Origin of the sequence: Bacillus niameyensis, from assembly GCF_001375535.1 — a bacterium.
Taxonomy (GTDB): Bacteria; Bacillota; Bacilli; order Bacillales; family Bacillaceae_C; genus Lederbergia; species Lederbergia niameyensis.
Genome location: NZ_LN831197.1, coordinates 3,629,290 through 3,675,414, shown reverse-complemented (window position 1 = coordinate 3,675,414; position 46,125 = coordinate 3,629,290). Strand labels below are relative to the sequence as shown.

At 38.3% G+C, this 46,125-nt stretch carries 39 protein-coding genes and 1 pseudogene; 15 read left to right on the top strand and 25 right to left on the bottom strand.

Annotated elements, in window-relative coordinates:
• Nucleotides 1–489: 489 nt before the first annotated feature.
• Nucleotides 490–924, top strand: a complete 435-nt coding sequence (locus BN1243_RS17060; RefSeq protein WP_062108831.1) for a DUF2383 domain-containing protein — start codon at nucleotides 490–492, stop codon at nucleotides 922–924.
• A gap of 245 nt (nucleotides 925–1,169) precedes the next feature.
• On the opposite strand, the gene BN1243_RS17055 is transcribed toward BN1243_RS17060, so the two are convergent.
• The 9 genes from BN1243_RS17055 to BN1243_RS17015 form a co-directional block, all read right to left on the bottom strand.
• Nucleotides 1,170–1,802, bottom strand: a complete 633-nt coding sequence (locus BN1243_RS17055) for a hypothetical protein (RefSeq protein ID WP_062108830.1) — start codon at nucleotides 1,800–1,802, stop codon at nucleotides 1,170–1,172.
• Nucleotides 1,803–1,868: 66 nt separating this feature from the next.
• Entirely contained in the window at nucleotides 1,869–5,300 is a 3,432-nt protein-coding gene (locus tag BN1243_RS17050; RefSeq protein WP_062108829.1) for a carboxypeptidase regulatory-like domain-containing protein, read from the bottom strand.
• Nucleotides 5,301–5,972, bottom strand: a complete 672-nt coding sequence (srtB, locus tag BN1243_RS17045) for a class B sortase (protein WP_268258089.1) — start codon at nucleotides 5,970–5,972, stop codon at nucleotides 5,301–5,303.
• Nucleotides 5,973–6,217: 245 nt separating this feature from the next.
• On the bottom strand, nucleotides 6,218–7,063 hold the full coding sequence (locus tag BN1243_RS17040; RefSeq protein ID WP_230200238.1) for a hypothetical protein: 846 nt from the start codon (nucleotides 7,061–7,063) through the stop codon (nucleotides 6,218–6,220).
• Nucleotides 7,056–7,955, bottom strand: a complete 900-nt coding sequence (locus BN1243_RS17035) for a WD40/YVTN/BNR-like repeat-containing protein (protein WP_062108823.1) — start codon at nucleotides 7,953–7,955, stop codon at nucleotides 7,056–7,058. The genes BN1243_RS17040 and BN1243_RS17035 overlap by 8 nt, the downstream gene beginning before the upstream one ends.
• Before the next feature lie 216 nt (nucleotides 7,956–8,171).
• Complete coding sequence (locus BN1243_RS17030; protein WP_230200334.1) at nucleotides 8,172–9,113, bottom strand: extracellular solute-binding protein; 942 nt, start codon at nucleotides 9,111–9,113, stop codon at nucleotides 8,172–8,174.
• A gap of 8 nt (nucleotides 9,114–9,121) precedes the next feature.
• Complete coding sequence (locus tag BN1243_RS17025) at nucleotides 9,122–9,538, bottom strand: hypothetical protein (RefSeq protein ID WP_062108820.1); 417 nt, start codon at nucleotides 9,536–9,538, stop codon at nucleotides 9,122–9,124.
• Nucleotides 9,539–9,880: 342 nt separating this feature from the next.
• Nucleotides 9,881–10,360: an NUDIX domain-containing protein gene (locus BN1243_RS17020; RefSeq protein WP_062108819.1), complete on the bottom strand. Its 480-nt coding sequence runs from the start codon at nucleotides 10,358–10,360 to the stop codon at nucleotides 9,881–9,883.
• A 24-nt stretch (nucleotides 10,361–10,384) separates the two neighbouring features.
• Entirely contained in the window at nucleotides 10,385–10,951 is a 567-nt protein-coding gene (locus BN1243_RS17015; RefSeq protein ID WP_062108817.1) for a hypothetical protein, read from the bottom strand.
• A gap of 331 nt (nucleotides 10,952–11,282) precedes the next feature.
• Here BN1243_RS17015 and BN1243_RS17010 point away from each other — a divergent pair, with 331 nt between their 5' ends.
• The 4 genes from BN1243_RS17010 to BN1243_RS16995 all read left to right on the top strand — a co-directional run bounded on the left by BN1243_RS17010 (nucleotide 11,283) and on the right by BN1243_RS16995 (nucleotide 14,334).
• Entirely contained in the window at nucleotides 11,283–12,737 is a 1,455-nt protein-coding gene (locus BN1243_RS17010) for a vWA domain-containing protein (protein WP_084782047.1), read from the top strand.
• A gap of 352 nt (nucleotides 12,738–13,089) precedes the next feature.
• Nucleotides 13,090–13,284, top strand: a complete 195-nt coding sequence (locus BN1243_RS17005; RefSeq protein ID WP_062108813.1) for a helix-turn-helix transcriptional regulator — start codon at nucleotides 13,090–13,092, stop codon at nucleotides 13,282–13,284.
• Between the two features lie 2 nt (nucleotides 13,285–13,286).
• Nucleotides 13,287–13,757 (top strand): hypothetical protein, encoded by a 471-nt coding sequence (locus tag BN1243_RS17000; protein WP_062108811.1) that lies wholly within the window; start codon nucleotides 13,287–13,289, stop codon nucleotides 13,755–13,757.
• Between the two features lie 142 nt (nucleotides 13,758–13,899).
• Entirely contained in the window at nucleotides 13,900–14,334 is a 435-nt protein-coding gene (locus tag BN1243_RS16995) for a hypothetical protein (RefSeq protein WP_062108809.1), read from the top strand.
• Nucleotides 14,335–14,550: 216 nt separating this feature from the next.
• On the opposite strand, the gene BN1243_RS16990 is transcribed toward BN1243_RS16995, so the two are convergent.
• The 5 genes from BN1243_RS16990 to BN1243_RS16970 form a co-directional block, all read right to left on the bottom strand.
• Nucleotides 14,551–15,597, bottom strand: coding sequence for an ABC transporter permease (locus BN1243_RS16990; protein WP_195892126.1), 1,047 nt, complete (start codon nucleotides 15,595–15,597; stop codon nucleotides 14,551–14,553).
• Between the two features lie 22 nt (nucleotides 15,598–15,619).
• Nucleotides 15,620–17,107: a sugar ABC transporter ATP-binding protein gene (locus BN1243_RS16985; protein WP_062110723.1), complete on the bottom strand. Its 1,488-nt coding sequence runs from the start codon at nucleotides 17,105–17,107 to the stop codon at nucleotides 15,620–15,622.
• Between the two features lie 89 nt (nucleotides 17,108–17,196).
• On the bottom strand, nucleotides 17,197–18,180 hold the full coding sequence (locus BN1243_RS16980) for an ABC transporter substrate-binding protein (RefSeq protein ID WP_062108805.1): 984 nt from the start codon (nucleotides 18,178–18,180) through the stop codon (nucleotides 17,197–17,199).
• A 167-nt stretch (nucleotides 18,181–18,347) separates the two neighbouring features.
• Nucleotides 18,348–19,322, bottom strand: coding sequence for a hypothetical protein (locus BN1243_RS16975; protein WP_062108803.1), 975 nt, complete (start codon nucleotides 19,320–19,322; stop codon nucleotides 18,348–18,350).
• Nucleotides 19,323–19,618: 296 nt separating this feature from the next.
• Entirely contained in the window at nucleotides 19,619–19,906 is a 288-nt protein-coding gene (locus BN1243_RS16970; RefSeq protein ID WP_062108801.1) for a hypothetical protein, read from the bottom strand.
• Nucleotides 19,907–20,355: 449 nt separating this feature from the next.
• Here BN1243_RS16970 and BN1243_RS16965 point away from each other — a divergent pair, with 449 nt between their 5' ends.
• Nucleotides 20,356–20,880, top strand: a complete 525-nt coding sequence (locus BN1243_RS16965) for a CueP family metal-binding protein (RefSeq protein WP_062108800.1) — start codon at nucleotides 20,356–20,358, stop codon at nucleotides 20,878–20,880.
• Between the two features lie 44 nt (nucleotides 20,881–20,924).
• On the opposite strand, the gene BN1243_RS16960 is transcribed toward BN1243_RS16965, so the two are convergent.
• The 4 genes from BN1243_RS16960 to BN1243_RS16945 all read right to left on the bottom strand — a co-directional run bounded on the left by BN1243_RS16960 (nucleotide 20,925) and on the right by BN1243_RS16945 (nucleotide 26,004).
• Nucleotides 20,925–22,094: a YdcF family protein gene (locus tag BN1243_RS16960; RefSeq protein WP_062108798.1), complete on the bottom strand. Its 1,170-nt coding sequence runs from the start codon at nucleotides 22,092–22,094 to the stop codon at nucleotides 20,925–20,927.
• 156 nt (nucleotides 22,095–22,250) lie between these two features.
• A complete protein-coding gene (locus BN1243_RS16955) occupies nucleotides 22,251–23,393 on the bottom strand; it encodes a Ger(x)C family spore germination protein (RefSeq protein ID WP_062108796.1) in 1,143 nt (380 codons plus the stop codon).
• Nucleotides 23,390–24,505 carry a GerAB/ArcD/ProY family transporter gene (locus BN1243_RS16950; RefSeq protein ID WP_062108794.1) on the bottom strand — a complete coding sequence of 372 codons (1,116 nt, stop codon included), beginning with the start codon at nucleotides 24,503–24,505 and terminating at the stop codon, nucleotides 23,390–23,392. Before BN1243_RS16950 ends, BN1243_RS16955 begins: the two co-directional genes overlap by 4 nt.
• 8 nt (nucleotides 24,506–24,513) lie before the next feature.
• A complete protein-coding gene (locus BN1243_RS16945) occupies nucleotides 24,514–26,004 on the bottom strand; it encodes a spore germination protein (protein ID WP_084782041.1) in 1,491 nt (496 codons plus the stop codon).
• Nucleotides 26,005–26,283: 279 nt separating this feature from the next.
• Between BN1243_RS16945 and pepF the strand changes: the two genes are divergently transcribed.
• Entirely contained in the window at nucleotides 26,284–28,089 is a 1,806-nt protein-coding gene (gene pepF / locus BN1243_RS16940; protein WP_062108792.1) for an oligoendopeptidase F, read from the top strand.
• Nucleotides 28,090–28,428: 339 nt separating this feature from the next.
• On the opposite strand, the gene BN1243_RS16935 is transcribed toward pepF, so the two are convergent.
• The 4 genes from BN1243_RS16935 to BN1243_RS16920 all read right to left on the bottom strand — a co-directional run bounded on the left by BN1243_RS16935 (nucleotide 28,429) and on the right by BN1243_RS16920 (nucleotide 32,833).
• On the bottom strand, nucleotides 28,429–29,244 hold the full coding sequence (locus BN1243_RS16935) for a class I SAM-dependent methyltransferase (protein WP_062108790.1): 816 nt from the start codon (nucleotides 29,242–29,244) through the stop codon (nucleotides 28,429–28,431).
• 78 nt (nucleotides 29,245–29,322) lie between these two features.
• A complete protein-coding gene (locus BN1243_RS16930; protein ID WP_230200237.1) occupies nucleotides 29,323–30,354 on the bottom strand; it encodes a glycoside hydrolase family 18 protein in 1,032 nt (343 codons plus the stop codon).
• Nucleotides 30,355–30,507: 153 nt separating this feature from the next.
• Entirely contained in the window at nucleotides 30,508–31,104 is a 597-nt protein-coding gene (locus BN1243_RS16925; RefSeq protein WP_062108786.1) for a hypothetical protein, read from the bottom strand.
• A 127-nt stretch (nucleotides 31,105–31,231) separates the two neighbouring features.
• Complete coding sequence (locus BN1243_RS16920) at nucleotides 31,232–32,833, bottom strand: FAD-dependent oxidoreductase (protein ID WP_084782038.1); 1,602 nt, start codon at nucleotides 32,831–32,833, stop codon at nucleotides 31,232–31,234.
• Between the two features lie 419 nt (nucleotides 32,834–33,252).
• Here BN1243_RS16920 and BN1243_RS16915 point away from each other — a divergent pair, with 419 nt between their 5' ends.
• The gene (locus BN1243_RS16915) at nucleotides 33,253–34,176 is read left to right on the top strand and encodes a M23 family metallopeptidase (protein ID WP_062108784.1); all 924 of its coding nucleotides are present in this window, start codon (nucleotides 33,253–33,255) and stop codon (nucleotides 34,174–34,176) included.
• Nucleotides 34,177–34,206: 30 nt separating this feature from the next.
• Here the strand turns inward: BN1243_RS16915 and BN1243_RS16910 are convergent, their stop codons facing one another.
• On the bottom strand, nucleotides 34,207–35,004 hold the full coding sequence (locus BN1243_RS16910; protein WP_062108777.1) for an AAC(3) family N-acetyltransferase: 798 nt from the start codon (nucleotides 35,002–35,004) through the stop codon (nucleotides 34,207–34,209).
• 534 nt (nucleotides 35,005–35,538) lie between these two features.
• Between BN1243_RS16910 and BN1243_RS16905 the strand changes: the two genes are divergently transcribed.
• From BN1243_RS16905 to BN1243_RS23090, 7 genes and pseudogenes are all read left to right on the top strand, one after another.
• Complete coding sequence (locus tag BN1243_RS16905) at nucleotides 35,539–36,228, top strand: sensor histidine kinase (RefSeq protein ID WP_154669886.1); 690 nt, start codon at nucleotides 35,539–35,541, stop codon at nucleotides 36,226–36,228.
• Between the two features lie 166 nt (nucleotides 36,229–36,394).
• Nucleotides 36,395–37,003, top strand: coding sequence for a GDSL-type esterase/lipase family protein (locus BN1243_RS16900; protein ID WP_062108772.1), 609 nt, complete (start codon nucleotides 36,395–36,397; stop codon nucleotides 37,001–37,003).
• 278 nt (nucleotides 37,004–37,281) lie between these two features.
• Entirely contained in the window at nucleotides 37,282–38,430 is a 1,149-nt protein-coding gene (locus tag BN1243_RS16895) for a GntR family transcriptional regulator (RefSeq protein WP_062108771.1), read from the top strand.
• A 164-nt stretch (nucleotides 38,431–38,594) separates the two neighbouring features.
• On the top strand, nucleotides 38,595–39,674 hold the full coding sequence (locus BN1243_RS16890; protein WP_062108769.1) for a glycoside hydrolase family 76 protein: 1,080 nt from the start codon (nucleotides 38,595–38,597) through the stop codon (nucleotides 39,672–39,674).
• A gap of 175 nt (nucleotides 39,675–39,849) precedes the next feature.
• Nucleotides 39,850–41,169 (top strand): ABC transporter substrate-binding protein, encoded by a 1,320-nt coding sequence (locus tag BN1243_RS16885; protein ID WP_062108768.1) that lies wholly within the window; start codon nucleotides 39,850–39,852, stop codon nucleotides 41,167–41,169.
• A 187-nt stretch (nucleotides 41,170–41,356) separates the two neighbouring features.
• Nucleotides 41,357–42,433 (top strand): annotated as a pseudogene (locus BN1243_RS23095) (HAMP domain-containing protein); the annotation flags it as partial.
• Complete coding sequence (locus BN1243_RS23090) at nucleotides 42,425–43,402, top strand: methyl-accepting chemotaxis protein (RefSeq protein ID WP_407638895.1); 978 nt, start codon at nucleotides 42,425–42,427, stop codon at nucleotides 43,400–43,402. The pseudogene BN1243_RS23095 and the gene BN1243_RS23090, both read left to right, overlap by 9 nt.
• 61 nt (nucleotides 43,403–43,463) lie before the next feature.
• On the opposite strand, the gene BN1243_RS16875 is transcribed toward BN1243_RS23090, so the two are convergent.
• Nucleotides 43,464–44,795 (bottom strand): FAD-dependent oxidoreductase, encoded by a 1,332-nt coding sequence (locus tag BN1243_RS16875; RefSeq protein ID WP_062108764.1) that lies wholly within the window; start codon nucleotides 44,793–44,795, stop codon nucleotides 43,464–43,466.
• Nucleotides 44,796–44,993: 198 nt separating this feature from the next.
• Complete coding sequence (locus tag BN1243_RS16870) at nucleotides 44,994–45,896, bottom strand: sugar phosphate isomerase/epimerase family protein (protein WP_230200235.1); 903 nt, start codon at nucleotides 45,894–45,896, stop codon at nucleotides 44,994–44,996.
• Nucleotides 45,897–46,125: the final 229 nt, after the last annotated feature.

Sequence of the window (46,125 nt, the reverse complement as noted above, 5' to 3'; positions counted from 1 at the left end):
GTGGCGGGGAACACACCGCCGCTAGACCCTCGAACTTAAAAGTTTCTGGGTTTACGTGTTAGGATACTTTGGTTCAAACGGTTTCCCTGTTATTAGATTAACTAGGCTGAAACCTCACTTTTTCACCTTAACACTTACGTATAGAATTTTAACCAACAAACGATTCATTGTTGGAACCCTATATTCTATTGTACTTTCAAAGAACAATTGTCTTGAATATATTATAGCACAAGTGTTCTGGTGTTTCAACAACTTTGGCTAAAGCCAACTGAAAATTCATCCCATGTCTAAAGACGGGCTACTCCCTGCACGGGTGTTCTTTTCGAATAATCATAAAAATTTCCAAAAGTGAAAATACTATTCTTGTCAACACTTAGAAGTTGAATTTATATTCTTAGCCTTCGTTTTCGACACAATTCAACAGTGGTAGACACATACTTTTCCAATAAGCGGATAAGCTATTTCTATCATGATGAAGGAGTTATTTAAATGGGAAAAAGTGTTGTGGATGAATTAAATCAATTTCTTGAGGGTAATTTGATGGCTGTTCATGCTTATGAAGATTATATTGAGCATATGCAAGATCCTGGGATCAAGCAAATCCTGCAAGGCCTCCAACAACGCCATAAACAGCATGCCACACAAGTAGCAGAAAGAATTCAAAACCTTGGTGGAGTACCAGTTAATGATGTAGGCATGAAAGCTAAAATGGTCGAATTCATGAAAAACTTTAAAGGTACTGCTCTAGGGACAGAGGAGATTCTTAAAGATGCCGCCGCTGGGGAACAGCGTGGAATTGAGGCATCGAAAACAATCCTCCAAAATGATCTTGATCCTGAAAGTTTGCAGTTAGTAAAAAATATATTATCCCATGATGAAAAACATATCGAACAGTTGCACACTTTAATTCAACAAAATAACTAAAATTCGGGGCGTGCCAGGCACACGGAAAAGCAGAAGGTAGCGTTTAGCGACGTACAAACTTCTACAATAAGGATGAACGGCTAAAGACGCGCCGTCCTGGCGCAACGCCGTTCTGACCAACGTCCTGTTGGCCTGAGATAAAGGAAACACGATGAACCCGATAGGGTGAATCGATGTTGACTTATCGTAGGAAGAAGCGTAGAAGTGTGCTAGTCGTTGCTGCCTGGAGCCAGACACGCCCCGAATTATTCTACACCAAAAATCACATGGGCCTTAGGCAATGATTTTTTAAAATAAGAGGCGAAATTTTGATCAAAGTATTCCGCATCAGCTTTGTGCTCTACTCGAATATCTTTTTCTAAGACGAATTGATGCAGTTCATAGACAGAGTCGAGGTTATTCCAAACGTTGAGACTGGAGCCATCCTTTAAATGAAGATTGTATTTCTTAATGACTTTCAATGGCATGAGCTGGTTGTCTCTCCGCGGTTTTATATGATCCTCACGATAAATATTTGTAGAAACATAGTCTACATCATCCCAAGATTTCGAACTTCCCCATACTACACGAAATTTTACAATTTTTTCTTCATTCACCGCATTGAACCATAATGAAGTAATGAAAAAGCCAGCAATGGACAAAACGAGGAATAGAGGAAGAAGCTTTTTACCTGCAGGAGCTAGCGGGATATAACGGATAAATAGAATAATTAGCATGATGGCAACGGCAAAATATTTTGTAATATGCACCATCGGGCTCGCAAAAGTAATGTATTTAAAGGAACGGATTAAACAGAAGTAAATTCCACGTATAATCCATTCAGTTGCAAAATAAACGACTCCAAGTGAAATAAGTAAAATAGAAAGCTTTTTAATCACATGCGCTCCCTCCCATATAATGAGTGAAGGGTGTTTCAATTCGAAACACCCCTCTACTTTTTTAAATTAGTTCATTGGTGCAAACGCATCAGCTGAGCGCCAGTCTTCGATCGTTTCCATTTTATTAATAGTTACAATTTCACCATCTCTAATTTCAAATACGCGCCATGAATTTCCTGCCTGATTAACAGGGACGTTGTAAGTTTCAAGCAAAGTATTTCCTCTGTAAATTTGTACTCTTGCACTAGAATTCGCTAAATCAGATTGATTTTCTTCATCTAGATAACGCCCTGTATAGTTGTGGATGGCATACGTATAAGTACCCATTTGCAATCTATTTATAACGGTTACTGTTTCAGGTCCGTACGATGTCACATCATCACGGTCTAGATTGACGTCATTTGCCTCATCTTGATACTTCTTATCAGCATACCATATATGGAAACGACCTCCATCCGCTTTCGGTCCAGTTAAATGCGAATCCAAGTCACGTGGACTTTCACCCCATGTTAAGACGATTCTTAAATTATCATCAAGAACGCCATCTGGAGAAATCGTCGCATTTTGATCAGGTCTTTCTTGATCACCAATTGCTAAAATGTTAGCGTGCGTAGGAATATACCCTTCTGCACTTAAAGCCATCGTATAGTTTCCACCTGGTAGTTCTACTGCATAATTCCCTTGATCATCCGTTGTGATCGTTTTAACGACATCACCTGTTGTTTCGTTTTTACCTTTACGGATTTCAATCTTCACACCCGCTACACCAAATCCTGTTAATGCATTTTGAATTTGACCAGAGGCTGTTCCAATACCGCCATGTTCTTCTCCGACTAATTGCAATTTAGAATCATAAGTCGTTGTATTCGCGGAAGTAATTTTAATATTAGACGTATCTGTTATATACCCTGGATATGACACTTCAACCTTATAAGTACCAGGAGAAAGTCTCGTCTTGTATGTTCCGTTTTCAGCTGTTTGAATTTCAGCTACGACACGATCCTCTTTATAAACTTTCACACTTGCATTTTGGAGTGGAGTTTCTTCAACCGCATCGACGACTTCCCCAATCAAGTCACCTTTTTCGCGATCATCGACAATTTTAACAGTGACAGTATCTGATATTTCTCTTCCTTGTTGATCGTAAAAGGCTTTAACTGTAATGACATCGCCATCTTGAGCTGCATCTGTTGCGATAATATCAACTCGGTTCGATTGTTTTTTTACTTTAATGCTGTCAGGATCTGAAATTTTAAACTTCAGATTTTCGGCATCATTAATGCCTGCCTCTTTTGTATTATCTCTGGCAACAACGGTAATTGACTTAGTCTCACCTGGACTCATTTCAAGCTCAGCAGGATTCGCTGTAATCGAACTTACACAGCTGCCAAATGTTTTACTCCATATTGATTTGGACACATTTACACTGCCTTTGGATTCCCATTTTACAATTGGAGCCCTAAGATTTAATTTTCCATCAAAGGACGCAGCTAGTCCGATACATTGAAACAAACCATTTCCACCTAGAATAGAAGTGGTAGCTGAACCAGTTAAGCTTCCTGTTAAACCTGCACCAGCTAAGTCCCAACCAAGACCTCTAACTAAAACAGACATCCTTACACCAGATGAAATACTTCCCGTTCCATTCACATCTGACCCACTGAAATATGGATCAAAATGCTCTTCTGGATATGTCCGTATTCCTGAACCTCTTTCATAAGCAATTCCAAAGTTTTCTCGCACACCCGCAGAAACGACAACACTTACTTTACCAGTTGCACTCGATACTAAATCAAAAGGTACACTTACGGCAAGACCTGGAATTTGTGTAGGAATAACGATTTTCCCTAAAGGAATCGGTTTAAACGTTTTTGTAACACTACTCTTCATTTCAGCATTGATTTTTTGTTCCCCTTGGAAATTGAAATCAAAGGATTGAACAGGATTAAAGCCTAGTCGCCACTCGATATCACCTGATAACTTTCCGCTCAATTCTAGTGATCCGCCAATGGAGAATTCTTCGTCCTTATAAATATTATCTAGTCTTAATGTTACTTTATTTCCAATAGATGCTCTTGACTCTGCCGCTTGAAACATACTGAATGTACGTGGTTCAATCCCTGCGTCAGGCTCAATCTGGATCCCTTCTGCCGGAATAAAGTTATTTTCGTTCACATCAACTTCAAGATCGCCAATAATTTCACTAAAAATATCTTCTAATTCAGGTTCAGCTAAGTTAAGTGTTACTTGTCCATCTTGAACATGAACAGACTCGACTTGGAATGCGATCCCCTCTGGGAAGCCTTCCCATTCCGGAAGAACGATAAAGTCATTAGCTCGAATATCTAGTGCCTCACTCAAAGTCGCTTTCGTTAAATCATCCGATAGATTCGTAAATTTCGAGGCATCTTCATCTGCCAAATAAATAGCACTTGGTTGTAGAGTTGAATGATTATTACCATTGCTCAATGTTTTACCAAGTTCAATTTTTCCAGTTCCATTTTCTACTTTAATATCGTTTAAGCCATTCGCAATAACGGATGCAACTAAATCGACACTCTGCACTTTATACGTAGCATCTTCGATAAGTCGTACGAGGAAATAGCCTTCGTCATCCGTTTCAACGACATGCTGAATTATTTCTTCATCAATCGTTGTCGTAAAAGTTAATTCGTGATTTGTAAGTAATTGACCATCCTCATTATAAGCTGTTCCCGTAACAGGAATTTCCACTCGATTATCATGAATTTCAGCTGTAACAGTCGTTTTAAAATCATACTGGCGCTCACCAATTGAAATGTGGTGACTTTTAGTTAATGTATGGATATTTTCTTGTTCAAGCGTCCCTTCAGCATGAGCAACAGAATATGCTGGAAGCAACATAGCTAATGCTAATAAAAGTGGTGCTGTTTTCGGAATGCGCTTTTTCCGAATCGCAATAAATGCAAATACACCTGTCACAAGCGACACTAGTAAAATAATCCAATATTTCATGAGACTCGTATCGTCACCTGTTTGCGGAGCAATTGTATTGCTCGTTTCTTCTTTAGGCTTTTCGCTTGTTCCGCCTTTATCTTGGTCTTCCCCTTTATCCACAGCAGGCGGTGGTGTGCTAGTATTATCTTCCTCATTCATCTCATCAATAACTGACTGCTTAAGCTTAGATGTATAAGTGAATTCAACCGAATCACCACGCTCCAAACCTTCCACATTCCAAATAATTTGCCCATCTTTTAACTCAATATCTTCATCGAGTATATCTAGATCCTCAGGAAAATTGGTTTTCACTTCCAGATTTTTACCAGAATATCGATTGGAAATATTCGTAATCGTAATTTTCGATTGGACTTCATCACCATGATTATATGATTCCTGATCAGTGGAGATGTCAATATCAAATATAGGTGTATCTGCTTCAGCAGCGTTCACACCACTAATTAAACTAAAGAATGCAACAATGAATAGAACTGTTGCGAAAAAGTGCTTTTTCATACGCATTTACTCATTCCCCTTTATCAATTTAGCATGTACAACGACTCTTTCATCAGTCGCGAAATTCGTACAAGTTGCTAATGTTATAATCTGATTGTTTTCAGCAAACTCATTGGAAAAAGCTCTACTAGACTTATTTGTTATACTTTGAATAAAATTTTCGCTATCGTGGTCTGATTTAAAGTCGACATCCATCCAGTCCGTTTCGCGGGTTATGTAAGCCGAAAAAATTTCCCATTCGTATGTTTGATTTTTAAATTCGAACCTAATATGATTGGTCGAGGAGAATTTTCCATCCAAAACTTCTCCTAAATTCGCAAACATACTTTTATCCTTCATATTGTGACCATAGATAATAGTGTGAAAGTCTAAATGATCACCTGAATTTCGATAATCCATAAAAATAGCTCCTGCGCGGTCTTCTTCTTTATAAAAATTGTGAGTTAAATAAAAGTCATTATCCTGACCTAGCACAACTGGATATTGAATATCCGTCCCATCGACCGATAACCACCCTACATAATCATCGTTAATTCCTGCCAGCTGCTGACTTTCATCTTCTGATTCCGACTTTTCATAAATAGTCCGAAGCTGCTCATACTTTTTTCCACTCACCTTAGATTCATTGAAATGAATCATAAGATAATATAAAGAATATATAATGCCTATCAAACTAATTAATAAAGTAAAACATAATAATAGCTTACGAATCTATTATCGCCCCCCAAAAATATGGAAAATTTTCACACACACGATTTTAACTATAGTTTGAATTGCTAGAAAAGTAAACACACCAAATGTCATAACGTGACAATCGGTGGATATTACTGGTATTTTTTCCCTAATAATGTGGAATTTCTTGATCAATTTGTCCATAAAAATAACCTACTGAATTTTCTTAACTCAGTAGGTTATTTTACTCATTACTTTTTAACTACATATTGCATTGTGACTGGCACCGTTTTTCCCATTGTTGCTTTCAACAAACTAATTTCGCCGGTTTGGGGAATTGCCACTTCAGAATCAACTTTAAAATTTTCCTTTAAAGCAATTGTCCAAATAGCTTCATCATCTCGGACTAACACAATCGCAAGCGTTCCAAACTGGACAATATGATCCCAATCAAACAATTCGCTTTCGCCATTGCTTATTACCGTAATTCCTTCTGTATTGCTAATGACCTCTTTACCTCCTCCGCTCCAATTTCCATAGAGGGAAGGGCCAACATAATAATATGATCTTCCACCACCACGATCCCCATAAGTAGCGATATATTGGTGAATCGTATCATCTGTAGCTTTATATGTAACGGCCGCGATGTCTTTTGCTAGCCAATTTACTTTAAAGTTTCCAGTAGTTTGATAAGGAAACTTCTCTTTAGGGCGTGCTAGTAGATAATAATACGTTCTATAATAAGTGGCTTCCCCGCTATTTTGATCCATTTTAATAGAAAGAACATGTTTACCGTCTGGAGAAAGATATAGCATATTCTTCATTTTTTGATGATCAGTCACTAAAAATGCACAATTGGCGATCGCAAAGAGCAATATAATGATCCCGCCGACTAGCTTCATATTTTTGTGGAGGGAAAACATGAGTATGAATGCTAGAGCAATACAAATCGAAAAGAAGATATTAATGACATAGTAAAAACGATCATCACTATATTCCACCTGGAATTGCGAGTGGAGGAAGAGAAAAACCATTTGGATAGCGAAAAGACCAATCGCCACAACGAAGGCAATAAAACCGATTTTCTTCCTATTCAATTGGCTCAACCTCCTTGGAAAATTCCCATGTCATCCCATTATCCTTTGATATGAATTTCCCTTTTATTTTTCCACCTTGATAGTCGCCATTTGAGCCTTGATTGATCAAAATAGCTAGATGTTCCTTTTCCTTCACTGGTGTTTCCGCTATAACAAAAATTTGACTGTACTGCTCGGGAATATCGATTGCGGCCTCTGTCCACGTATCTCCTGCATTTTGCGTTACAAAAAGTGTAGGCTGCTCAGGATTTAGAGTCCCGTATGATAGGAAGCCCGTTTGTTCATCAACGAAGCCACCATCGGCTAGTAAGCTTGTCATGTTTGAACGATTCGTTTCCCTCCAGCTCTTTCCACCATCATTCGTCAAAAAGACGCTTGAGAGCTCTTGTGACATCGTTCGGTCACCAGTCATAATCGCATAGCCGAAATCTCCGTTTAAAAAACCTATTTTTCTGAAACGAATGGACGGGTAATTTTCCGTGATGGCAGATTGTTGCCAAGATTCTCCTTGATCCAAGGAATAAAGCCACTTGATATGTATACCGTATGGAATCGCATCTTCAGAATAGATAAATCCGACAAGATCTTCTGTTAACATATAGCTATTTTTAATAAGGTCTTGTTGATTGCCGCTATATTCGCCGGCAAATAAGCTTTCTATTTCAAGTGGTACATGTGTCCAGTGTTCTCCCTGATCAAACGTAATATGGAGCTCGCCATTTTGCAAAGAGTAATCAATTGTTTTCTCAGCATATAAAGGGGCAGGTTCTGATGGTGCTTCTTCTGGCTGTCTTTCCTGCACTTCTGTTGTTTTGGGCTGGATGAAATAAATCAATCCAACGATTTGGCCAATGAACATGAGACTAGATAGGCCGATCATGACTTTTTTCATCGTACGAACCCCTTTTCTTGGACAAACCTTTAAATCCTGTCTACTCAATCTTTCTTCACAATTACCTAATAATCCTTCATTCGGGTGCCTGGCACTACCCGAATTTTGTAGAAAAATGACGAATTGACACATTCGACATTTTTCGGGTGGTGCCTGGCACTTTAGCCCAAAAAAACAAGGCGATAAAGCTGGGCTTCTCACCTTGTTCTTATATTCTTACCTATTTTGATCAATTTCAATTTTCAAATCCTCTGCTTCTTCCTGCCCTTCCCTCAATGCTGTGTTGACGTCGATGCCTTCGAGTGCTATTTTGCGCTGAATTTCGTCTAATACCGTATAAATATCACGATCATAGATTGTCGGGCGCGGCCCAGGTGCTGCTTCTGATTTTAAGACTGCCTCTAAATTTTTTTCTTCAAAAGCTCCTGAAGAGGCCGCATAAGTATTTCGGATTTCATCATTATCTAACACAGTAAGCCGAGCTACATCTTCACTTAAGTAAGTTTGCACTTCATCTGATACTACTTCCTCTAATAAACGCAAGGCCGCATCGCGATTTTCCGCTGTTTCCGGTACAGCTAATACATGGTAATCGACTTCTCTCCCTAGACCAGGAGCATCTTCAAACGAAGGAAATGTAGTAATATCCCATTCTATTCCCGTTTCTTCCATAATCGGAATTCGGCTGTTTACATTAATGAGCCAGTACGGAAACATAGCCAAACGCCGCTCTTTCATGAAAAAGTCCATACCATAAGTGTAAAGCTCCCCACTATGATCGACAATGCCGGGAATGTTGTACAAACCGTTAAGCATTTCAAATATTTCTTTATAACCTGGATCAGTATTAATATTAATTTCACCATTTTCATCAACCGATGATAATCCTTTAGGTCTTGTTAAAACTCTTGCACCTGTTGCATCAAGACCAATGTAATCAATACCATCTTTATTTCCTGTCACCTTTTCTCCTAACGCTATAACTTCATTCCATGTCATACCTTCCTCTGGATAGGGAACATCGAATTTATCAAAAACTTCTTTATTATAAATAAGTACTCCTTGATTCATTGAAACTGGCATTGCATAAATCGCCTCAGGTGTGTTTTTCATTTCAGCAAAGACTTTCAAATTTTCCGCGACAGCCGGATTAAACATATTCAAATCTAATCCCCTATCTTCAAAAAACCTGACATATCACCGGCTAATTCCATATCAATATGCTCCAATAAATAGTAATTACTTGAAGCAATCAAGTCAGGAACACGACCGGATGCAATCATGTCTTCAATATTTACATCCTCAAGCAGCTCTATCTTGACATTTGGATATTTGTCCAACACAGGTGCAAAAAACTCTTGGACAAGATTATCATCAATTAGGCCCATCGCTCGATTCCAAAGCGTGATTGTAACGGATTCATTTAAAATATCTTCAGAGATATCTGCGACTTGCTCCTCATTACCTCTATCTTCATTTTTTAGCTGCTCCTGGGTCACAGGCTCCTTATCATTCTGGCATGCAACAAGGAAAAACAATAAAGCGATAACTCCATAAATCCTTATTCTAGAAAGCATCTTCATGAAATTCCTCCTTATGAAAAATGTCGTCGTTTATATGTACATCCTCAACTTGCTTCTTTTAAAAATATTTAGTCACTCCCTTCATTCCGTTGATTCTATTAGCTCACCCGGGTATAAAGAAAGACAACCCAAATTGAAGTAACTTCAATTTGGGTTGTCTCAATATTCTCCGTCCCGTTTTGAACTCATTACAGCTCTAATATCCACTTTTAATATTAAAGGAAAATTCACTAAACTATATGTATAATATCCTTAAAATTATAGTAATTCGTCCTGCATGTAAAGTCAACTAATTTTTGGAAAAATCCAACAAATAGGAAAATAGCAATAGATACTATGACTCTAGATAGGCTTTTGGAGACAGGGATTCCTTTCCAAGTAACTTCCAATGATATGACTATGTGTCTCCACAATATCATATAAAGATAGATCGGAAATGAGGACAAATTTTAACTGTAGTGATTCCTCACTGCAGACTAGACTAATATTATTCGGTACGTTCACTATGTAAGCTACAGTCACAATTCTCAGTACATTTCCATCTGGATAAGCAACGATTCGTGAAGGATCGGAAAAGATATCAAACATCTGAAAGGTTGTTATTTCAACGCCTGTCTCTTCCAAAACTTCCCTCTTCAAACAATCTTCTAGCGATTCTGTTTTTTGAAGACCGCCGCCAACTAATGACCATCTATTGCTATCTGTCCGCCTTTCTAACAGAAGGTAATCCTCGTTCCTAATAATAGCAGCAACACCGATATGGTTTGGCTTATTTGGTTTAGGAGCTGCAGGGTTTTTATAAAAAAACTGCGCTTTTTTCATTAGTTATCCACCTCGTAATCTACTTTAAGTAAATATCTTTCTTAACCAACTGATGAGCGGTTTCACTATTTCTCCGTAAATCCAGCGAATGGGAGCATAAATAAATGTCTTCCAAAGCCAACGAATAGGATAATAGATGATATAAAGCCATAACCAAATGATCCCCTTCTTCAGTAGGTTAACTACAAATTGACAGTAGCGAAGAACAGGGAGCATAATCTCCCGATAAAACCAATACAACACGTATTTCCACAACAAATAAAAAGGATAATAAAAGGTATAAAATAGAATCGGAAACAATAGTTTCTTCCAAAATGGAATGATTACTTTTTTCCACAATGGAATTAGTATTATCCCCCCTATCCAGCCTAAAGGAATAAAAACAAGATAATGGACCATTGGCTTTAAGAGCCAACTCCATATAAAGTCAGCAATTGGTTTAAACAAACGATCCCACAGCCATTGGAATGGAATTACGACAAGGTAGGTAATTAGAAACGACCCTATTTGAAAGGTAAGATGAAAAGGAAAATACAAAATAAAAACAATCCCGCGCAGCAAATATTTTATAGGGTGCTCCGATTCTCTCAAACTAGTCACTCTCCTGCTCTTTCTTTCCATGAATATTATATGATCACAACCTCTGATGTCTACCGATATCCGCGGAGGAAGATTCGACAAATTTCGGGGCGTGTCCAGCTCCAGGCGCTATCGGCTCGAGGTCAAATAACGTGAGGCAATGAAAGGCAAAAAGCTCCTTTCTTTGCCTCAGAACATTTGCTTGTCGCCGATAAGCGGCCGTCTACCTTCTTTCTTTGTGCCAGCACCCACTCGAAAGAAATGCTCCAAAGGATACTCGAAATTACTTCTAAATTATTGATACTATTACATCATATTATTTTTTAGATTGGCAGGTTGATAAATGATGCGCACATGGATTACTCTACTTTTCGTTTTGCTTCTGCTTGGAGGATGCTCAGGAAAAGATGAAAAGGTGGAAAATGAAGAAGCAAATACGGCGAACGTAGAAGAAGTAACTAAAGAAGTGGAGGAACCCTTGGAGGAACCAGAAAAGGAGCCACAATCGTCCTCAGAACATAAGGACTTAAACACAATCAACCAAATAAAAATTCCAGCTAGTCAAGAGGAATTGCTTGAGCAGGATGGTGGACTTTTCACAAAAGATATAGCTTACGAGGAAGAAACGAAGCAAATTTGGGGGAATTTTGGATTGGGGGATTATGAGGAACAACTAACAGAAGAGCTACAAAAAGTAGCAAATTCGACTCAAGATCCTACGGCAATTTTCCAAGCCTTACATTATTATATCGGCAGCTATGCCTACGGTCGCGCTTCCGAAGAACTAGAAAATTACACAGTTGAATGGTTTGAGCCTTATTTACCAGAGCCAGATGAAATGGAAGAAAGTGAAGGAACAGCAACAGATCCTGGAAAAGCGCTCATCTTGTTAGACGCTAGTTCGAGCATGCTATTAAGTATTGAAGGTAAACAAAAAATGGATGTGGCTAAATCAGCGGCAGGGCGATTTGCCAATACGATTGGCAGTACACATGACGTATCCCTCATTGTTTACGGTCATGCCGGGACGCAAAATGATCAAGATAAACAACTGTCCTGCACAACGATTGACGAAATATATCCACTACAGCCATTCAATGCAGATACTTTCACTGCAGCCGTGGATAATGTAGAGGCGAAAGGTTGGACACCTATTGCGAATGCAATCAAGGCAGCCCGTGAAAAAATGGCTGGAACAAACGAAAATGTGACTCTTTATATAATTAGCGATGGTGCCGAAACTTGTGATGGGGATCCCGTTGCAGAAGCGAAAGCATTTGCTTCTGAAGACAGCGGCAGATCCGTTAACATTATCGGGTTTGATGTTGATGCAAAAGGAGAAAACGCCTTGAAAGAAGTCGCAGCCGCTGGTAACGGTGAGTACATCTCTGCCAAAACTATCGAAGACCTCAATAATTCAATTAGAAAAACTTGGGTGCCTTCCTTCCAGGAAATCATGAGCAAGTCTAATTCCTTAATCAAACATTGGGGACAGGATTTTCAATCAATGGTAGATCGGACGGATTTATCAGAAAAAATTTATTATACGAGTTTGAATGAGAAAAGCCGCTTTTATTCAGCACTCAACATTATGCGCGCTCAAAAGATGATCACGCCAGAAGTCTATGATGAAATTAAACAGTTAATCGAAGCAAAGGCGAAGCTGGCACTGACAGTTTATAAAGATCTCGATAAACAGAAAATGGACGAAATCGAAGCTGACCGCCAGCAGGTCATTGAGCGAGTTAACGAATGGAGCGATCGCATGAACGAATTGAGGAAAGCACAGGGTAATTAAATATAGGGCTTTTTGGGTCACAAACGGATCTTCAGTCTTCAATCAACTGTTTTGAGGACTGAAGATTTTTTTCTAACGGAATTCAGTCTTCATTTGGAGCTTTTGAAGATTGAGTTTCTTTTTTGCTGAAATTCGGTCCTCAGTCGGACTCTACGAGGGCTGAATTTCACTTTCCAACAAAATCGAGGCCCATTCTAACCTGATGTCCAGCGCTTTATTACCGATTAATTCCATTATAGCAACTTCCTGATTGCAGAATTTCTTTTAATTATATTGACTAATATAATTAACTTAATGTAATATATATTTAACATCATGTTAAAATTACTTTACAATCTGGAGGAGTGACTCCTTGAAAAATTTACGTTTAAAATTAGCACGGATCGAGCATGAGCTGTCGCAGGAGGAACTTGCGAAAACTGTTGGCGTTTCTAGGCAAACAATTGGGATGATTGAAGCGGGAAAATATAATCCCTCTCTAAATCTTTGTATTGCCATTTGTAAAGCATTAAATAAAACACTAAATGATTTATTTTGGGAGGAATAAAAATGGAAGCGAATCTTTTTAAACAGCTATTTACTGGTTTGCGTACAATTGGGTTGGAGGGTGACGAAAGGCAAGTCCAAGGCGCTAATAAAGTTATTTCTTATGGGATGTTTGGATTCATTAGCACGATGATTATTTATTCAATAATTGTGGAGACGCTTAATATTCGTTTCGATGTTCAAATTCCTTTCTCCATGTCAGAGCAAATCATCTTCCTCATTGGAATCATTTGTTTCATATGTTCCATTTATATTTGCAAAAATGGCCTAGTCGCAGGGGTTACTTCTTTTACCATTTTATTTTGCGGTATCGTCTTCCCCGCATTTTTATTATCGGAAATACCGATCCTTATGTTCGGTAATCATCAAGAGATTATTTCACTTATTAGCCTGCTTCTCATTCCTTTAATGATCCTAGCTTCTTACCAGCTTTTTAACTACATTTATAAAATAAATTATTTCAATGAGGAATAAAGTCTAAATTGAATATCCGACCTTCCCCCTATTTTTAATAAATCGGAAAAGTACGCTTTACAATTATTAGCGGGGACCCTATCATTACAATTATGGGTTTATCATAGACTGAAATTATAATATTTTTATTGGGGGCAAAAAGATGAGAAGGTCTTTAACATCATTGGCCAAGGCACTTTTAATTGTTCTATTTGCATCTGCCTTGTCGGGATGTAGTTTGTTAACGGCTATATTAGAAAGCGGCGACGACGGAATCACCTTTGGTACTGGAACTTTTGATGAAGGAATTACTCAAGAAAAAACCGTCTTTTCTCCGGATGATGATATTTTATTTGAAGCTTATACAAACAACGCATTCAAAACAACTTCTCTCCATTTTATTTTACTAAAGGATGAGCTAGACAGTGAATGGATCTACGATGAATGGGACCTAACGGTTGATCCGACGTGGAACACCCTTCTTTATGAATTCCATTTAGTGGACGAATATGGTGAATTAGAACAAGGCGACTATATTTTGCGAATGTTTAATAGTGATTCCGAACTAATGACAGAAGGCACGTTTACGGTTTCATAATGGCTGGGGAATTCCTTTCTTTTGAAAGGGATTTTTTATATTCAAGAGAGCCGGTACTATTTCGGGTACGCTCTGAAAAAGTAGAGCATTGTTCGCGTTAAGGCTTTTCTCCCTATTATTAAGCGTTAACGATCCCTGGCCTAAACATGAAAAAAGAGCATCTGCCCAGACATATGCAGATACTCTTTCGACAAAATTCGGGGCGTGCCAGGCACCTTATGAAGTTTTTTCTTTCCTTTGCAGAAGAACGGCGCCGATTACGATTATACCTTTGAAGGCTTCTCGCAAAAATGGCGGGACACCGAATAAATTTAAAAGGTTGTTCATGACAGCGATGATGAGCATACCGTACACAGTTCCGAGGATGAATCCTCTTCCCCCCATCATGCTCGTTCCGCCAACGACCGCAGCAGCGATTGCATCCATTTCGAGTCCGCGGCCGGCATTGGAAAAATCCATCGAACCAATCCGCGAAACTTGAATGATCGAAGCGATCGAAACGAGAACCCCCATTAAAGAGTAGACACCGAGTTTTACCTTATTTACGTTGACACCAGAAAGCTTGGCGGCTCTTTCATTCGAGCCAACCGCAATGATCTGTCTGCCAAAGGTTGTTCGTTTGGAGACATACCAAAGTATATAAGCAATTAGCGCCCAATAAATAATCGGCATGATCATATAGTTGCCCATTTTAAAACTGGCAATCTGTAAAAATTCCATCGGTACTTTCGGATTGTAGCCTTGCATGAAGTGCTGGGTCACACTTCGAAAAATCATCATTGCTCCAAGTGTTGCAATAAATGGCGGGACTTTCCCTTTTGTAATGGAAGCACCGATTAGTAAACCGAGTAAATAACCAAATAGCAACACTAAGATAATCGTTACAATATACGCAGGGATTCCTGTTAACCCTACGCCTGCCAAGATCCCTTTCGTACCTGTGTCCAAAAGAATCATGGAAAAAGCACCTGTCGCTACGAGGGTAGAACCTACTGCTAAGTCAATGCCTCCGGTCATAATAACGAATGTCATCCCTAAGGCGATAATTCCAGTACCCGCATTATTTCTTAAAATATTAATCCAGTTATTGATCCAAGATTGAAACCATTCACCAAATGAATTATAGTCAAATCCTAAAACCAATGTTTGTAAGATAATCATAATGATAAGAGCAATAGCTGTACTAAAAATTGGATCATTTGTCCATTTATGCGTGAACCATCCAATAAAGTTTTTATTCATTTTCACATTGGCATTTTCCATCATTGGCTATCCTTTCCCTTGCTTAAGTCGACTCTCCGCCCGTCGCAAGATTCATGATATCATGTTCATTCATTGTCGCTCCTGCCACTTCACCTTGGATCACTCCGTGGTACATGACTAGTGCACGATCACATACGCGGATAATTTCAGGTGCTTCGCTGGAAAGCACAATGATTGCAATGTTTTCATCCGCAAGTTTTAAAATAATATCATATATATCTTCTTTTGCACCAACGTCCACACCTTGAGTCGGATTATCTAAGATTAATACTTTCGGATTTGCGGCTAACCACTTGGCCAATACGACCTTTTGCTGATTCCCTCCCGAAAGGCTCGTAATACTATCCGTCAATTCTCCCATTTTCAACCGTAATGCTTGGCGTTGTTCGGCAAAAATTTCTCGATGCTTCTTTTCGTTAATTTTACCTCGTTTTGAAAATCTAGGCCATGTCGCAATCGACGCATTTTCAATAATATTCATATCTTTAATAATGGCATTTTCTTTTCTATTACGCGGCAGGTAGGCAATTCCTTCCTTAATCGCTTGATTTGTGCTTTTAATCACAACTTCTTTCCCGTTTAAAAACATTTTACCTGAAGTCACTTCATAGGCGCCGAAAATCGATTGGAAGAGTTCGCTGCGACCGTCACCGAGCAGCCCCGTCACTCCAACAATTTCACCGGCTCGAACGGAAAAGTGAACATCCCTAAATGCATGTTTTGACGTAAGTCCATCTACGCGTAAAACTTCTGGACCAAGTTTTTTCTCACGTAATAAAGGCTCAGTTCTTACATCAAATCCGACCATATAACGGGCAAGGTCATTCGTCGTGACATCTTTCACTTCCCCTTCTGACACAAGGTTTCCATCCCGGAGAACAACGTAGCGATTACATATTTGGATAACTTCATTTAGTTTGTGCGAGATAAAGATAATCCCAACATTACGTTCCTTAAGCATCTTCATCATCGCGAATACCCGTTCAATTTCTTGATCCGTTAAAGATGTAGTTGGTTCGTCCATAATAATGATCGAAGCCTTCGTCATCATCGCCCGACAAATTTCAACGATTTGCTTATAGGAAGCATCAAGGTCACGCACATGCATTCTTGGATCAAGGTTCACATTCATTTCTTTAAAAATTTTCTCTGTCTCTGAAAACATACGCTCTAAATCGAGGCTGCCCCTTTTCGTTTTCAACTCTCTGCCAAGGAACATATTTTCATAGATCGGTAAGTCATTAATCAAATTTAACTCCTGATGAATGAATGCGATCCCTGCTGCTTGTGACTGTCCAGGTGTACTAAACTCGGCCGGCTTTCCATCTATATAGATCGCCCCGGAATCCATCGGTAGGACACCGCCTAAAATGTTCATGAGCGTTGATTTTCCTGCTCCATTTTCACCTAATAAGGCACAAATTTCGCCGCCTTGTAGTGTAAACGAGACATTTTTCAGCACATCATTGCTTCCGAACGATTTTCGAATGCCCTTCATTTCAATTTTCATGCGATCACCACCGTTATCGAAAAGAGAGACCATAGCTATGCCATAATCCCTCTTTTAATTTCTGACTTTTTATAAGCAAACTCTAGGACTTAATAAGGTGATTTCTCATCAGTGAAGTCTTGATAATTATCACGATCGACAACAGTTGTTGGAATAACTTTTACCTTTTCAACATCTTTACCATTCAAAAGATCAAGCGCTACATCAACAGCATCTTTAACCATTGCTGGGCTATAAAGAGCAGATTGAATCCAAATATCTTGATTTTCCGGCATCATTTTGAAGTATTCCTGCATACCGCCGCCACCAGTTACAACTTTAATATCCTTTCTTCCAGCTTCACTAATCGCTTGAAGAACACCGATGGACGTTTCATCATCCATAGAATAAACAGCATCAATCTTGTCGTTACTTGTTAAAATATCCGCAAAATCCTTCAAACCGTCTTCACGAGTGAATTTAGTCGCATAAGTGCTAATGTTCATATCAGGTGCGATCTCTTTCATCGTATCAACGAAACCTTTCTTTCTTAACTCAGAAACAGAACCGGATGTTGGAACTTCAAGCATGACAACATTGCCTTCTTTTCCAATTTTATCAACAATATAATTAGCTCCTTGCACACCCATATCTTCGTTGTCACCAGAAACACGGTGAACACCTTCTGCATTGATTTCAATATCAAAGTTTACAACTTCAATTCCTTCATCTAATGCTCTTTGGATCGGCACTTCCATACCTTCCCATTGTGGGAATGCGACAATTGCTTCTGCTCCCCAAGTGATTAAATCATCCAACTGAGAAGTCATTTCTTCTGCATTTGAACTTGTTTGAATCTTATACTCAATTTCACCGGATAGCTCTTTTGCACGTGCTTCAGCATGATAAGCAACTGCAGCGACCCATCCATGTGTTACAGCCGGTGCAAGAATCCCAATTTTATGCTTCTTTCCACCTGCATCATTTCCGGAGTTCTTTTCGCCGCTCTCCTTCGTGTCGCCACTGCCACATGCGGTAAGAAGTGGGACCATGATTAGTAGAATTAATGTAAATACCGTTAATGCTTTCTTCATGAGTATACCCCCCATTTTATTAACAAAATTATAACCATCCTAACGGATAGCGATTACATCTTCTAAGTTTCCATTACATTATACGGCATAAGAAGTAGAGTGTAAATCGAATAAGAGACTTTCTTACTGGTTATTATTCAGGCAAAAAACAGCAGGACTTACTTCCTTTAAGAAGGCCCATGCTGCTTCTGTTTATTCTGCTCTAGGAATTTTTCAAACTCGGATAATGTGTCTGTCACTTCAGGTTGATTTTCTCCTTCTTCTAAACCGGTCAACTCCCAAATTTGATCATCGTGTTCTTCTTCGAGCTCCTCAGCCCTTTCCAACCTCTCTTGCTTTTCTTTAATTTGGTGAATAGCTTCTGCAAATCTCGCGAAAGGGTCTCCCTCAATTTGGATTTCCCGCGATGGCGCGTCTATTTCTTCTGGTCTGTCAACAGCCACTTCTACTTCTTTCTCCAGCGTTCTTGATGTTGGGTTCGAAGCTACAATAAATTCCTTTATAAGGAAATAACAATCCTTTATAAGACTTATTTGCTTGTCATAAATTTGTGTACCCTTTTTTAACGGATTATGTAAAAGACTTGTATCAATTTGGTAGAAAAGGAGTCTGTGCATTCTCCCGGCAGCCTTAATATTCAATTGTATTTCTTTTATTTCATTAGGTTCCTCTATCACATTGACATCAACTTCATGAACAGGATATTCTGCACTTAACTGTTGATTCACTAATAGTTCTACTTTTTCAACCTCGGAAAAGAAATAGCGAGATGCGATAAATGGCATATCTTTTAAAGGCTTTTTTACAGAAAAGTTTTCTGGCTCCCATAGACAAATATGCTCTGTATCCTCATTGACCGCCAGCCGTGCTAATAAGGAATCTGGTTCAAATACACGAGTTTCATTAACAGGTGCCCCCTCAGGACGGAATGATGCGATATATTTTTTATATTTCCTTTTGTTTTTCTCTAGACTTTCATGCCCGATAATAAATACGATGAATGACGCAATTGAAATGACGATACCGGAAATAATCCCTGCCCCAAACTCCCCTTTAATTAATAATATAACCAGTAGAACAATCCCAAGAATAAAGGTGGAACAGCCAATTGAAGCTAATGTGTTAAAAAAGCGATTATCCATGAACAGCACCCCTTCCTAAAAACATTAATCAAACGTTTGATTAATAAAGTTTATCCCGCATTAACTGGCTGTAAGACCCCCACTTCAAGAATTCGAGGAAAATACAAGAATTGTAAGTGGGGGATCAACAGCCAGTAAAAGCCCGATTCGTTCAACTAACAACCAGTGGGGGATGAAGAAAACCCCCACTGATTGAAGTTTCACTTTATTATATAGTGATCGAATGACAATGATGAAAAAAAGTAATCACCAGCACTTTTTTAAAGCACCCATGATTACTTCCATTCATTTCATTACTACATTCCGTAAAAATCCAGTGGAATTTCTTCAAGTTCAGGGATGATATAGTCAGCCAATCTATTCATATCATCAATATCATTTAAATTTAAAATATCACACTCAATGATGAATGTGCCTTCCACCATATTTTTCTTCCGAAACAACATTTTTTCACTATATTGACGGAAGCTCACCGGTTTGGCGTGACCTCCGATTTTTTCAAGCGCCTTTTTCACAGCTAATTCAAATGAATAATTTGTATAATGCTCATTTTCATATACGGTAATTTTAATTTCCTCTGCCACCTTTTATCACTCCTGCTACGTTTATTCCCATCTTCCTTTATTGAACATGCGCTCAAAACAGACACTTCTTTTTTACAAGTTTACAATTATCTTAAACTTAACCTCGATAAATGAAAGGTACTGACGAACCAGTTAATATTGACTAGTAATGAGTTTTGTTGAGTCGATTCCGGGAAGAAGGTGGAACGAACTGATTGGGACTGAGAAATCATTTTCCTTTTACAAAAAGCATAATTTAAAAAAATATTCTTCTTTCTCGAAAGATTCTTTACATAGTTAAAAAATCCCTTCCCAATCTCGAAAAATTAATCCACAAAGTCGGAAGATCAATCTTTGTCTTTTTTTCAAACTTTCGTTAAGTCTCTTAGATACTCCTTTATGATATGATATACTACATTTGTGAATGTTTGAACTTAATTAAAGTCAAAATCAATAAGGTGGTGCTTATAATGAAGAAAATCGCTTTTGCTATGATTGGTTTAATTCTCATTATCGGGGTCGGGTGCAGTAAAAATGATGGGGAAAACTCTGAAGCAACTGATATTAAAGCCTTGGTTCATGACTACAGTGTCGGGAGCATCACAAACGAGACAGCTTCGATTACATCTCATGAGCTGATCGTGACAAAAAGTAATGGAAGTCAGAAAACGTACGATTTACCTAAAGATGACTTTTTTGTTTCGATTGCTCCTTTTATTAAGGAGACACATCCGTGCGCAATTCACAGTTTAACTGGATGTCAGGGCGAATTGGCAAATAAAGAATTTGATATTTACATTGAAGATTCAGAGGGAAATGTAGTAGTCGATAAAACGATGAAATCTTTTGATAATGGATTTATCGACCTGTGGGTACCTCGAGATAATACGTATAACATCAAAATTGAATACGATGGAAAAGTCGTGCAATCTACTTTCTCATCATTTGAAAATGATAATACTTGTATTACAACGATGCAGCTAGGTGAAGTGTAACATGTCTAGCGTCAAATCATCAGACCGATTTGACGCTAGAGTAGTTATCTTTTCAAACCGGGAAATTGCCAAATGCCAGAAGCTCGAATAAGATCACGATAAATTGCTAATTCTTCTTTTTCGGTAACTTCATCTTCTTGTTCAATGTCCGCATAAACGATATGGGAGATATCCCGATTCGTTTGTTTGTCTCCCTTTTTTGCCATCATATCATTCACTTCATGAAAAAGTACTAATGCTCTCCTCATGTGCGAGGCACTTGTAATGACCGTAATATCTTCGATCCCTTCCCTTTTTACAATATCTAAAGAATAAAGGGCATTTTCTACCGTATCTTTAGCAAGATCTTCCTTTATAATTCTGTCCTCTTCTATTCCATTTTCTGCTAACCAATCGAACATTACATCGGCTTCTGTTTTCCCATTTTTGAGGACCCCACCAGTAACTATAATTTTAGATTGCGGATATTTCTCTGCAGCCGTCTTCGCTACCTTTAATCTCTCTAATAAAGTTTCTTGCATCTCACCATCGTCTGATAAAACAAAACCTAGTACTACAAACGCATGATTTTCAGCAGATAAATCAGCTGGTACTTCGGCAACTAAAGGGATAGCCTTTATCGTTTCTACTAAATCCATTCTAGTTTGATATGCCTCATACTGTTTTGGATTCATCTCTTTTAAAATCGCAAAACTTGTTTGAAACTCTTCCTCGTCCCCATTTAATTTCGAATAAAGGGCATGTAGAACACGGGCATCTAACTGACTTTCATCAAATTGCAAAATCTCTTCATATGTATCGAGGGCTTCCGAAATTTTCTTCTTCATTATTTGCACGGTTGCCAAAGAATATTTTACATCTAAATCATAAGGATCAAGGACAGATGCCTGTTGGAACGCCGCTTCCATAACATCGTATTTAGATTTCATAGCAGTTCCATGGAAAAGCTCCTTTTCTGCTTTTTCTAAATCTCCATTTCCCCAATAGTAATGCATCGCAATATCGTTAAGTGCTTGAATCCGTAAACTTGTTGCAGGATCCGCCTTCACAGTTTGAAATAACATAGTTAAAATATCGTCCTCTGCTATCTCGACCTTCCCATCATCCGATAATACGCTTACATTTTGACTTACTGGAATATCTGAATTTTGACAAGCGCCCAACCCAATAACTAAAAAGGAAATGAATAACCAACGGAAATGAATGTATCTCATTATCGACCCTCCACTTTTCCAAAAAAACATTAAATTTTAAATATAATCATAAATTAAAAAAGTGGAAAAATATAGGGTAACTTGATTTATTATCAAAAACAGTGACCAATAAAAAAAGGAAGATCTGTTTAGAACTTCCTTCGTCATACGATCAACTTAATCAATCGTTCCATGTCTGATTATCTTCGTTTTTATTTTAAAATCAACCTTAATAGTAGGGTACATTTCTCGCCAATCTTTTCTTACTAATTTACCATCCTTTTGGTGAATACGATAAATTGCTCCGTACCCAAATGGGTCGGCATTTTGTTCTTGCAATTGTTCAAGTATTTCTTCATATTGGGCGGTTAACTTGTTTTCTACTTCTTTTTCTATCAGCTTAACGACCTTTGGATTATTTAATAGGACTCTCTCTGACATTTCAAATAAATTTACCTCAAGCATAATTTTTGTTTCAAATTGCAGATTACTCTTATCAACCAATCTCGTTGTACCCCTTGAATTCACTATGTTGAAAGCAGTATGTAATATCTCCTTTCGTTTGCCGATGTTCGTTTCTTTTTCAATATGTTTTTCAAAAGGACCCATCGGGATTGACACTTCCAACCACTTGTTTCTTACTTTTTCCTTCACGAGATTAAATAGTAGGATTTCATCAGCTGGTCTTTCCCCAACATATTTATCATCTTGCATAATAGCGATCGAAGAGATCTTCGGGTGGTCTCCGTCAAACTCAAACATCGGTAAAATCGGGTCTATACCAGTATCATAAAACTTACTTAAAAAATCTTGAATCGTAACTTTAGGAAAATAGCGGCCTTTCTTGGACTCTTCTTCAATTAGGCCATGTAAAAATTGACCGATATTTTTAGAAACGTCTTTGTCCTGAATGGTCAGTATGTCTTTTGCTGGGTTTTTACTAATAGATAAAACAGTTGTATCTGGTAAATTAGCATCGCGACTAAGTGTATCTAAATAAGGAAAAATCCCCGACTTCGCTGCATCCATTCCGTATACTTCCAGTTCAATTTTTCCCGGTGCTAATTGTAAATTCGTTTCTAAATTAGCATTTTTAACCGCACCTTTTATCGTATTGCTTTTTCCAGATACAACTTTAGTGATATTATCAGATTGTTTTTCGAACTGAAAGATCACCAATGTTGTTTCATATTGCCCATTTTCACTAATATCAACACCTCGTGTATGAATCACTCCGAGTTCTTCTATTTCCTGTGTTGGGATACAACTTACTAGGAGAAAACTGGAAAGTATAATAAGGATAATCTGCCTCACCCTCATTGTGCTGCACTTCCTTTAAGTTTCCGCCATTTTTTCTTAATCCAAACAAGGGGTAATAAGATTAGCGGATAAACGAATATTAGCCAAAATCCAATCAAAGAAATAGTATCCACCAATTTACTAATGATTATATCGTATTTAATGAAACTTGCTAAAATTAACATGATTAAACTCACTATATACACCATAATTCTTTGCGGAACTCTGTATAATCGCTTCATACCATAGGTGATTGCCCACATAAGTAATACCAAGTTCGGTATGATAACAAATACCCATTGAGCAACAACAATAAAATCGAGACGTTCAATAAACGTATATGACACACTCTTAAATATTGCTAAAACAGAAAAATCAATTATATGCAAGTCTTCTAGACTATAATAGCCAAATACAATTACAGTGGTAATAAGGATGAGAAAGGTCGTATATCCCATTCCTAGAAACATTGGTAACTTTACTTTTTCTTTATCCTCAATAAATGGATAAAGTACAAAGAAGATTTCAAATCCGGACAGTGAATATGACGTAGCTCTTGCTCCATGCAATAATTCAGGAATAGATGCTTGAAACATTGGTAGAAAATGGAGCCAATCCATTTTTATAATCGGAACGTATAATAAAATGAGAAACCATTGTACCAGAAGAGGAAAAATAACTGTGACACCGATTATAATTCGAAGTCCACCAAGGACTGCATACACAACAATAATCAGTAAAAGGCCCCCGATCATATAAGACGACAAAGTTGGATAAAGGAAAATTTGCACCACTTCAATATACGTAATTAAAATTGAGAAAAAACTGGCTGCAAAATAGATGATATAGACAGCTCCCAGTGCTTTTCCAACCCATTTTCCAAACAGGTCAACTTGAATGCCAAAAATATCTGTATTTTTATACTGTCTTAAAACGAGTACCATCACATATACAACTATAATTTGCATTAGATACGCAATGAGAATAGAGACCCACGCATCCCTACCAGCCTCTTGATAGATAAAGCGTGGGGCCCCGAGAATTCCAACTCCCGTTTGAACTCCAAAAATAATAAAAAATAAATAAAAAGCACGGAATCGTAATCTAGGTTTGACATTTACATTAACTTCCATCTATTCACCTACTCATCGATATCTCGTTTTCTCATTGCCTCGCCCTTTGAAAAACGCCGTTTATTCTTTGGTCTATAGGCGGTCATTCGATCAGCTTCATACGGTAACGGTGAACGGAAAAGGGTTTTATTAAAGTCTTTAATTCGGAAAGGATAAAGAGGAACAAGGTATGGTCTCCCTAATGAAGTCAACCTTAATAAATGAATAATTAATAAACATAATCCAAGCATGATTCCCATAAGTCCAAATATTCCAGCTAAAAAAATGAAGGGATAACGAATAATGCGGACAGAGGCACCCATTAAGTAATTTGGAAAGGTAAAAGAGGCAAGGGCACTCATTGCCACAACAATAATTAGAATATTACTCGTTAAACCAGCTTCAACCGCAGCTTGACCGATGACAATTCCCCCAACTATCCCCATTGTTTGTCCAACTTTTGTGGGTAATCTAGCACCTGCCTCCCGTAATAATTCAATTAAAAATTCTAACAATAGCGCTTCGAAAAGCGGAGGAAAGGGCACTGCTGCACGCGATTTTCCAATTGAAATTAATAACTGTGTTGGAATCAATGCATATTGATAAGTCACAACTGCTACATAGGCAGGTGTCACAATAATCGCAAAAAACATCGCTATAAATCGGAGCATTCGGAAAAATGAACCCCCGAGCCAGCGCATATATCGATCCTCAGTGGATTCAAGAAAACTAAATAAAGTGGAAGGAGCGATAATCCCAACCGGACTATTTTCAACCAATACACCTACTTTCCCTTGGGAAATATCGTATGCGAAACGATCAGGTAATTCGGTTGTATTAAATTGCGGGAACAGGTTATACGTATTATCCTCTATATATTGTTTTAATACTGTACTATCCTCTATAAAATCAACATCTATATCTTGAATTCTTTGGCGCATTGTCTGAACATCATCATTATTTGCTATAGACTTCATATAAACTAATCGAATTTCGGTGGGAATACTTTTCCCCACTATTATTTCTTCTAATACTAGATCATTTGAGCGGATTCTCCAGCGGATAATGTTCATATTCGTAACTAGCGATTCCGTAAAACCTATTTTAGGACCTAGTACAAGGGACTCAGTTTCTGCTTTTTCTAAATTTCGCTTTTCCTTGCTAATAAGAATATAGGAAATGGCTTGCTTTTCCCCTTGAATATAAATAAAAACGTGGCCCATCACAATTTTCTCGAGAATCTCATCTAGTGAACCGATCGTTTTACCTGTTCCGACCGGAATCTCATTTAAAATGGTTCGATTCTCCCATTTCATAGTTTTTTCCAATAATGGCGATAATATGAATTCCTCGACCTTATCCCTTTCGACGACATACGGTATATAAAATACAGCTAACGCCTTTCCTTTATGTTCATGCCTGGAAAATAATAAATCCTTGTTATTAGTAAATTCTCCTAGTAATAATTGTTCAAGCTGATCTAATGTCAAAGGAAATGTAGGCTTTTGTTTTTTTCCCATTTGTGCCTCCATTACAAAAAATTTTAGAAACAATATACGTATCGTTAGTATGTAAAAATAAGTGGAAAATATGAGCAATTGAAGGAAATATTTTTTTCTGGGACAAATACTTTTTATCTTAGGGGAATTTTCTGACTTAGGGGGATATCTTTTAACTCTTCATGATAGTTTCAGCATTATTAAATATAGCTTATTCATCCGAATTTTTTGTAAAGTGTAACCATTCTATATTATACTTATAGAAGTTTGAATACCCTCAAAGTAAAGGAGCGGATACACTTGGCGAAAAGTTTACCTACACGTGATCAAGTAAAAGTAGAAGAAACATGGAATCTTAAAGATTTATTTGCGACGGAACAAGCTTACGAAGAGGCTGTTGAGGCGGTCATAACGGAAGCAGAAAATTTTGCAAACTCGTATAAAGGAACGATTAAAGATGCTGCCTCAGCGATTCAAGTTCTAGACGCCTATCAAAAATTGCAAGAGCAAATGGTTCCAATTGGTGCATATGCCTCCTTGTCTGTTAGCGTCGATCAAACGAATAACGAGGCCCAAATGCGTAATAGCAAGTATGGATCAGTCGCCGCTAAAATTGGTAGTCAAACATCTTTCGTAATGAGTGAGTTAACAGAACTACCTACTGAAATATTGCAGCAAGCTTGCGAACAATCTACAGACTTTGCCGTTTACTTAGAAAAAATTATTAAGCAGAAGCCACATCAGCTCCATCCAGAGGTTGAGAAAACATTAGCTGCCTTCTCTTCCACTTTCTCAGCACCATATGGCCTATATAATACAACGAAATTAGTTGATATGAAGTTTCCTGATTTCCAGGTTGAGGACGAAAATTACCCACTTAGCTATGTCTCCTTTGAAGGTAGCTGGGAATCTGAACCTGATACAGCAAAAAGAAGGGCCGCTTTCGATGCATTCTCTACTAAGCTAAGAGACTATCAGCATACAACGGCCAAAACATATGATACGCATGTACAAACCGAGAAAACGACAGCCGATCTTCGTGGACATAAATCTGTTATCGATTATTTATTGATCAGACAAGATGTCGATCGTTCGATGTATAACCGTCAAATCGATGTGATTATGAAGGAATTGGCACCACATATGCGCCGATACGCAAAGCTTTTGCAAAAAATCTATCAGTTAGATGAAATGACGTTTGCTGATTTAAAAATTCCTGTTGATCCTACGTATGAACCAACGATCACGACCCGCGAATCGAAAAAATATATTGATGATGCTCTCGCGATTATGGGAGAAGATTATACAAATATGGTGGATCGCGCTTATGCGGAGCGTTGGGTAGACTTTGCCCAAAACGCAGGAAAATCAACTGGAGCATTTTGTTCTAGTCCCTATGGCAGCCACCCATATATATTAATCTCATGGACAGGCAGCATGGAAGATGTGTTCGTGCTCGCACATGAACTTGGTCATGCAGGCCATTTCTACAATGCATTTAAACATCAAAATTTATTCAATACTAGAGCTTCGATGTACTTTATTGAAGCACCATCAACGATGAACGAAATGCTCATGGCCAATCACTTGCTTGCCAACTCAGATGACCCAAGATTTAAACGCTGGGTACTATCTTCGATTGTTTCACGTACGTATTATCATAATTTCGTTACTCACTTACTTGAAGCAGCCTATCAGCGAAAAGTTTACGAACTTGTTGATGAGGGCGGAAATGTGAATGCGACGATTTTGAACGATTTGAAACGAAGCGTTTTAGAAGAGTTTTGGGGTGACACTGTTGTTATTAACGAAGGTGCCGAGCTTACATGGATGCGTCAGCCGCATTACTACATGGGCTTGTACCCGTACACGTATAGCGCCGGCTTAACAATCTCTACGGAAATGGCGAAACGTGTCCTAAACGAAGGAAAACCAGCCGTTGATGATTGGCTCACAGTTCTCCAAGCGGGCGGTTCGAAAAGTCCAGCTGATCTCGCCAAAATGGCCGGCATCGATATTACAACAGATCAGCCTCTACGTGACACGATCGCTTACATTGGCGAACTTATTGATCAAATTGAACAACTTACCGAGGAAATCGGCTAAAATATAATTCGGGTGGTGCCTGGCACCACCCGAATTTTCTCCCCAGGTGCGATGACAAGGATTCTCATGGCACTTTCTTCGAGAAAATCGATGCACATGGGCCATGACAACGTGTCTCATGGCCCTTTCTTCAGAATAACCAATGCATACGGGCTATGACAACTCTTCTCATGGCCCTTTCTTCAGAATAACCAAGGCATACGGGCCATGACAACTCTTCTCATGGCTCTTTCTTCGGGATAACCAAGGCATACGGGCTATGACAACGTGTCTCATGGCCCTTTCTTCAGAATAACCAAGGCCTATGGGCCATGACAACCTTGAGTACCATTACAACTATTATTTAATCCCCAGACGCATTCTATAGCTAAAGATAATTTCTTGAGGTTGGCCGTTGAACGCTTCTTCAACTTGCTCCTGAAATTTCGAAATAGCGGGGCGAAGATCTTCTGCTCCCAATTTTAATGCTGTTTGGACGCCGCCTTGGCTTAAAGCAATATTCGAATATCTGGAGGCATCACATATTTCCCTATGATGAAAAACGATCTCCTTCGAAAAGGAAAATAATCCTGAATTGCGAATCTGCTGAAGATGTTCGTCCTTTTTCCATTTATAGGCAAGCCCATCCGCAGAAGAAAGCTCCTTCACACGTCCGTCAGCAAGATCAATGAGATTTTTATAACCTTCCTCAATCTCCTTTGTAAAAGAAGGGGGCCAATCACAATCATAGGCTGCAAATACACCACCGGGACGAAGTACACGAGCAAATTCGTGTAATGTTGGTTGGGGATCCATCCAATGAAAAGATTGGGAACAAGTAATAATATCGACTGTATCAGCCTCGAACTCAAGCTGGTAGGACAAACCTTTTACAAAACGAAGGTTTTCGGGTCCCTGCTGTGCCTGCCAATTTGCCATGGCAACTTGGCGCATATCATCATTCGGCTCCACACCAATAATTTCTTTCGCATTATCTAACCAGATGAATGAAGACAGACCAGTGCCACAACCAACATCCAGCACTCTTTCCGGTTCTTCTCCAAAATATCTTGTTAACATTTTAACAACTATATTGGGAGGTATAGGACGATTTTGATCATAAAGCATGCCATACCTAGCAAAACGTTCCACATTATTCGTACGAATATCTTTCATTGCCAGACCTCCACTTTATTTTTATGTAAATTTCGCTATTATCATAGCACAGAATATTTATACATATCAAAATAAGCTTTATTTAAATAGCGTTTCATAAATCGTGTTAAACAAGATCCCAGTCCGATCACAGCTGTGCTCCCAATACATCATTCCGCCGAGGCGATGCTCTTTTACATATTCGCACTTAAGTCTGATCGATTCTGGATCGTCGTAGGAAATAAACGTATCACCATTAAATAACCACGGAGCTTTAGCTTGATCATCCCAAAATTTAATAAAACCTAATTGTTTTTCATAAATATGATGGATCGCAGTATAATCTGGTCCAAATCCACCTGGAGTTTCTGCCTGCACGTTTAGACCATTGTTCACCTTAGGAACACCTTCCCATTTCCGCGAATAAAAGGCTGCGCCAACTACAATTTTATTCGCTGGCATTCCGAAATCTGTCAACAATTTAACTCCAGTATCCACACTTAAAGGAAAAGGAGCTTCAGCAGGTTCATAAAGATTCGTATGATGTCCTGTCGGTTGATCATTAAATCTCATATCATAGGTCATCAAATTTAAAAAGTCTAAATCATCCTGAATAAGATCAAGCTCTGTTGAATCAATATACCATTGACCTGTTGCAGCTGCTATCGTTAACCAATATTTTTTGCCATTTTTCTTTTCAAGTTTGTTCAGTTCTTCCCGATACCTTTTGATCAATTGCGTATGACGATACTTTTCCTCCATAATACCTGTATAGCAAGGAAACTCCCAGTCACAATCAATGCCATCAAAATCAAATTCCTTGACAACAGCAATCGTCGATTTAATCAATTCTTCCATCGCCTCATCCGTTGCGGTTGAAGCACTATGACCATGTTGATTTCCGCCACCTGTCGACAAAAGAATATTTAATTCCGGATTACACTCTCTTAATCTTTTAAGATGCCTCAAGTAATCTCTCATATGTTCGACAGAAACATGAGAATCATTCACAACCCCAAAGGCAACATTTAAATGGGTTAACTTTTTTGCTTGCCCTAGTGTAATATCTGGCAAAGAACGCCCAGTGCTATAACCAACAAAATAATATGGAGTAGTCACTTCTTTGAACACCCTTTCATTTTAGAATCAAAAAGTACTTCCCTTTATATTCTACCAAAGGAATGTTGGTTTGTATTCTTGAGATTCTGGTCTTGAATCTATTTGTACGTCCCCCCTAAACAGAAAGAAATAGCTCCCCGAGATTTTATAACGGGGAGCCACTTCTTAATTCCTCCTATGTCTTGTGACGAATAACAAAATAATTGCTGTAACTAGCCCCATGCCGCCAACAACAAGGATTAGGAAGGTTGGGTTAGCATTCACTGAGTTGTCTACAGAGACATCGGATACGTCCGTGTTGACTTTCACCTGCTTGACAGGTTTTTCTGCTTCACCTAATTCTTTCAAATCTTCCTCTGCATATTGTAATTGGGCGGTTCTTGAGCATAAGCTTACTCTGATCTTACCGTCATCATCCTCATGAGCATACACGATATACTCCTCATTTAGGGAAAATTCAAACCCGCAGCTTGCTGAGCTCATTTCCGTGTAAACGATGACTTCCGACTCATTCCCGCCTTTCCACCATTCTGTAACCTCAATCTTTACAGCGACTAAGTCAGCCGAAGACTGAATTTCATTTTTCTCATTTGGATTTACAATCTCGACAACTTTTCCAGAAAAGACGGCTGAACTCCTCTCCATTTCCTCCTGCACAGATCCAGGCGGAACACATGAACAAGCTAAACTAGTCACTGGAAAAAGCAAAAATAGAAAACCAATTACTACTGCAGTAATCGATATTTTTTGTAAAATTCTCATAACCAATCCCCCTTTCTTTTTTAGACGTTGGGGGTCAGATTAAGGTTACAATCGTTTTGGACTTTTTCCAAAAACTTTGGTTAGCACAACATTCATTCTAAAAGAGGTTAGCTATCGAAAACTTGTTTTACAAAGTCTCTTTTCCGAATGTCGCTTCCATTCGAGCAATCGGGTCATCTTCGATTGAATCATCCCATTCTAGTACTTGCCCCACTTTTAATAATTCAGATTTAAGCACCGTGTATTCGACTTCCTGGACGCTGCTACCGTTCTTATGCGCTAATGCGGCAGCGATACCTGCGGATTGACCTAAAATCATAAAAACGGGTTCCATTCTAATGGATCCAAACGCGATATGGGAACTTGATATACATACAGGAACTAATAGATTCTTACAATCTTCCATTTTAGGGCGTATCGACCGATATGAAATCGGATAGGGTGAGATCGGAATTTCGACATCTCCCTCATTATAACTACGCCCATCGATGATGACTCTTCTCGTATGGTGGGAATCCATTTGATAGGAAGCTAGTCCAATTGAATCTTCTACCGTCGTATAACCTAAACAATTATGATCAGTCATAACATAATCGGAGACCATCCTACGTACTTCTCGAATATATAATTGATGTGGCCAATGCCCTGTCTCAAGAAACTCATCTTTTGGCAATCCCCACTCCGAAACTTCATCCCGCACATACTGAGGCACACGCTCATCATTTGCTAGGAAATAGAGCATTCCAAGATTATAGTTGAAATGATCTTGAAAAATTTCTTCTCGTTCTTCATAACTTCCCTCTGGCCAACCGTAATTCGCACCAATATGATCCGTAGAGAACCCACCATAATTATTTAAATCGGTTTTGCCATTTATGAGCATCGTATGTAGATTCATCGCATCCCACACACCTGCTTCGATATAACGCAACAATAAAATATACCTTTCCGGATCATACTTTGGTGGTTTTGGAAAAGAAATTTTATTTTCTTCGTCTTTCGTTAAACAAATCCGAAAGTTATAAGCTTGGATCCTTTTATCCCCCTGCCCTTGATACCCAAGAGTTTCCTTTGAAGACTCTGTAATACCTGGCAATATGCCGCTATCTGGCTCACCTTCGATTACATACGGGTCGACCCAGCGTTCAAACATATGATGAGGTGTTCCGAAAAAGATACCATTATATTTTTCCTTATAAGTGGCATTAGCTTCCCTTCCGACAGTGTAAGAAACACCAGCTTTAGCAAGCAAATCCCCTTCGTAACTAGCATCAATAAAGTAGCTGCCCCTATAAGTGGTGCCATCCTCCATCGTTAATTCTTTAATTTCCCCTTCTGCTGTCACGACTGCTTTTAAATGTTGCCTATAGAAAACTTCAATATCATTTTCCTCAAGCCAAGTTTTGAATACATATTGGGCCGCTTTTGGCTCAAATGTCCATTGCTCTTCAACCCCATAATAATCGCCGAGTCTTTTATAAAACTCTCTCGATAAACCGCCAACCGCTTCCTTTGCGCCTAGATCAGTCGCCCCTAAACCACTAGCTGTAATCCCGCCAATATTCCGACTAAACTCCGCTATAACTACACTTAATCCCATTTTCTTAGCTTGAATAGCAGCTGTAATTCCAGCTGGAGTAGCCCCATAAACAATAAGATCTCTTTCTATCTCTCTTGGTACTTCTAAAACAGCAACAGGTTCATAATATTTCAAGTTTGAAAAGCTCAATTAAATCCCTCCCACTCTGTAGTGACAAATGATGGCATTTACATTTACAAACTAGTAATCCACTTTGAAAGCGCTACTACTCTATCATAGCTGATATTCCAGAAAAATACCTTTCAAATAAAAGGAGCATGCGAAACTTCAATCAGTGGGGGTCTTACAGCCAGTTAATGCGGGATAAAAATAAAAAACTTACCTTTTTAAAAGAAAGGATAGCACCTATTTTCACCTTTGTATACGTCTTCGCAATTATCGACATTTTAAAGACAGAATGCATAGACTATGGCAGCTTTTAAAACTAATGCAATCATGAGACTTGCATTTGACCCCTTGCAACGTGAATTTTAGTTCATATTTCCTGGTTACTCCGCCTTTCCGTTTTAATGGATTGAAACATTATATATATTAAAGGAGCGATGTATATGCCATTCGAAGGTTACAGAGTTACTTCTCCATTTGGCTGGATAAGAAATCCTATAACAGGTACAGGGCAGACCTTTCACAAAGGTATTGACCTTGTGAAGAAACATAAGGCACCGATCGAGGCTTTTACAGAAGGCTCAGTTTTATTTGCGGGAGCAGGCAGGTCAGGGACAGGATTGGGCGGTTACGGAAATGTGGTCGTGATAAAGGATAAGAATGGTCACGGACAAGTTTACGCGCATTTGGATAGAGTAGCTGTCCTTACAGGAGCATCCGTTAAAAAAGGGCAAGTTATCGGCTATCAAGGGGCGACAGGGGAAGTTACGGGTTCACATTTACACTATGAAGTAAGAAGGGGTACTTTCCCTAGTTATGGCTGGTCACCCGATAATAGTAATGGTTATTTAAATCCAACAGATTATTTAAAATCTTATTACCCATATGAAACACCTGTTACGAAACCAGTTGAACCAGCGCCAAGGCCTAATGATGCGTATCAAGTAAAAAAGGACACACCAGGTTATGTTAACGCTGCAGATGCTAAAGCTGGTAAAAATAAAAAAACAACAGTAAAAGCTGGAACGTACTATATTTTCAACACATCTGACGGAATGATTAACGTCACAAAAAAGAAAGGTACTCCAGGCAGTTGGATCAATCCGAATACCGCTGCCGCTGTAGTGGCAAAGCCTAAGAATAAAACCCTTGTGTTGCCAAAAAACAGCGATTCTTGGCGCGTCTATCCACTAAATAAAGCACCCGTAACTGGAAATGAAAAAGGATTCCTCAATCCCAAAAAATTCGGCGGGTTAACGTATGAAATTATCGGAAATCCACAAAAAGACGTTTACACGATTAAGACAGGCGACTTCGGAACAGTCAATATCTATGCTGCCCCATCTACTGGTGCAGTCATTAAGTAAAGCCCGGGACAACCGGGCTTTCTCTCTTTGTTATCGTGACAACATCGCTTCAAACTCTTGTTTGAATTTTTCACTTAAAGGTTCATTATCCGAAAATAACTCGGGGTCGATAGTCAGCATTTCTGTAAGTATTTCGGTCATTTTGACTGTGTCACAGACTCGTACTTCTGCATCGCCAAATGTCCCAATATACATAGCCTCTAATTGAAGAAAATAATCTTCTACCTTCCAAAAATGCTCCGACCACGATAAACCATAGTGTCTTCGAGATGGCACAGATAATTTCCTTCCATCTGGTAAGACCGTATAGAGCGATTCATGTGTATCTGTTAATCTACCAGGAATATCTAGCCACTCTTCCACCCCATGCATAAAAGTATTCCTTCGCAAATCTACCCCAACCAGCATAATTTGTGCTTGTCGATCTAATAATTTCCCCCAAGCAGAACCTCTAGCACATGGTGTATCAAATTTTTCATCACCACTTGTGAATGCAGTCGCATCCTTCCCAATAGCAGCAACAGAATGAGTCGGATGCCACGACCGAACAACGCCTTTACGTTTACGGAAACGCTCTGTTAAAATCCCGACACAAGTTGGTGAATCCTCCACAGAAAAGATTGGATTTTTCCCATCAATATAAGACCATGTATGTGTCGGTAATACTAACAAACCATCTTTCATATATTCAGACAAACTATCTAACACAGTATCTGGTCCTCCATCTACCTCCCCAATGCTTTTAAATGATGAATGAACCAATAACGTTCCCTGTTTATGAATCCCTAACTTTTCCAACTGACTTTGCAATAATTGTTTAGTATACATCTTTTTTACCTGCCTTATTAATTATACGGAGGGTCACCCTACTCAGATTCTATCATAATCAGAGTTTTCTTCCTTATTATGGCTATAGTTTCTTTTTCGAACGACTGCTGAGGAAAATTTCTTAATTTTGGAAGGGACTTTATTGAATTTGAGAAGGAATTTCCCGACTTTCGAAGGAATTCCTTCATTTTCCAAAGATAATCTTTTGAATTCCGAATAATTTCTAGTAGAAACTTACTATTCTTCCATTAGCTGGTAACGGTTTTATAAATCTCTTAAAAATTTATGTGAAACTTTACTTGAACTATCACCGTCTTTATCCTTGGGGTAGCCTTTTTAAAATTGATAGGGAAAGATAATGCCATTGGATTTCTCCTTATTTTGAAATTTCCCTCGATATATCTGTTTTCAAAAAAACAGACCGACAATTTTTTCATTTTCTTGTCATATTTATGACGAGTACTAACTATACATAATAGAAATACTTAAAATAATGACGAAAAAATACCAATAGGAGAGGTGAAAGATGGAACAATGAAACCATTACAATCTTCAGTCAAATTAGAAGAAAACCCGCTGGATGTACAAAATCTTTCAGGTCTTGTGGCTTCAAGTTTCGTTCATGAATTTAGAAATCCTTTAACCGTCATACATGGATTCGTTCAACTGCTGAACGCGGATCATCCTGATCTCCCCTATTTGGACATCATTTTGGACGAAGTAGAACAATTAAAAAGCAAAACTAATGAATTTTTAAATGCGAATTCCTTCGACCATGAACAAATGATTTTTAACCTTAATGATCTTTTGGATCAGGTTACCGCCACTCTTTTGCCAAGAATGCTTGAGTTCAATGTACAATTGGAGAAAAATGTAGTGTCGAACTTATATGTAAGCGGAAATCGAGAAGAATTGAAACAAGTGATCATCAACATCCTTTTTAACGCAGTCGAAGCAATGGCTGCTCAAGAAAAAAAATCGTTAATCGACATTCATTGCTACGCAAAAAACGGCTACACTTATATTGAGATCGCGAATTCCGGCCCGAAAATCCCCGAAAGCATTGCAAGGAAAATCTTTGAACCATTTGTCACTACGAAAGATACAGGAACAGGATTAGGCTTATACATTTGTAAAGAAATCATTGAAAGGCAAAATGGAGAATTATTTTGTCATTCATCTGAAGAATGGACAGTCTTTACCATTAAGTTGCCAGTAGTATGATGGAGAACCATCCTCAGAATAAAGTAACGACACTCCCGCAGAGTCTTTCAAACTTGGCGGGAGTGTTTTCTCGTGCGAGACTGTTTGCCCTAGCAAACTTACTAATAAATCGATATTATTAATAAAGTAATATGTATCCATCTCGTTTTAGAAAGGAGTATGTAAGATGAATGATAATGTAGAATTTTTATCTTTTCCGATGTATGTAAGCAGAATGGACTTATTCAAAGTATTGCCTCGTAGCGAAGGTGCTATCGTTTTTGTAGGTGACAGCTTAACACAGCGTAATCAATGGCATGAATTTTTTCCGGGGTTAACGGTTTTAAATAGAGGAATCGACAGTGACCGTTCTTTAGGTGTTTTACGCAGGCTCGACGAGATTGTTACCTTGAAGCCAAAAAAAGTTTTTCTCATGATCGGCATAAACGATATATATGATGGGCGGGATTCAGATCATATCTTGGCAAACTACGAATCTATCATTACTCAAGTTAAATCTAAATTGCCAGATACTAAACTATATATTCAAAGTTTGTTACCTGTGAATAATAGCGTTTTCCATCACAAGATTGATAACGGCGTTGTGGAAAAATTGAACGCCAAGTTAGCCGACTTAGCAAAAATACATTCGGTAAGTTTCATTGATCTTTACCCGCATGTACTGAAAAATAAGGAGTTAGATGAAAACTATACATTAGATGGTTGCCACTTATCAGGGCAGGGATACTTAGCTTGGGTTCAACTGATTAAAAAGTTTGTGACGGAATTTCATTAAAGCCATTTAAGAATGGCGTCGGATTTTTCCATAAAGAGGCGTTGAAACCTTATTACGACTAATATTGTAAATTTTCCTCTACAAAGTATATGTCGGGTTTTTCAGCGTCCTCGTTGTGCTCTCCCTTCTTCACGCTAAAAAGACTCCTTAACATAAATAGAGAAATATGCCCCCTTAGCTCACTCTCTTAACTTATCCGGAATTTCGTAGTTTATTTCCTTGCCCTGTAATGATATATTAATATATATGGTATGTAGGCAGTCGAGGAGGATATGAAAATGAACGAAGAAAAAGTTAGTAAGCCCATGTATGAACAGATTTATGATGATTTGGCTGAGCAAATACAAACGAAGCATTATAAAGAAGGCGATCGTGTCCCTTCAGAAAAGGAATTAGCGGAATTATACAATGTTAGCCGGATTACGAGTAAAAAGGCTCTGGAGCTGCTAGCTAATGAAGGGTTAATTATAAGATTACCTGGTAAAGGTTCATTTGTAAGCGAATTTAACGAGTTAGAAAAGTCAGCGATTATGCAAACTGCTGAGATAAAAAAGGCAAATCGATTATTAATTGGCCTTGTAATGACTGATTTTGATTATAGTTATGGAACGAAAATTGTCCATGGTGTTGAAGAAGCATCGAGAGAACATGAATGCTTTCCCGTTATTCGCCGAACAATGGGGACGATTGAAAATGAAGTGAATGCTATTAGGGAATTGCTTCATTTAGGAGTGGATGGTTTAATTGTATTTCCTGCACAGGGGGAATACTTCAATGAAGAAATTTTAAAATTGGTCATCAATAAATTTCCCCTCGTCTTAATAGATCGCTACTTTAAGGGAATCGCTGCTACTTCCATTAGCACCGATAATGTCATTGCTTCCAAAAAAGCGATAGACTATCTATTCGATTTAAAACATCAGCATATCGGTCTGCTCTCTCCTCCTCCAATCGATACAACGGCAATCGAGGAAAGAATTGAAGGATTTATCGAGGCGCACGATGATAAAGGGATCGCAGTTAATAAGACTCTATGGCTTAACGACATTACGAGTACTTTACCGAATCAGTTTACCGAGAAAAACATTGAAGCTGATCAAGAAAAAATTAAAAAGCATTTGCAAAGTAATCCTGAAATAACCGCCCTCTTTGCTGTCGAATACAATATTGCTTTGATTGCAAAAAAGGCGATTCAAGAACTGCAGCTTCGAGTTCCAGAGGACATTTCTATCATTAGCTTCGACAGCCCTGACCTGCCTTATCAAGATGTATTTACTTTTACACATTTAAAACAGCAAGAAAAGGAAATTGGCAGGAAAGCTGTTGAACATATTGTAAAAATGAAGGAAGGCTCTCCTACTTCTCCAGGGCAATTATTAGATGCTGAACTCATTATTGGGGAATCCACAACCGCTGCTAGAAGATAACAACCTGTCCTTCTTTTATATTAATATATCAGTATTAAAAATATATATTGACATTAATGCTGATATACCATTATTATATTATTGAAAGCGCTTTATGACGAAAAGAATCTCCTAAATGTTGGATATTCGCAAAAATATATTTTAATAAAAGGGGAGTTGAGAGCATGGATGTGACATTAAATAAATCATTCAAAGAAAAGGCACATGAAGCTTATGAAGCATTAATGGACTTTTATTATGTAAAAAGTGATCAATTATTTCTTGAAAACTACGTAAAACGGGCAGATGATCGAGACTTTTCTTATTTATGGCCCTTTTCCGGTGTCCTTTCCGCTGTAAACGCACTTGCTAAAATAAAAGGGCAAGAAGAACAGTACCAAAATGATTTAACCCGTGTATTGAACGAGCTAGAGTATTACCGTGATGAAACTGCTAAGCCTGTCGCCTATGATTCTTATATCCGCAAACAAGGGGGCGGTTCGAAATTTTATGATGACAACCAATGGCTTGGATTAGATTTTATTGAAGCATATCGTACTCTTGGTGATGAACAATACCTTCATTTAGCAAAAGAAATGTTTGATTTTTCAATCAGTGGTTGGGATGAAAAACTAGATGGCGGCATTTATTGGCAGGAAGATAATAAAACTTCGAAAAATACGTGTTCCAATGGCCCTGCAGCTGTGCTGGCAATGAAGCTATATGAGGAAACTGGAGACGATCGCTACATGGCTTGGGCAATTAAAATATTAGACTGGACGAAAGGTCTTTTCGATCCCGATTGCGGTGTCTATGGCGATAATTTTACATTAGACGGTTCCTTTGACAAAACGACCTATACGTACAACACCGGGACAATTATCCACACAAACGCTCTCCTTTATAAAGAAACGAAAGACAAAGTTTATTTAGATGAAGCTTTAAAGCTAGCCGACAATAGTCTAGCCCACTTTACAAAACAACAGTCTGACGATCAGATCGCCTTTTTCCCTGCCTCCCCTTGGTTTAACGTAATTTTATTTAAAGGATATTTGGCGTTATATGAAGCTGATCCACAAAAAAACCTTACTTATATAAATAGAATGAGAGAAAACGTAATTTATGCTTGGGAACATGCTCGTGATCAAAATGGACTTTTTAGCCCTGATTGGTCTGGTAAAACAAAGGTAAATGAAAAGCATAAATGGTTATTGGACCAAGCACCGATGGTCGAATTTTATGCTTTACTTACACAATTTGAATAACACAGCGTGTTAGTCACTTCTCACCATTGCTATCATCACAATAATAATGTCCTCACCTACTACACGAATAATATCAATGTTAACACTAGCTTTCTCACATACTCATCATGCTCTGCCTTACACCTTCCTTGTAGTGAGAGCCTTCTGTTGGAATAAAAAATAAGGGGGAAAAGGAATGAAAGTGCTCAAAAGGTTACTTTTAATCTGTGGATTTATCACTTTGACAACAATGTTGCTCATCGCCTGTTCGAATGAGGAGACAGATACTAACAGCACACCACAATCAACGGATAAGGAACAAACGCCGAAAAACTCAGAGGGAACCGAAGAAAAAAACGACCCAATCACTTTATCAGTAGGCACCCTTTGGGATGAAAATATGTTTAACGATCGGTTCAAAGAGCCGGTTGAATCAAAGTTTCCTCATATAACATTAGAACATGTCCATGTTAATAACTTTGATAGGCAAGCGTTAGAAGAAATGTTTAGTAGTGGAACGAACCCCGATTTCTTTTTTACATTATCCCAGGAGGATATAGAATATTTTCAAGTCGATCAAGATTTAACTGATTTGCTCGAATTGAACGGTATCGATACAAGTCATTTAAACCAAGCATTACTAGATACAATTAGAGCGAGAGATAAAGAAGGACGACTTTTATCCTGGCCATATGAAGATACGTACTATGTCATCATGTATAATAAAGATTTATTTGATCTGTTTGGTGTTGACTATCCATCAGATGACATGACTTGGGATCAATTAATCGACTTGTCCCGCGAACTGACCCAAGAACGCGATGGTATACAATACAGGGGTCTGGACTTTGGTGAAGAGGTTATGTTATCACAGCTTTCGGTCAACGCAACGGACCCTGAGACTGGAGAAGTCAAAGTTGTTAACCAAAAGGAATTTTCCGATTTTATGAATATGTATAAGAGCTATTTTGATAGTCTCCCAAGTAATTACGAAGGAAATGTTTTTACTGATGAACGCTTCCTGCAGCGGACAACAGCTATGGTTGTAACGAATGCACAGGCTATCAACTGGAGGAAAGATGACGATCTTAACTACGATATTGCAACTATTCCTACATGGTCTGATCGCCCAGGTGTAGGACCAAGAGGTTTCTTACACACATTAACCTTAAATCCTAATACGGAACATCCAAATGATGTCGTCAAAATCTTTGAGTATTTTTCTTCCGATGAATATCAGAAATGGATGTCGCGCAACGGAATTGGGATCGTTACGAATAGCCAAGATTTACAAGATGAATTTTATGCAGACTATGAAAGTGCCCAAGGAAAAAATATCCCTGCCATATTCAAAAACAATACCGCTCCACCACCCGAAAGAATTAGTATGTGGGACAAATATGTCTCGATCGATATGCAAAAGTTTTATGAATCTGGAATGGATGCAAGCGAATTTTTACGCGTAGTCACCGAGGAATCGGAAACAAAAATTAAAGATGCCAAAGCTCAGCAATAATAAAGGGAAATGAGCCCATATAGCCTGTATGAATTCGGTCTAGAACCATATTCATACAGGCTAATTTTTGCGGTTTAAAGGAATTTCACGAATCGCCCCTACCGATGTCGGCAAATTTCCAATAACACAAATAAACTGGATTTTCACTTCTATATTAAGGATACGGGACTTTAGTCGATATAAACAAATGTATGTCATATATCTCAATTTGGAGGCAAAAAAGTTGAAGAAAAAGAAACTCTCGATAAGCCTAAAAAGCAAATTAATAATAGCTTCTCTAATCATTTTATTAATTCCTAGTATATCTATCGGTTTCGGATCATATTTTAATTCAAAATCTACGATCGACGAAAATATGATGGAAACAGCTCAAAAAAACGTCGATATTGTCAATCAAACTGTGAATCAATTTATTAAAGCACAAATGGAAAATGTTGATTACTTATCAACCGCCATCGTTGCGGGTCATATTCGTAATGATAATGAACCACAGACACGGCGCATCCTTGACACCATTCAAAGTGCTAAGTCTGATGTTGTCGAACAAACATATGTAGGTACGGAAACAGGTACTTTCATGAATTCACCAACATCGTTTAAAAACCCACCAGACTACGACCCTCGGGAACGTCCTTGGTACAAAGAGGCAATGGAAAATAATACGAAAGTCATTATTACGGAGCCGTACGTATCAAGTTCTTCTAATGAAGTAGTTGTGACATTAGCAAAAGCAACCGCTGATAGCAAAGGGGTTGTTGCCATCAATCTTAAACTCGAAAGTCTTACAGATATTATAAATTCTGTAAACATTGGTGAGGAAGGCTATTTGTTTCTATTAGACGGAACTAAGCGTTACATTAGTCACCCTACCAATGAAGCTGGAAGTGAGGCAGTAGAGAATTTCATAAAAAAACTATACACCTCTGAATCTGGGAAATTTAATTATACGGTTGAAGGCGATCAGAAAAGATTGGCTTTCACTACGAATGATCTGACAGGTTGGAAGATCGTTGGAACAATGTACCAAACGGAAGTGGATAAAACTGTTGCACCTATTATGAATTTTACAATTGGCATTATTGTTATAGCGATCATACTAGGCGGAATAATCGTCCTATTGCTCGTTCGTTCAATCTCTAAACCGATCAAGCTATTGGTGGAAGCAAGTGAAAGAATTAGTCAAAAGGATCTGAGTGTTGGTGTAGATTTGAACACAAATGATGAGCTCGGTGTGCTTGCGAAAGCATTTAATCAAATGAGAGAAAATTTAAATGATGTTATTTCGCGAGTTCATATTGAATCTAATAGCTTGGCATCAGCCTCCGAACAACTTAGTGCTAGTACGGAGCAGAATACTTTAGCAACAGAACAAATTTCCACTTCGATTCAAGAAGTTGCGATAAAAAGCGGACACCAATCTGACAGTATTGAAAATAGCGAAAAAATGACATTAGAAATGGCAGAATCCGTTTATCAAATTGTGACAAGCTCAAATGAAGTCTCTACAACTGCAACAAATACTATGAGCGCTGTAACCGAAGGAAACAAAGCGTTAGAAACAACTGTTAACCAGATGAAATATATTAAGGAAAACACTCATGAATTAGCTAATAACATCGAAGGATTAGGTCACTTATCAAACCAGATTAGTAATATCGTTGATGTGATTACCGATATATCTGATCAGACTAACTTGCTCGCATTAAATGCTGCAATTGAAGCCGCAAGAGCAGGAGAGCATGGAAAAGGATTTGCTGTTGTGGCGGATGAAGTCCGAAAACTTGCAGAAGAATCTTCTCATTCAGCCGTGCAAATCAAAGAATTAATCGAAAAAATCCATTCCGTTACCGGCAATACAGTAAAATCTATGGAAACAGCAACAAATGAAGTAGACAAAGGAATTGTTATTGCGAATCATGCAGGTGAATCCTTTATGACGATCACAGGGTATGTAGATACAATAACAGAACAGATTAAACGGGTTACCTCTGAGATTGAGGCTATTTCTTCTAGTACGGATCATTTTGTACAAACTTTTAAAGAAGTTGCATCTATTGGAGTAATCATATCAAGTGAAACGCAAAATGTATCTGCCTCTACAGAGGAACAGTTGGCATCGATGGAGGAAATCTCACACTCTGCTACTTCCCTAACCGTAATAGCGGAAGAGCTACAAGAATTAGTTGGGCAGTTTAAGTTAAGCGATAAACAGCATTCACAAGATGAATCGTAAGTATGAAAATAAATCTCTCCAAGTTAAATTTGGAGAGATTTAGTATTTGTAAGTGTAGAACTTACACTAATGCAGACAGTCCTGCTTGGTTTAAAATATTCCATGGTTTGTTGAAATGCGGTTGGAAAAAGAAGTCGATAAAGCCTAATTCGTCGATTGTCACTTCTTTTTGAATACATACGGATAGAGTATTGATCGTTTGTGTCATATCCGCTTTCGAAATGATCTGTGCTCCAAGTATTTTTCTGCTCGCTTCTTCATAGACCAGTTTTAGCTTAACCTCTTCGTAAGTTGGCATGAATTCTGGACGGTTGTTTTCAATGACGTCAACAGTTTGATAAGCAATTCCTGCTTGCTTCGCCGTTAGTTCAGTCAAACCAGTAGAAGCCATATTTAAATCATAAATATGCAGTCCTGATGTCCCTTGCGTACCTAAATATTTCACTTTCGGTTCCATTATATTATGACCGACAATTGTTCCCATTCTAACAGCGTTTGTCGCTAACGGAATATACATATGTTTACCGAGCGGATTGTAGTAAACAGCACAGCTATCTCCCGCAGCATAAATATTTGGATCACTCGTTTGTAAAAATTCGTCGACGACAATCGCACCATTGTCCAACATCTCTACTTTGCCTTTTAATAATCCGGTATTTGGCTTGAACCCAACACAAAGGATAACAAGATCAGTTGCGATTTCCTCTTTTGTTGTGATGACTTTTGCAACCTTCCCGTTTTCCCCTTCAAACTTCGTAACTGTTTGGCTAAGGGCAAGTTCAATATGGCGTCTCGTAAATTCCGCTTCTACTATATCCGTAAACTCTTGATCAAGATACTTATTTAAAATTCGCTCTTCCCCATCGATTAAAGTTACATTTTTCCCATCTAGTTGAAATGCTTCTACTAGTTCTACACCGATATATCCAGCGCCAATCACCGTAATATTTTTGGCTCCCTTTGCCTTTTCGATAATGATATTCGCTTGGTGGAAGTTCTTACATAGCAAGATATTTTCTAGATTAATTCCATCGATTGGCGGTATTACTGGCCAAGATCCTGTAGACATGACCAATTTATCATAATGATCTACTTTTACTTCACCTGTCACGAGGTCTTTAGCTATTATTTTTTTCTGTTCAGAATCTACCTCCAAAACTTCATGTTTCATATTCATCTTAACGCCAAGTGCCTTAAGCTCTTCTGGCGAAGAATAGAACATTTTATTTGCATCCTTCGCAACACCGCCAACATATAAGGCGATCCCGCAAGATAAAAACGAGACGTTATCATTTTTTTCATAAACAGTAATAGATGCATCTTTATATAAAGTAGCTATATTTTTAACAGCAGCAGTTCCTGCATGTGTACAACCAATTACGATAACTTTCATGAGTAAAGACTCCTTCGATGTTTGGATTTGTGAAGAGTTACACATTAATATGTGAATTAGATCACATTCAACTTCATGAACTAAGTATAAACGCGGTTGTTTTTAAAATCAATAAATTTGTGATATATATCACAAATTGTCCACATTTTAAATGAGACTAGTGTAGTGCCAGGTAGTATCTGCCCCTGGCACTACAGACTATTCTCCAAATTGGCGGCGCAAAAATTCGCGGGCATTGACAATTTCATCTTCAAAATGCCCCCATCCACACTCAATCGATACTCGCTCATTATAATTGGCTGCTTTTAAAGTCCTGATAAAATCCGCATATGGATAGGAACCTTGTCCAGGTGCTGTCCGGCCTGTATCCGCTACGTGAATATGATGAAGGTATTTTTTAGCGGTAATCAAATGATTTAATGGTTCATTTTCTTCCATCATATGATAAAAATCCGCAAGCACTTGAATAGAAGGACGATTCACTTTTTCAGCATACATTTGCGCTTCTTCCACTGTATTAATAAGATTTGATTCTTTTTTGTTTAATGGCTCAATGACAATCGTAATACCTAATGGCTGAGCATAATTGGCTGCAGTTTCAAGGAATTGTAAGATTTGCTCCTCTCCTTTTTCACGCGAAAAACCAGTGGGAACGGAGCGAGCTTTACCACTTCCAAATACTACGACTTGAGCTCCAATTTGATGAACTCGGTTCAATGCACATTCTAAATAAGATTTTATTCGGTCTTCATTTATCTGTTCTCCAACGATCCTCATATCTCCCGGTAGAAGCACATTACAAGCTTCAACAGGTAAAGGACTTGCTTTATACTTTCGAAAAATCTCCGCAAATTCATACTTCCCCTTTTCAGGAACTAAAGAAACGACTGTACATTCCATGAAGTCAAATCCTGCTTGACGAACATGTTCACTGTATTCGATCGCAGCGCAACAGCCAAATTTCACAGAGCCCTCACCCCTTCTTATTTCATCCCTTTCATTGAATTTTATAAAAGAATCAATCCATTTATGTCTTTGCCACCTTTTTTCATGTCTCATTCGTGGATAAAAAGATGGCGAATGGGCTTTGATAACACTCATCACGTCCCATTCAAGGCAAAAAAGGTGGCGATCGGGCTTTGATAACACTCATCATGTCCCATTCAAGGAAAAAAAGGTGGCGATCGGGCTTTGATAACGCTCATCACGTCCCATTCAAGGGAAAAAAGATGGCGATCGGGCTTTGATAACACTTACCATGTCCCATTCAAGGATAAAAAGATGGCGATCGGGCTTTGATAACGCTCATCACGTCCCATTCAAGGGAAAA

Coding starts and splice junctions, on each gene's coding strand:
- BN1243_RS17060 (WP_062108831.1), top strand. CDS start 490: ATGGGAAAAAGTGTTGTGGATGAATTAAATCAATTTCTTGAGGGTAAT.
- BN1243_RS17050 (WP_062108829.1), bottom strand. CDS start 5,300: ATGCGTATGAAAAAGCACTTTTTCGCAACAGTTCTATTCATTGTTGCA.
- BN1243_RS17035 (WP_062108823.1), bottom strand. CDS start 7,955: ATGAAAAAAGTCATGATCGGCCTATCTAGTCTCATGTTCATTGGCCAA.
- BN1243_RS17030 (WP_230200334.1), bottom strand. CDS start 9,113: ATGTTTAATCCGGCTGTCGCGGAAAATTTGAAAGTCTTTGCTGAAATG.
- BN1243_RS17025 (WP_062108820.1), bottom strand. CDS start 9,538: ATGAAGATGCTTTCTAGAATAAGGATTTATGGAGTTATCGCTTTATTG.
- BN1243_RS17020 (WP_062108819.1), bottom strand. CDS start 10,360: ATGAAAAAAGCGCAGTTTTTTTATAAAAACCCTGCAGCTCCTAAACCA.
- BN1243_RS17010 (WP_084782047.1), top strand. CDS start 11,283: ATGATGCGCACATGGATTACTCTACTTTTCGTTTTGCTTCTGCTTGGA.
- BN1243_RS17000 (WP_062108811.1), top strand. CDS start 13,287: ATGGAAGCGAATCTTTTTAAACAGCTATTTACTGGTTTGCGTACAATT.
- BN1243_RS16995 (WP_062108809.1), top strand. CDS start 13,900: ATGAGAAGGTCTTTAACATCATTGGCCAAGGCACTTTTAATTGTTCTA.
- BN1243_RS16990 (WP_195892126.1), bottom strand. CDS start 15,597: ATGGAAAATGCCAATGTGAAAATGAATAAAAACTTTATTGGATGGTTC.
- BN1243_RS16985 (WP_062110723.1), bottom strand. CDS start 17,107: ATGAAAATTGAAATGAAGGGCATTCGAAAATCGTTCGGAAGCAATGAT.
- BN1243_RS16980 (WP_062108805.1), bottom strand. CDS start 18,180: ATGAAGAAAGCATTAACGGTATTTACATTAATTCTACTAATCATGGTC.
- BN1243_RS16975 (WP_062108803.1), bottom strand. CDS start 19,322: ATGGATAATCGCTTTTTTAACACATTAGCTTCAATTGGCTGTTCCACC.
- BN1243_RS16965 (WP_062108800.1), top strand. CDS start 20,356: ATGAAGAAAATCGCTTTTGCTATGATTGGTTTAATTCTCATTATCGGG.
- BN1243_RS16960 (WP_062108798.1), bottom strand. CDS start 22,094: ATGAGATACATTCATTTCCGTTGGTTATTCATTTCCTTTTTAGTTATT.
- BN1243_RS16955 (WP_062108796.1), bottom strand. CDS start 23,393: ATGAGGGTGAGGCAGATTATCCTTATTATACTTTCCAGTTTTCTCCTA.
- BN1243_RS16950 (WP_062108794.1), bottom strand. CDS start 24,505: ATGGAAGTTAATGTAAATGTCAAACCTAGATTACGATTCCGTGCTTTT.
- BN1243_RS16945 (WP_084782041.1), bottom strand. CDS start 26,004: ATGGGAAAAAAACAAAAGCCTACATTTCCTTTGACATTAGATCAGCTT.
- BN1243_RS16935 (WP_062108790.1), bottom strand. CDS start 29,244: ATGAAAGATATTCGTACGAATAATGTGGAACGTTTTGCTAGGTATGGC.
- BN1243_RS16925 (WP_062108786.1), bottom strand. CDS start 31,104: ATGAGAATTTTACAAAAAATATCGATTACTGCAGTAGTAATTGGTTTT.
- BN1243_RS16915 (WP_062108784.1), top strand. CDS start 33,253: ATGCCATTCGAAGGTTACAGAGTTACTTCTCCATTTGGCTGGATAAGA.
- BN1243_RS16910 (WP_062108777.1), bottom strand. CDS start 35,004: ATGTATACTAAACAATTATTGCAAAGTCAGTTGGAAAAGTTAGGGATT.
- BN1243_RS16905 (WP_154669886.1), top strand. CDS start 35,539: ATGAAACCATTACAATCTTCAGTCAAATTAGAAGAAAACCCGCTGGAT.
- BN1243_RS16900 (WP_062108772.1), top strand. CDS start 36,395: ATGAATGATAATGTAGAATTTTTATCTTTTCCGATGTATGTAAGCAGA.
- BN1243_RS16895 (WP_062108771.1), top strand. CDS start 37,282: ATGAACGAAGAAAAAGTTAGTAAGCCCATGTATGAACAGATTTATGAT.
- BN1243_RS16890 (WP_062108769.1), top strand. CDS start 38,595: ATGGATGTGACATTAAATAAATCATTCAAAGAAAAGGCACATGAAGCT.
- BN1243_RS16885 (WP_062108768.1), top strand. CDS start 39,850: ATGAAAGTGCTCAAAAGGTTACTTTTAATCTGTGGATTTATCACTTTG.
- BN1243_RS23090 (WP_407638895.1), top strand. CDS start 42,425: ATGAGAGAAAATTTAAATGATGTTATTTCGCGAGTTCATATTGAATCT.
- BN1243_RS16875 (WP_062108764.1), bottom strand. CDS start 44,795: ATGAAAGTTATCGTAATTGGTTGTACACATGCAGGAACTGCTGCTGTT.
- BN1243_RS16870 (WP_230200235.1), bottom strand. CDS start 45,896: ATGAGTGTTATCAAAGCCCATTCGCCATCTTTTTATCCACGAATGAGA.